Origin of the sequence: Paenibacillus sp. NPDC057934 (assembly GCF_042887565.1) — a bacterium.
Classification (GTDB): Bacteria; Bacillota; Bacilli; order Paenibacillales; family Paenibacillaceae; genus Paenibacillus_AQ.
The window spans coordinates 288,357-346,027 of sequence record NZ_JBHVPB010000009.1 but is presented as its reverse complement, the minus strand read 5'-3'; the positions used below and the strand labels follow the sequence as shown (position 1 = coordinate 346,027).

Sequence of the window (57,671 nt, the reverse complement as noted above, 5' to 3'; positions counted from 1 at the left end):
ATTATGTCAAGGAGCTTCGCAAGACAACACCGATTACTTTAAGCGATCTATCCGCTTATGACGTTTTCATCACAGCCGAGGCCAACGTACCTTACAAAGCCAGTGAACAGCAGGCGATGGCGCAATACGTGCAGAATGGCGGTAGCATTTTCTTCATCGCTGATCATTACAATGCAGACCGCAACAAAAACCGCTGGGATGGTTCCGAGGCGTTCAATGGATACCGCCGCGGAGCGTGGGACAACCCGGCCAAAGGCATGAGCGCCGCAGAGGCCGCTTCCGATGCAATGCAGGGTGTGGTCAGTTCTGACTGGCTGGCAAATGAGTTCGGCGTTCGGTTCCGCTATAACGCCCTCGGCGATATCAATGCGACCAACATCGTCCCTCCTAATCAGGCCTTCGGCATCACAACAGGGGTATCGTCCGTAGCGATGCATGCGGGCTCCACACTGGCAATCCTGGACCCGAACCGGGCGAAGGGTATTGTGTACCTGCCACAAACTAATGCAGCATGGCCTAACTCTGTGGACCAAGGCGTCTACAATGGCGGTGGTGTATTGGAAGGTCCTTATGTGGCAGTTGCGAAAAAAGGTGCAGGTAAGGCAGCCTTCATCGGTGACTCTTCCCCGGTAGAGGATGCGACGCCAAAATACCTGCGCGAGGATACCGGCGCCAAGAAGACAACTTACGACGGCTTTAAGGAAGTCGACGATGGTAAGCTGCTGGTGAACACTGTTAACTGGCTCGCCAAGAAAGAGAGCTATACAGATTTCACCCAGGTCAGCGGCCTGACACTGGATCAGCCGACGGTGCTGCACTCATTCGAGCAGCCGGCGCTGTCCACCGAGCCAAAGCCTGAGCCATGGGCCGAGCCAAACGCCGGATACAAATGGTATGACCGCAGTACTTTCAAGGCAGGCTCCTATGGCGGACCTGCGGCTACTGCGAGCGCAGTGTACAACTTCACACATCAGGCCGTGCTACCGAATGCGCAAACTTTTCAAATCCGCGTGAGCGCAGATAATCTGCCCGCTGGCACAAGTGTATCCGGCTTCCAAGTCGGGATCTATCAGGTCAGTGGTGGCGCCCAAATCGCTAAGATTCAAAATAACGATGGCACCTGGCCGAGCAACTATGGATACAGCGCCTCCTTCAGCCTGACTGCTGATCTGAACGGTCATGCTTATAAGGACCTGACCGTGCAGATCAAACCGGGCACGACCGCTGCCTCCAACCTACGATTGCGACTGGATAGCAACAACCTGAAGACCGCATCGGTGACGGTTGGCAATGTTCCGGCTGAGCCGCTCCCAGCTGAGAAAGATCCGATTCCTGCCACGATCTCCATCGGTGAAGCCCGGGCCAAAGCAACCGGAAACCTGGTGACAGTGGAGGGGATTGTGACGACTGAGCCGGGTATTTTCGGCGGTCAGAGTTTTTACTTGCAGGATGAGACTGGTGGGCTGTATGTCTTTCAGAGCCTGAGCGGCTTTCATGCTGGTGATAAGGTTAAAGTGACGGCGCCTACTACTCTGTACAATACAGAGCTGGAGTTGTCTGACGTCGTACAGATTGCGAAGACCGGAACGGCGGCACTTCCGCTGCCGGTTTCGGCAACAGCGGTGAACAATGCTAATCAAGGCCAATTGCTCAAGCTGGCCGATGCGACGGTGACCCATATCATCAGCGCCGCCCCCAGCGGTTCGTTTGAATTCGACGCCATCGCCGCAGATGGGACAAGCACACATGTACGGGTAGATGCCCGGACAGGCATTACGAAAGACAGCTTCCCTTATACAGAAGGGCAGAAGCTGAACATTACGGGCGTAGCCGCGATTTTTAATGGCGTTTATCAGCTCAAGCCGAGAAGCCTCGCAGACTTCGTCATTGCAGAAGTAAAGAACGCACCGGTGACGACAGCAACGCTGTCGGCTGCACCGAGCGCTGCCGGCTGGTTGAATCAGCCCGTAGAAGTTAGCCTCAAGACTGCCCCAGATACGGCGACCATCTATTATTCGCTGAACGACAGTGCGGACAAAGTGTATAGCGCGCCAGTAGCCATAAGCCAAGACGGCAGTCATAAGCTTGCTTATCATGCGTTGCAAAACAAGGGCAAGGCTGAAGAACCCAAGACGCTTAACCTCAATATCGACACGACCCCGCCGACTGCAGCGTTGACGGAGTCCGGCCATACAGTCGGAGATGTGGAGGAGGGGGCGCAGCTTCAATTTGAATTGACCGCAACTGATTCCCTGTCTGGAGTTGCTTCCAAGCAGCTTCTACTGGACGGGCGGCCGATCGCCGAAGGTCAAACCGTGAACGCTGCCGATCTGGGCGCAGGAGTCCATAAGGTTGGATACGTCGTAATCGACGTCGCTGGTAATGCGGCTGAGAAAAGCTATTCTTTTCAGGTTACCAGCGGTGCTTCGCTGGCTACAGGCAAGCCCAGACAGCCAGTGCTTTCCTCAAACAGCGGCTATGCCAGCGGACTCAGCGATGGCAATTATACTGTCACCATGAATCTTTGGTGGGGGAATAACAGCACCAGCTACAAGCTTTATGAGAACGACGTGCTGATCGACAGCAAATCGCTGAAGGATGCTTCTCCGTCGGCCCAAACCACAAGTACAGAGCTTAACGGTAAGCCGAACGGCACGTATGTGTATACCGCAGAGCTGACGAACAAATACGGCACGACCAAGAGCAATCCGCTCACAGTCACAATCCGCGACGCCTCCCCGGGCAAACCAGTATTGTCCAATGACAATTGGGATGGTGATGGTGACTATAAGGTGACGATGAACCTGTGGTGGGGAACTAACGCTACGGAGTATCGTCTGTATGAAAACGGTAAGCTTATTGACACTCAGGCCCTGAAACCTGGCGTGCAATCTGCGCAGAGTGCTGAAACGAGCATCAGCGGACATGAGCTCGGTTTGTACGAGTATCAAGCCGAGCTTGTCAACGCGACGGGCGCGACCGTTAGTGACACAATCAAGGTAACGGTGAACCGTTAAGGAAATGAACGTTAACAAAGAAGAGCAGCCGGATATGGCTGTTCTTCTTTTTACATTGGAGAATATTTATCGTGAATTCTACTGGACCCCGACTAGCGTAGCGATTTGAATGCGGCGCGAAGTTCTGTAGTGAACAGCTCCGGCTGCTCCCAAGCCGCGAAGTGCCCGCCCTTGTCGAGCTTGTTGTAATACATGAGCTTGGGGTACGCACGCTGTGCCCAACTTCGCGGGGCCTGATAAAGCTCATCAGGAAAAACGCTCACGGCAACCGGGATCTCGACGCCCTTGACGCCGAAAAAGGACAGTTTGTTCTCCCAATAAAGACGAGCTGAAGAAATCGCCGTGTTCGTCAGCCAGTAAAGGGTGATGTTGTCGAGGACATCATCTCGCGAAAGGCCACCGGGGTGTCCGGCAAAGGCCTGTGAGATCAGCTCCAGACTTTTCGCGTCATGGTCAAGCATAAAGGCCGCCAAACCAACGGGTGAATCTGCTAATCCGGTCAACGTCTGCGGACGCGTGCCCATCATTTCAGCATAGCCGATGTGATTGTATACATACTCTAGCTGCTTGTACGCGCGCTTTTCGTCTTCTGAGAGACCCGAGGGCATCGGTCCGCCACACTTGAGGGCCTTTTCAATATCGGGTGGAACCGTGCCAGGCATGTTGGAGTGAATACCGATCAATCCTGTAGGCTTCTGTACAGCCATCATATCTGTGATAATCGCCCCCCAGTCGCCTCCCTGCGCCACATATTTCGTATATCCAAGGCGCTCCATCAGCTCTGCCCAGGCACTTGCGATTATTTCGGGGCCCCAGCCAGTCGTGGTCGGCTTGCCTGAGAACCCGTATCCTGGAATCGACGGAATCACCAAATGGAAAGCGTCCGATGCCTTGCCGCCATAGGCCGTAGGATTGGTAAGCGGATCGATAATCTTTAGTAGCTCGATGATTGAACCCGGCCATCCGTGCGTGATGATGAGCGGCAAAGCGTCTTTATGCTTCGACCGAACGTGGATGAAGTGAATGTCCTCACCATCGATCTCAGTCTTGAACTGCGGCAGGGCGTTCAGCTTCGCCTCGACCTTACGCCAGTCGTAATCCGACGACCAGTAGCGTGCGAGTTCTTGAATCGTCGACAGCTGCACGCCTTGCGATTGATCTGCTACGGTTTCCTTCTCAGGCCATTTTGTGGCAAGTATACGCTTGCGTAATTCGGTAAGGTCTGATTCTGGGAACTTCACATGAAACGGAGTAATTGCATTCTTGTCTGTAGATGCCTTCAATAACTCCTTTTGATTAGCTATGTAATTTGGGGGAGTTATTTTTCCGCCACTTGCTTTGACATTCGTACCCGAGGCCATTAAGCCTAAAGACAGAACCAGAGTCATTGCCAAGCGAAACCAGTATCTGCTGCTCATAAGTAGAAACGCTCCATTCGAAATTTTATTGGTTACCCTTCCGTTAGGTTCCTCCGAATAGTAATTCTTATTCCATGGGGCATATATTGTATAGATGGGCATTTATTTGGGAGGGAATTCATTGCAGATTCAATGGGGAGTAACGCTGAAGAAAGCAATAATGAAAGGTTTATCAAGTGCAAGAAAATGGAACGAGAAAGCATCAATAGTTTCGGTAACAAGTGTTGATGAAAAATGGGGGGACAAGAGGGGTTAATGGCAGACGTTTTAATTGGATGTTTATGGTGCCCGGGACGAATGATCATTTGCTTGTGGGTTTATCAGACGGGATTATATAATGTCACCGCCAATCACAGGGCAAGATAATATAAAATCTATTGATTTACAAGGATTTCTTTCAATTTGCAGAACGGTCTCTTCACTCAAGCACTGCAATAAATTCCTGAAGGTGATGGCCTAATTCAAATAAACTCGCAGAAGCCTATATAAGCATCGTTCCGATCGTATGATTCTATGGTCTGCATGATATAAATAGATGCTCTAGCGAACTATATCCCCCAAAATTTGCCCCTACTTATAATACGATTTCCACAAATTTAATCCTAAAATTAAGTGTAAGTAAGTTTCACTCTATATCAAAAAAATCAAGTGTCATTTTAGCCATTTCTTCTTTAGATTCCGTACAACCGCGTATAATCCATTTTTTTAATATGCTCCATAACCCCGCAGCCATCATCGTTCTCATATAATCTTTTTCTAATTCGCTATGATACTCTCGCTTAGTACCTATGATATGTTCCATCGCTTCCAAGTACATAACATATTGGTCGTTAAGAAGTCCAAATAATTGATTTTGGATTAAAATATGCAGAAAAATTTTATGTTTTTCCCAAAATGTGAAATAAGCAAGGGGCATGTCATGAGGTCCTAAGTTTTGATCACTAATATATTTAAAAAAATCTTGGAACATCAAATCAATGATTTCGATGAGGACAGCTTCCTTGGATGTGAAGTTGCGGTAAAAGGTTTTTCTAACAAGTTCGGCTCTATCACAAATCTCTGTAATCGTGATATTGCTATAGGGTTTCTCCTGTAAAAGTTCAATTAAAGCATCGCATAACCATTTCTTTGATCGTTGCGCAATAGGATTAACGCGAGTAGACATGTCACAAATCACCTCTATTGTGTAACCTCTGTCACACTTATTGACTGCTTATTAGCCATCAAAGTATACTCTATTTCATCAAGTTACACAAGTGTGACACTTTTAGACTGAGGAGGTATTTAGTATGAACAAGCTAGTGACTTTAGCGCATACAAATGAAGATTACAAAAGATTAGGAATCACGAAAGAACCTGCTAAATGGGAAGATGGTATGAGGACAGATGGTCAAGCGGGAAGTTACGAATGGTGGTATTTTGACTCCGAATTTACAGATGGAACTAAAATTGTAGTCGTGTTCTTCACCAAGTATGAGTTCGACCTTAAAGGTGAGGCATGCCCAACGATACGATTTGATCTGACGTTGCCGGATGGAAGAAGCATTTCGAAAAAAATATCCGAAGAGAAGGGGAGTACGATCCGCGCGTCCAAAGAAACGTGTGATGTGAAAATTGATAGAAGCAGTATCCAATACTCCAATGGGAATTATTTGATCCATTTTGTTGATGATGACATTGAATATTGCTGTACTATGAAATCTATCGTGCCCATGTGGAGACCTAAAACAGGACATGTATTTTTTGGAGAGAAACAAAAGGACTTCTTCGCATGGTTCGTTGCCCAGCCTTCTGCCGATCTGGAGGCCGTACTTACTGTGAATGGTCAACGTCGTGAATTAGTCGGTAACGGATATCATGATCATAATTGGGGCAACGCAGAAATGAATAAGCTTATCAATCATTGGTACTGGTGCCGTGCAAATATTGGACCTTATACCATAATATCGTGCGATATCATTGCGGAGAAAAAATATGGTTATACACGTATGCCTCTCATCATGATCGCTAAAGACGGTGAGATTCTGGATGATCGTGAGGAGAATACGAAGATAGAACGTAAGGAGACGATTAAGCATCCCTTTACAAACAAATTTATGGATAACCAACTGAAGTTTATTCAGTCATCTGACAATAACACTTCTTATCAAATTGAATATCATCGGGAAACTGACATCGTTGCAGCTTCATTATTAGAAGGTATGAAGCTTTCTGTACCTATGCGGTTGGCAATAAAAGTATTGAGAATAAATCCAACGTATGTTCGATGTATAGGGAAAGTTAAGTTGACAGTCAACGAGAACGGGAAGCAAGAGGTGTATCAGCAGGAAGGTCTGTGGGAGCAGATGTTCTTTAGTAATATTAAAAACGCAATTATTAGTGAATAACAGAAGGAGACAAGTTCATATGAAAGTACTAATTATTTTTGATCATCCGTACACAGCAACGGCGTCAGAGAATATTGCTCATCAAAGAAGCTATTCAGCGGCATTATTGGCTGTGGCTACTAGAGGTCTTCATTCCGGTGGACACGAAGTAGATCTTATTGACTTGCATGCAGATGGATTTAATCCTGTGATGTCAGCGGAAGAACTTTCTGCGTGGAGACAAAAGAAAACACTCGATCCACTTGTAGCAGATTATCAAAAAAGATTGTTTGCAGCGGAACATATCATTTTTATTTTCCCGATTTGGTGGGAATCGATGCCTGCATCAACGAAAGGCTTCTTAGATAAAGTGTTTTCCAAAGGAATCATTTATGAGGAACCTAAAAAAGGTAGCCTCTTTGTTAGTCAGTTAAAAAAGCTTAAGGGAGTATCGCTATTGACGGTAATGGCTACCCCAGGGTTCGTCTATAAATGGATATTTGGTAATCCCATTACTAAGATACTATTTCGTGGTACATTTCGGAAAATGGGGTTTCACAAGTTAAAATGGTATAACTATGCTGGTATGGATGGTCGTACACTGGAAGTTAGAACGAAAGCTTTAGAGGAAACTGAGAAACGCTTTGCATCACTTTAAATATCAAAACAACCAGGCATTCTTTACTGATGCCTGCACTTGAAGAGGCTTGTAGGGTGTGAGTGGTATCGCGAGGAGTTCAAATCTCGTCCCCAAGACTAATAGTCTCAGGGACGAGATTTTTTGTTTTGTAATAAATATATTTGATTGGGTTGCTATGTCAAACCAAATGATAAAGTGCTGTACTGTACGAACTGAGAAAGCTTGAAGATTATATATTCGAAAGGAGATATGATTTGCCTTATCACATTCTGGAGAAATCGGCATGTGGTTCTGGAAAAACAACTTATGCAAGCAAAAAGAGGAAGAGGGACTTACACGTCTGTCTATAGATTAAGAAATGTGGCAAACTTACGGAAAATGCGGAAGCTGGCGGCAAGACAGAATTAGTGTATATGAAAGCTAACAATATATTAACGGTACCTGTTAAAAAAGGCTTTGACAAGTTTAACAGGTACCGTTATAATACAAACCAACAGGTACCGTTACATTGATTAACAGGTACCGTAAATAAATAATCAAACCAAATCTAAGGAGGATTCACTATGGACATGAATACTGAACTATACGAAAAGCTGGCGAAACTGCAATGGCTGCTGCAAAGGAAACAATTCAAAACCCACGCCGCTGTCGGCCCTATGGCTGACACATCACGTGGGCAAGGGAGGATCCTGGCGTTTCTCCGGATGAAAGACGGGATCAGCACAAAGGATTTATCTTATATGCTGGACATCCGTGTATCATCCCTCAATGAGTTACTTGCAAAATTGGAGAAGGCCGAGTATATCACGCGTAGACCTTCAGAAACAGACAAACGCATTATTTTGATTTACTTGACGGAAAAAGGACAGAAGGAAGAAGAACAAGAGATAGAGGGTGGCAATATATTTTCTGGTCTTTCACCAGAAGAGCAGGTTACTTTTGGGGAATATCTAACCCGCGTCATTGCCGCCTTAGAGGAGGAGCTTGGAACAGAAGAAGAACGTGACATCATGGCGATCTGGATGAAAGCCGCCAGGGAGCGTCTGGGAACAGAGGAATTCGATCGATTAATGGCCATGCGCGAACAAATGGGCAGAGAGTGGAGAAATTCTGGAGACGAACGCTTTGGCGGAAGATTCCCTGGGTTTGGACGGGAAGGGCATGGTAACGGCATGCGCGGGTTCGGCTGGCCCTCCAGAGACGAAAGAAATTCCTCGACTGGCAGCTCACAGGACTCGGAAGATAAGTAAGCTGATCATTTTCACTAAGCCCAACTCTTAAAATAAATGAAGATAGTGGTGACCCATATGGATTCAGAAAATCTCCATTACTTTGAAAAAGCCCCGGTCGCAAAAGCCGTCGCTCACTTCGCTATACCGATGATGCTAGGTACGTCAATGAGTGTTATATACTCTATCTTGAATGCCTACTTCCTTGGTACACTCGGCAATACTGCCATGTTAACCGCACTGGCGCTAACCTTACCGTTATTCGCGATCATTATGGCGCTAGGCAACTTGATTGGCGTCGGTAGCGGTACATTCATCTCCCGTTTGCTGGGAGAGAAGCGATATGAGGATGTAAAGCATGTGTCTTCATTCGCTTTTTACAGCAGTTTGATTCTCGGTATGATCTTGATGGCCGCCGGCCTCCCGTTAATCGAACCAATCGTTCATAGCCTGGGAGCAACACCTGACTCTTTTGGATTTACAAAGGATTATGTCACGATCATGCTAATAGGTTCACCATTCATCGTATTATTCTTCACGCTGGAGAATATCGTGCGCTCAGAGGGAGCAGCCATCACATCAATGGTCGGTATGATTCTCAGTGTCATCGTGAATATTATCCTCGATGCATTAGTGATCTTCGTGTTCCATTGGGATGTGATCGGCGTTGCGTCTGCTACAGTCATTTCCAACTTGGTTGCGAGTGCATTCTACGCTTTCCATATCAGATATAAGAGCCAATTCTTTACGATCTCCGTAAAATGGTTCAAGGCTACCAAGGAGATTCTCAGCAATGTACTCAAAATCGGAATTCCTATTTTTATCATGAGTGTCTTTATGGGAGCAATGTCACTCATCTTTAATCATTATCTTATTGAATATGGGGATCAGGCCGTAGCAGCCTTTGGTATTTCATCACGTTTATTGCAATTTCCTGAGTTTATTCTGATGGGATTATGTGAGGGTGTCGTGCCGCTCATTGCCTTCACTTTTGCAGCTAACAAATTGCGTATGAAGCATACCATCGGATTTACAATCAAAACGATGGTGGCGTTGGCTATCGTGTTCGGCATCATCGTCTATCTGATTTCCGACCACTTAATCGGTTTGTTTACCAATGATCCGTTATTAATTGAAATGGGCAGCTACATCCTGCATGTGACGTTCTTATCCTTGTTCATTACAGGAATGACGTCGTTGTTCACAGGGATCTTCCAAGCCACTGCGCAAGGAACCGCCGCGTTTATTATGTCTATTATTCAAGGACTTACCCTGATTCCAGTGCTCTATATCGCCAATCAAATGAACGGATTTCACGGGGTGATCTGGTCGCTTGTTATTTCGGATGCTGTAGCATTCCTTGTTGGTGCCTTCATGTTGTATGTTCTGCGAAACAAATTGCAGCCGGATATGGAAGCTTTAGCACAATAGTAAAAGAAAGCAAAGAACATGCAAAAAGACAGGATAAAGGTATCCCCAGATCCTGCCTTTTTTGTTATATAAACGGAAGATCCTAAATCTTCATAAGAAGCTCATTCCGGTTCCGCAACTTCTTCAAGTGAATAGATAAGAGGCAGATGCTCAATCGGTGACGACATGATGATCTGAATGGTATAAGTTCCATACTTATCGCACTGTTTACCGAACTCCTCAATGGAAGAGGTTGAGTCAGTCACAACTTTTAATAAATAATTGTAATCACCACTGATCCGATGACACTCTTTTATATAAGGGGATGTACGGGCAAAATCAAGAAATGCAGTGCAATCTCTAGTTCGCAGAAGCATATATGCCGCAGCGTGTTTACCTATTTTCTCAGGAGAAAGGACTGTCCGATAACCCTCAATAACCCCTTTTTCCTCCATGCGTCTAACTCGCTCCGATACAGCAGGTTGGGACAAACCCACATATTTTCCGAGCTCTGTCATCGAAATTCTTCCTTGTTCCTGAAGATAAAACAGAATTTGCTTGTCTATTTGATCCATTACAACTAGCTCCTTTTAAACCAAAAGTGAAGTACATATATTTCAAAGCATTCCTTAGCAATATGGCTATAATTCATCGATTACGCTGTGCAAATTATTCAAATTCATTATTATAATAAACTTGTATCAATCAAGTATCAATATACTAAAAATTCAGATAGGGGTAATGTTATATGAAAGAGTCATTATTAAGAGCACATCGTCTATTTAAAGATAATCTGCCGAGTTATTCAGCGTCCGTAGATGAGGTTCGTAAAATTACAGAAGAACAGATGTGGGGCTCACTACCGGTAGCAAGTGATTTGATAACAGAAGAGGTAGACATTGATGGAATGCAAGGTGAATGGCAATTTTTCCCCGAGTCCAGCGAAGAACGTGTGCTACTATATTTGCATGGCGGCGGGTTTATGATGGGAAGCATAAATTCACATCGGAGTGAATCCAGCGAAATCGGGAGAGCGGCTAAGGCTCGTACATTGGCTATAAATTATCGGCTGGCCCCGGAACATCCTTTCCCTGCTCCGATTGAAGATGCGATGAAAGCTTACCGTTGGTTACTGGACCAAGGATATCATCCCCACAACATTATTATTGCCGGTGAATCTGCAGGGGGGAACCTTACGGCAGCGCTTTTAATGTACATCCGTGATACCCGGACACCATTACCGGCAGGCGGGATCATGATCTCCCCATGGATTGACTTAGGACTAACAGGGGAGACTTATACCACCAGAGAAGGAGTAGACCCGATTAATACCAAGACAGCGATTCAACAATTAGCTGATAATTATTTAAATGGTGTCTCCCCGACAGTTCCGTATGCCTCGCCGATTCACGGAGATTTGAGGGGATTACCCCCCATCTACGTCATGGTCGGAGAAGCTGAAATTATGTTGAGCGAGTCCTTAACATTTGTGACACGAGCAGCATTGGCGGGCGTCGATATCCGGTTCAGATCTTGGCCGGCTATGATCCATAACTGGATCTTCTGTCACTCTTTCCTGGAGGAGGCAAGAGAAGGAGTAGATAGTGCAGGGGCTTTCATGGAAGAACTATATTCTAAACAATAATAATTTCGGAACAAAAAAATAAGAAGTTAGCATTCTCCCCTCACGTTATTCAGCACAAATGAACTCAGGATCATAATCATTGGTTAATAATGACATTGACAACTGCATGTTTTTCCAGAATAATAGAGTCTAATTGAATACTGGTACCTTTAATTCAGTCCAGAGAGGCTGGCAAGGGCAGCGGATTTTTATAATCACGCGTGAATCAGGGCATATCCCGTCAAGGGATGCTTTGCGTCTTCGCGCGGGTTATGATGTAAAAAAGAGGCTACTTGTCAGTTTGAGACTTGACGAGTAGCCTCTTTTTTCTGCTTTTTTTGGTATCAGAACACTTATATTTGGAGGTATTCTGATGAGCAAACAAGATCAAGAGTTTTCATGGCAAGCAGTGCCGAAAACGCAAAGAAACCATTTTTGGAAGACGTTATCCGTTATGCTCGGGTTCACTTTCTTCTCGGCGAGCATGCTTGCAGGGGGGACGCTCGGAGTTAGCTTGACGTTCATGGAGTTCATCGGCATCGTGCTTGCGGGTAATTTGGTGCTCGGTATCTATACGGGAGCGCTGGCGCATATCGCCGCCAAAACGGGTCTATCCACACATTTGCTGGCAAAATATGCGTTCGGTCAGAAAGGATCTTATCTGCCTTCGTTCCTGCTCGGCTTCACACAGGTCGGATGGTTTGGTGTCGGCGTGGCCATGTTCGCAATTCCGGTCGCCAAAGCGATGGATTGGAACGTGTACCTGTTGATCTTCCTGTTTGGTATCGCAATGACAGCATCTGCCATCTTCGGCATGAAGTCGCTCGTCATTCTGGGTTACATTGCGGTTCCGGCCATTGCGATTCTCGGCGGTTACTCCATGTTCCAAGGTGCAGACACGCTCGGTGGTCTGCAAGGACTGTTCGATTACACACCGACACAAAGTCTCACTGCAGCAGCGGCATTAACCATTTGTATCGGGTCATTCATTAGCGGCGGCACACTGACGCCAGATTTTGCCCGGTTTTCCCGGACGTCCAAGCAGGCGGTTATCGCAACGGTTATTGCCTTCTTCCTGGGGAATTCACTCATGTTCCTGTTCGGTGCAGTCGGCGCAATGGCGTATAATCTGGCAGAAATCTCGGAGGTGATGTTCCTGCAAGGTTTACTCATTCCTGCGATCATCGTTCTGGGGCTGAATATCTGGACGACCAACGATAATGCGCTTTACGCTTCCGGATTGGGCTTTGCCAACATCACTAAAATTTCGAAAAAGTTCTTCGTTATCGTTAACGGTATCGTGGGTACTGTATTCGCTATGTGGATGTACAACAATTTCGTAGGTTTCCTTAATGTGCTGGGCGCGGCGGTACCGTCGATCGGGGCCATCATCATTGCGGATTACTTCTTCGTGAAGCGTAGAAACTATAAACCGTTTGCCGAAATGACTTTTAAGAATGTAAACTGGATAGCGATGGCCGCTTGGGCTATCGGCGTTGCGTTTGCCCAGCTGGCTCCGGGAGTAACGCCATTGAACGCACTGATCGGTACATCGGTGGCCTACATCGTGCTGATGCTGATCATTCCTGCTAAAGAATCTACAGAAAACAAAGAAATGGGGAAAATAAATGATTATACAGAACGCGAAATTGCGGGGTAAAGAAGGTCTATGGAATATCGTCGTGAAGGACGGCAAGTTCGAGCAAATTACGCAGACGCTTGAAGCAACTGCAAATGAGGAAGTAATTGATGTAAACGGCTCTCTTGTGTTGCCTCCGTTCATTGAACCACATATTCATCTGGATACTACGCTAACGGCGGGCGAGCCGGAATGGAATTTGAGCGGAACCCTGTTCGAAGGCATCCAACGTTGGTCGCAGCGCAAAGCATTCTTGACGCATGAAGATGTTAAAACGCGTTCTAAAACGGCGCTGAAATGGCAAATAGCGCAGGGCATTCAGCATGTGCGGACACATGTGGATGTTACGGACCCAAGTCTGACTGCAGTCAAAGCCCTGCTAGAAGTGAAAGAAGAAATGGCACCATACGTCGATATTCAGCTTGTCGCTTTCCCGCAAGAAGGTATTCACTCTTATCCGAACGGCGTAGAACTAATGGAAGAGGCGCTGAAAATGGGCGTTGACGTGGTCGGCGGTATTCCACACTTCGAATTTACGCGGGAATACGGCGTCGATTCCATGAAGGTTGCGTTTGATCTCGCTGAAAAATACGACCGTCTGATCGACATCCATTGCGATGAAATCGATGACGAGCAATCCCGGTTCTTGGAAGTTGTCGCCAAGGAAGCCTACGAACGCGGGTTGGGCTCCCGTACAACAGCAAGCCACACGACGGCGATGGGCTCCTACAATGACGCATATACGTACAAATTGTTCAGATTGCTGAAGATGGCTGACCTGAATTTCGTCTCCAATCCACTGGTCAACATCCATCTGCAAGGACGTTTTGATACATATCCGAAGAGACGGGGACTTACCCGTGTCAAAGAATTGCAGGAAGCCGGTTTGAACGTGTGCTTCGGTCATGATGACATCTTCGATCCATGGTATCCACTAGGTACGGGCAACATGCTTCAGGTGCTACATATGGGCATCCATGCTTCACAATTGCTCGGTTACGATCAGATTGTGAACTCAATCGATCTCATTACGAAAAATAGCGCAAGAACGTTGCAGATCGAAGATGTGTACGGCATTGAAGCAGGTAAGCCGGCCAACTTCATCGTTCTTGAAGCAGAGAACGAATATGAAGCCATTCGCAAACAAGCCGGAGTACTTTATTCCTTCAAAGGCGGCCGCAAAATCGCAGAAACGAAACCGCGGGAAACATCGATCATTCTTGAAGGCAGTTCGGAGAAGGTCACTTTTAATAAATAATTAACCCCAAAAATCCCCTCATAGTGAACAGGGCAACAAGAGATCGCGTGATCGTGAACTCTTCCTGTAAACATGAGGGGATTTTTATATTCCGGCGGGGTGCTGTAAGTCCTTTTTACGTTTCTATTGAAATAAGGTATGACATTTCGCCGCCTTGTTGTGGAGGTGGAACTGAGTATTAACATTTGTTATACTAACCGAAAGCTTGTGTATGGAACTGCCATAAGATCGAAATGGGGATTTCAAATAATGATTACTTTACGGAATGTTCAACCTAAGGATTTGGAGCAGTTGCTTTTCATTGAAAATGAAGGTTTTTCTAAAGAAGAAGCGGCCAGCAAAGAAGCTTTTGTGGAGAGAATTGGATTAATCGCTGACACATTTATTGTTGCGGAAAAAGAAGGACGGATCATTGGTTATATTAATGGGCCTATTATTAATCAGCCGTATATAACAGACGATCTTTTTACGAAAATAAAAGAAAATCCAAAGAAAGGAGGCTATCAAAGTGTTTTAGGATTAGCAATATCTAAGCAGGCAAGAAATCAAGGGATAGCGAAATATCTAATTGATAAAATGGAATATATTTCTATAGAAAATGGACGATCAGGAATTACTTTAACGTGTAAAGAAGAACTTGTTCCTTTTTACGAGAAGTTGGGATTTGTGAACCACGGGCTTTCTGATTCCAAGCACGGTGGTATAAGCTGGTACAACTTGCTTAAAATCTTACAGTAGAAAGAATTTGGAGACACAAGATTATTTATATGGCTTATCGGATCAGAGAACATCCAAATTGAACTTTCAGTATAAGTTAAGCCTCGGATAACATTTCCGAGGTTTTTTATATTCCTTCCTTGACAAAATGGTGGAGATCGAACATTATATATTTACTTTATAAAGTCTATTTATTAAATATTCAATAATTTCATTGGATACAAAGATAAATCAAACCTAAACCAGGGGGTTATAACGATGACAGAAGAAGAGCGGATTTTTCAAGGCCTATTATTTAGTCCAGGTCACCCTGAACTAAAAAAGATCAAACGGCGTTCTCACAGCCTTAGCCAACAATATAGCAGTACGTTTGAGGAGCAAACAGAAGAACGCGAAGACATCCTTCAGCAATTGCTTGCCCGTAAGGGAGAGAACTGCTTTATGCAAGGTCCGATTTTTTTTCATTATGGAGTCCATACCGAGATCGGCGATCATTTCTTCGCCAATTATAACCTTACCGTGCAGGATGATGCCAAGGTTACCATCGGGAATCATACAATGTTTGGTCCCAATGTAACCATAGTTACCCCGAGTCACCCTTTCATTGCTGCAGAGCGTCAACAGATGATTGACCAACATGGAGATATTAAATCCTTATGCTACGCAAAGCCCGTAACTATCGGCAGCAATGTATGGATCTCTGCCAACGTAACGGTGTGTGGAGGGGTAACTATCGGTGACGGCTGTGTGATTGGTGCCGGGAGCGTTGTAACACGTGATATTCCCGACAACTCCTTTGCCGCAGGTGTTCCGTGTAAAGTGATTCGTTCAATTACCGATGCAGATAGCATGCGCTATAAGCCGGAAATATTAGGAGATTGTCATATTCTTGAATAGAAGCTTTAATCGGTGGGAATGTATGTGGTAATGAAGGAGAACGCTATGGATCATAAATTAACTGTTAATCAAATTAAGTTGTGGCGTATTGCGATATACGTTATTTTTGCATTGCCGGGTTTTGCTATATCCTCATGGATTTCACGTACACCAACAATTCGCGATGCATTAGGTGCTTCTACATCACAAATGGGTTGGATTATTTTGGGCTTGTCTGTAGGTTCCTTTATAGGTTTGTTGACTTCGAGTCATTTGGTTGCTCATAAAGGTGGCCGCTTTATTATTGCATCAGGTTTGTCACTCAGTTGTATTGGAATATTGGTAGTAGGTATAGGTGGATCATGGTTGACCAGTAGTATCACAGTGTTTCTGGGGTTAGCGATATATGGATTTGGGCATGGAATATGCGGTGTCGCAATGAACGTAGAGGGAACAGCCATTGAAAGAGCGGTACAAAAATCCATTCTGACCAGCTTTCATGCAGCATATAGCTTTGGGATGCTATTGGGTGCATTAGCCGGATACGGTGCAATTAAGTTGGGGATTTCAGTTCCAATTCATATGGGCTTTGCTATTGCAATCATCCTTGTTTTTGCTTTCTATTTCTGTCGGTACATCCCTGAAGGTACTGGGAAAGAAATAGGGACTGATGTTACAGAACCATCAATGAGTGCGAAGGAACGAATGGCAGTTTGGAAAGAGCGGCGAACCATTCTGATTGGAATTATCGTCCTTGGAATGGCTTTTGCTGAAGGTTCGGCAAACGATTGGATCCCACTTATAATGGTAGACGGGTATAATGTTACACCAGCCCTAGGCTCTATTGCTTACAGTCTATTTGTAGCAGCTATGATGATATTCCGTATAACAGGCGGTATCTTGCTTAATCGCTTCGGTAGAGTTGTCATCCTACGACTTTCTTCAATTTCAGCAATTATTGGTCTACTTATTGTAATCTTTGGCCAAAGTTATCACTTTGCAATGGTTGGAGTCGTGTTCTGGGGAATAGGCGCAGCATGTGGATTTCCGGTAGGCATGTCGGCAGCTGGAGACGATCCACGTGGTGTAGCTGCAAGAGTGGGTGTAGTATCGACGCTGGGTTATCTCGCCTCACTCGCCGGGCCACCTTTAATAGGATTGATAGGAGAATCTGTTGGTTTGCTTCGTGCTCTAATGATTATACTTATCGCCGTAACCATTGCTGGTTTACTGTCACAGGCAGCACGGCCCATTGATGTGACAGGAAAAACTCTGGATTTGAAATGATTTCGTCCCCAATCCGCGAACCATAAGGTGAGATACAAGGAAGCGATAAATCAGTTATACTAAAGCCTTGAAAAAAAGAACTCTTTCATTTCTAAATTAAAAGAATCAAAGGATGAAGAACTCGTATGTATACAATTTTAGTTATTGAAGACTCCGAAACCATTCGACTGGAATTGAGATAACTTACAAAAAATGAGATAAAAGTATTGTCTTATTTGGTTAAAAATAAAGGAAGAATTGTGATACGGGAAGAACTGATATTTGAAAGAAAAATTAGTGTTTCTCATTATTAATATTGCAGCAGCCTTTGCTCTGTCGTCATTTCTTTATTTTATGGGCGTACAGAGCTATTTTATTCTAAACACATTATGTGTATGGTTTTTTCCTATACTATTCTTACTGATTCATGACTATATAAGAAGAAATCATTATTATAAGAATTTGCTCCGTAGTTTATATCATTTAGACAAGAAATATTTATTAAGTGAAATCATGCATGAGCATATAAAAGAATACAGCAAGAAGGAAAGGGAATATAGAGAATATATCGAAGCTTGGGTACATGAAATTAAGACCCCTATTGCGTCAGGTAAGCTCATTATAGAAAATAATAAAACCGAGATGACGAAAAAGATTGAAGAGGAATTTAATAAAGTTGAAGAATATGTGGAACAGGTTTTATATTATGCACGAAGCACGAATCCTGCGGAAGATTATATTATAAAGAAATTTTGTTTAATGGATTCAGTTAAAAATGTAGTAAAGAAAAACTCAAAAGCAGAATAGGATTAATAGCGGGCGCTTTGTTACTTATTCCTGTAGGGTTGGTTTTAACAGAGGGAGGAATAGTTGAGATCCCCTTTATATTAATAACCTACTTTTTTAGAAGAAGTATGATCAAGAAAATGATAGGGTATCTTTTACTATCCATTGGATTATTTATGATATCCTATACAGCTTACGAAACAGGATCTGAGGCCATACAGATGCTAATGATTAACTCAAATTTCTTATTCATAACCTTCGTTCCATTCATCCTTTTATATAATGGAGAAAATGGACTTTGAGAATTTTTCTTATAAGGGCCCTCCAAAACGACGGCTCTTTTTGTTTCACTCCCTCATATAGAAGCAAGCTTCTTCACCGATTGATCAGCTTGAAGATAAAAACTCATTTCAAAATTTCTCCAAAGGATTTGGTTGTATGTAGATTTGGAAAATATCACCTGTTAATCAATTATATAAAATAGTAATATATTACTAGGTAAAAAGTCTTGGTTAACCACATGTATGAACGTGCAGACGCTAGAAAGAACGTTGTTGTCGATGGACAAGCGGTTCTATTTGATCAGAGTCCTATCGTCGTTAACGGTACTACTTTAGTTCAATTCACACCTGTATTTAAGATGCTAGGAATAACATCTTCTTGGGATCAACAGAAGAAGCAAGTTGTTGCTACTAAAGGTGAAACTAAAATTATTCTTAATGTTGGTAATAAAACCGCATATGTAAACGGTGCACCTGTGACACTCCAAGTCGCACCTACTGTTGTAGGAGGAAAAGTATTCGTTCCATTAAGATTCATCAGTGAAGCAACTGGTGCAACTTTAAATATCACGAACAATGGCAATATCATTGAGGTTTTTAGTGGTAATGGTATCACTCCGTCCACCATACCAGCGGCCCAGCCTCCTAAACCTAGCACGTCAACGTCAACACCAACACCTCAACAACTCCAAAACTATCTAGATCAAAAACATTCGAAATTAGCCGCAGATGGTAGTCAATACAACGTATCGTACATAACAGTTGTCAAAGATAAATTACTTATTGGCGTAGACTTTGACTTTGAAAATTACGGTACTCTAATCGACAATGCACTAGATAACACGCACATCTTCAGACTAATGACGCCTGTCGCACAAGACCTGCAATCCAAATACGGCGCATATGATATAGATTTTGTTTTCTATTTAGACTTTGATACTCCAATCTATACGGATTCATTTGGCTCCCAGAATATTAAAGCCTTAGATAATGGGTATTATCACATTCGTAGATCGATTTTCTATTTAACTTATTATGTAAAAACGAAAGAGTTTGATGGTTATTTGATCAACAAAGACAAGAAGTTTATCCCTATGTACAATACTACCTACTAAATGATGGGGAATGAATAACACTTATATTCTAGACGCAAGCCCCAGAAACAGGGGGCTTGCGTCTTTTTATTATAGAGATAGGAGAGAGGCACAGATAGAATTAATGACCAATATCAGACCTTCCTCTGTACTCACTTGGAGTGAGACCTACGAACTTTTTGAATTGTCGCATAAAGTGTACCTCGTTCTCATAACCGCAAATGCCGGAAATATGGCTGATCGTATATGATGTGTTCTTCAGTAAATAGGAGGCATACCCTAATCGGTTAAGGATGATATCATTCATTACTGGTGTGCCGAAGATTTGTTTGTACATATGCTGAAAATAAGACCGGCTCATATTCATCTTATCCGCCAAAAATTCGACAGTATACCAAGTAGAAGGAGAGCTGAACACTTCATTTCTTAGGTTCAGGAATGAATCATAGTATTTACTGATATGATTGTTGGAATCTACATGATTTCGAATATCGCTAAGCTTCATGAACAGGCAACGAATCGTATAATCGATGATTTCATTGCGGAAGGTTCCGTTCTGCAGATTTTCCCAATGAATATCATTCACTTTTCTCGAAATGTAGAAAGGATCGTATGCTTTGATTAAGGTATCTAGAGGGAGCTTCAGCCGCTCAAAAAAAGCATCTGCTGCCTCCATCTCAAAATGGAACCAGTCATGGACCAGCGGTTGTTCGGCATCACGGTAGAAATACGGGCTGTTTTTGTTAAAAATAATAAAGGAATTAGGTTCAGCAAACGTAGTCTGTGACTGAATTCTAAGCTCCATTCTACTCCGGAAGAAGACAAAGACGTAATCCCCAGAGCCGTCCGGGCGGTCGATGGTAAAACCCTCCGGGTGAATGACATTATATCCGCACCGTTTTAAATATATCAATGAATTTCGCTCCTTAAAAAGATAATAGATCAGTTACTAGATAGGATAAATCATTTTCTTTCTCTGAACAAGATAGTAATCTGTGAAAAGAATACAGATAATACTTCAGTGATCAGAGAGAGGATAGATGCAAAAGTGACCGCAGCAACTACAAAATTTTATATGAAAAACTATCCGAGACCCCAATTTGTTCGGAGCCCGTGGCTGGATCTGAACGGGGAGTGGGATTTCAGCTTCGATGATGACAAAGCCGGCGTTGCAGAACGTTGGATGGACCATTTTCCAGCCGCACAAAAAATAAACGTTCCGTTTACCTATGAGACTAAGGCGAGCGGGATCGGCGACGAGAAATTCCATCCGCAGATCTGGTACCGCAGAAAAATAACACTTTCTCCAGAGGCGGAAGGAAAACGGACGATATTGCATTTTGAAGGTGTGGATTATAAAGCTATCTGTTGGGTGAACGGTAGTTTTGCTGGGGAGCATGAAGGGGCGTACGCCCGGTTTTCTTTTGATATTACCGACTTGCTTAAGCAAAACGCCGAAAATGAAATTGTGCTGATGGTGGAAGACAGCGACAACTGTCTGCAGCCTCGGGGCAAACAGCGCTGGGCCGGCCGGAATCATGACTCGTTCTATATACAGACGACAGGTATTTGGAAAAGCGTCTGGCTCGAACATGTCCATGAGACCCACCTGAATATGGTGAAAATGACGCCGGACATCGACCGTCAAATGATCCGGTTTGATTTTCGCATGCACGGTACAAAAGACAATAAGGACCTCCGGCTGGAAACGGAAATTACATTTAAGGGGGAAACGCTAAGAAAGCTGAGCCTTTCGGTGGACAGAGACTGGCTAACGGTGGAAACCAGCATGATGAACGGCATTAACGGGCCTTGGCTGCAAAACCTGTGGTCGCCGGGTAATCCGAATTTGTTTGACGTGGAGTTTGTACTATACGAAGGAGAACGGGAGATCGACCGGGTAGGTTCTTATTTCGGTATGCGTAAAATTTCGATCAAAGACGGACAAATCCTATTGAACAATATTCCCCTTTATCAAAGACTGATCCTGGATCAGGGTTACTGGTCCGAAAGTCATCTGACGCCCCCGTCCGAAGAGGCGCTGATTGAAGATATCGAGGCGATCGCCGAGATGGGCTACAATGGTCTACGCAAACATATGAAAATTGAAGACGCCCGTTTCCTATACTGGTGCGATGTCAAAGGTATGCTCGTTTGGTCCGAAATGGCTGCTGCTTATGAATTTAACGATGAGGCCGTGGAGCGTTTTACCAAGGAATGGCTGGAGATCGTGCAGCAGCAGTACAATCATCCTTGCATTATCACCTGGGTGCCATTTAACGAATCCTGGGGCATTCAGAATATTATCCATGACGTCCGGCAGCAAAAATTTACGGAAGGCATTTATCATTTAACGAAATCCATCGATCCTTATCGTCCGGTCATCACCAATGATGGATGGGAGCACACCGTTTCTGATATTTTGACCCTTCATGATTATGTGGAGCGGGGCGAAGATTTGTACGAAACCTACAAGGATAAAGACTCTATCACAGGTAGCAGCGGTACGTACAACGAGTGGAAGTTTGCGTTCGCCCAAGGCTACAGTTACAAAGGCCAACCGATTATCATCAGCGAGTTTGGAGGAATTGCTTTCAAGAGCGAACAGGGCTGGGGTTACGGTAATCAGGTAGATAACGAGGAAGCTTTCTTGGCGCGGTTTAGCAGCATAACCGGAGCGATTAAAGCCATTCCGTTTATTTCCGGCTACTGTTATACACAGATTACGGACGTACAGGATGAGGTAAATGGCCTGCTGACCGAAGACCGTAAACCGAAAGTGGCGTTAAATAAGATCCGGGAGATTAATATGGGGTAGAGAAGTAAGAATGCGAAGAGAAGACAGATAAAGGGAAGTCAACACATAAAGAAAAGGTAGGCTTAGTGTGATTCTGACATAAAAGCAGTCCACCCTTCAACAAGGGCAGACTGCTTTTGTTCTTATGTCTGATGATTCTCGAGTTTTCTTGCTTTGATCACAAAAGTTACAGGAAGCATCTTTGCTTTTTTAGCAAAATCGCTGTTATCGTCATGTGATTGCAAAAGATCATCATCAGATTCCTCGACCATTTCCTCTATAACAAATCCCGCTTTTGAGAGCGCGTTCACATAGGTTGATAGTTTACGATCCGATAAGGTTATCTCCCCCTCACCAAGAGATACCGAATACCAAGATTCATCGAAATAGCATTTTTTAAAAGCAAGCATATCATTTTCTGCAGCAACACATTTATGTATAGGGTGAGACCAGCTGAAAATAAACACACCATCTTTTTTAAGATAAGAAGCAATCCGGCTAAAAGTACCCTCAAGGTCTGTGGTCCAGCCTATGGCATAAACAGAATACACAAAGTCAAAATAATCCACGGGTATGCCACATTCTTCTTCCATGGGAGAACAGATAAATTTTGCTGAAAGACCGGATGAATTCAAATGTTGCGCTGCCTTTTCGATTTGTCGTTCTGATATATCTGTACCCCATAATTCAGAGGCTCCGCGTTCACCCTGATATTGCATGGAATGCCCGCTTCCACAACCGATCTCTAGCATCTTTTTCCCTGAAACATCGCCAAAAAGCTGGAGCTTTTCTTCCGAGACAAATGCTCCATACAAAGGGAGCGCGGTTGCTCCTATGACGTCATTTCCTTTTGTGTCCCAAAAGACGCTATTTGTTTTGTGAATAGAATTCTTATCCATCTCAACCGTGACGGCGCTACCAACCTCGCCAGCACCTATAATGTTTGTTCGATAAGCAAAGTTCTCTGCCATGTCGATACCCTCCCAAATATTAATAATATGAGACAAAACGTATATTCCGACTTGCGCGTGATCTCAATAATACACATTAAATACGAACACTCGTGCTATTCACACCCAAATAATGTAACACTTATTTATAAATAAATCTACCTAAAAAAATCCATTCGAGTAGCTAGACTTGAGCTGACTGTTCTTTCTTTATTCTTCTTTTATCCACTTAAACGTGGCTTTCAATTGGACATAGAAACTCGTCGATTTCTCTTGTCTATCCGCGCTGTTGCAAGCCGAAAGGTATTTAAGGTTGCTTTTCTTAAGTAGGTTAGCTATAATCCTTGATATATCAATTGATGCATCAATGAATAATGAGGTGGTAATATCGTTAGGAAATGTTCTGACCGTGAAAAGGTGTTTTATCGCTTGCATGTACTAAATAAAGAAATGAACCAAGCATTTAACGCACAAGTTAACACGAGCTGCACCAAGCTGGAAATACTAGACTACATTCATGATCGTGGCGAGCTTAGCCAGCCTGATTTGCAAGCGTTGATTGGTCTGGATGCTGCTGCCATTACAAGGCATTTACAGCAGCTCAAGCAGCAGGAATTGATAACAACTCGCAAGAGCGAAGCCGACAAGCGCATTACGCTGCTTTCACTAACCAACCTTGGCGAAGCGGAGCTGACAGAGCTGTGGCAGCGCAGTGAGGAATTTTACCAGAAGATGACTGATGATTTTTCAGACGCTGAAATTCAGGCACTGACTGACTTTATTGAGCGTATATCACGCAATGTACACAAGAAATAAGGAGGCTTTACAACCTATGACAATCCGCAGCACACGTTTATCGATTCTTGATCTGGCGCCGGTAATAGAGGGCAAGACGCCTGCCGATTCTTTTCGCAATTCCATTGATTTGGCACAGCATGCGGAGAAGTGGGGTTACCACCGCTATTGGCTGGCCGAGCATCACAATTCACTTGGTGTAGCCAGTTCGGCTACTTCATTGATTATTGGGCAGATCGCTGCCAATACAACCAAAATTCGCGTAGGTTCAGGAGGCATCATGCTGCCTAACCATGCCCCGCTGGCGATTGCTGAACAATTTGGTACGCTGGAATCAATGTTCCCGGGACGGATAGATCTTGGCCTCGGCCGTGCGACAGGTGCTGATTCTTCGGCTATACGCGCACTTAGCAGAGGCTTATCTATCAACAGTAACGATTTCCCCCTACAGCTGAATGAGCTTCGTTCCTATTTCAATCCAGCGCTTGGCGGCGCGGCACCTGGTGTCAGAGCTGTGCCCGGCGAAGGCTTGGATATTCCAATTATTTTACTCGGCTCCAGTGACTTCAGCGCACAGCTGGCAGGTCAACTGGGCTTGCCGTTTGGGTTCGCGAGTCATTTTGCGCCCGATTATTTGCTGCAGGCTCTGGAACTGTATCATCGGCAATTCCGTCCTTCCGCAGCACTGGAAAGCCCGTATGTCATTGTTGGTGTCAATGTAGTAGTCGCTGCTACCGATGAGGAAGCGGAGTGGCTGGCAACCTCGCAACAAATGCAATTTTTAAGCATACTGCGCGGCAAGAACGGACGCTTGCAGCCACCGACTGACAAGCTGGATGAAATGTGGAATGCGCAGGAAAAGGCGGTAGTCCAAGGCAGAATGCTTCGCTATTCCGCGGTTGGCAGTCCGGAAACGGTGCGACGCAAGCTTGATGCTATCGTTGAACAGACAAGAGCGGATGAGTTGATTGCAGCAGGCATGATCTATGACGATCAGGCAAGATTGCGCTCGTTTGAGCTGCTTGCAGATCTATTCTAACCAAGCATAGGAGCTCAATCGGATCGAATTCGTCGACGATAACTCGCTCAAACACTAATAGACAATTTGTAGCGTATGATATCGGCGAAAGATCGTTAGGACAATAGGCGGATTTTTGCGTTTCATCAGTTTAATTGTGAGCGCAATATAGCGATGGTTTCGCTGATATTAGATCCATGGCGTTAAACGCCATGGATCTTTTCTATTTCCGCTGATGCATCCAAGAAACCTAATACCCTAATAAATTCACTGAATGCGCATGTTTTAGCGATATCTTTATGATAAATGAACTTTGTCGAGACCTTAGCGTATTCATTTGGCAATGCGAACTGTTTGATATTCTCATCCTGATGAAGATGTTCTGCAGCGGATTTAGTTAATAGAGAAATACCCAACCCAGCTTTAACACAACCAATCAATCCATCCAAAGTATTTAATTCCATTAATTTTGATGGAGTAATTCCCTTAGATTTTAACCACTTCTCAAATATATCTCTGTAAAAACACCCAGACTCAAATACGATCATTGTTAGATTCTTAAGCTGGTCAAAGTTTAAGTCGGAAAGAATACTTTTCTTCGCAATGATAACCAGTTCTTCCTCAAAAACCTCCAGTTCCATTAACTCCGGATGATTGATTTCCCCTGCAACAAAGGCTCCATCAATCTCACGATTCAATGCAGCTTTTATAAGGTCTTCTGTGGTTCCGGTTCGAAATGATAATTCTACCTGAGGGCACTGTTCGTGATAAGTCGATAAAATAGTGGGCAGCCGTGTTGCAATAGTTGTCTCCATAGAACCTATAGATAGGGTTCCGCTTGGGAAATCGGTGCTTTTTAATGTTTTTTCGGCTTCATCCATCAATAGCAGAACTTGTTCGGCGTAAGATAAAAGGATTTTACCCGGAGAAGTAAGTGTGACACCATGTCTGTGACGATAAAAAAGTTTATTTCCATAGAATTGCTCAAGCCGCTTCATTTTTGCCGTTACATTAGATTGACCAAAGTTCAAGTTCTCCGCTGTTTTTGTAATATTCCCCTCTTTAGCAACTTCTTTAAAAACACGCAGATCTTCGAGATTCATTCAACTCTCTCCCTAACCATTCAATTATTAAAAATAATGATGTTAAACAACAAAAAGCATCATTTTACTAGATATTATATCAGATTTATAATATTCCTAGGAGGCGTTTAAACGAATTTTTTCTAAGAGCCACAAATCATATTCCATCCAAGGAGTGACCCAACATGAGTACTAAGGCAGGAAAAACAAATGCATTTGATGAACTGATGGCCATTCGGGCTGGAGATAACCTTACAGAGGGGGAAGTTACCTTTACCGGTGAAGATCCGTTGTTTGAAACACCATTTCGGATCGGGGAAACGATAGCTGATGCATTAGCTGCACGAGCAATTGCAGCGAATGATTTATGGGAGCTTCGCACCGGCAGAAGGCAGGCGATCAACATCAATGTGAGGGCTGCCGCGGCTACGTGCCTCGGGGGAGAAGATATGACTCAAAAGCGCAATGCCAATGGTCAGTATCAGCCTATTTCTGTATCAGAAGACGTGGAACACATGGTAGCACTTACTCAACCATGGAAAACAGCGGATGGCCGATGGTTCGTGCCGCACTTTAACCTCCCACATCTTGAACGACGAGTTTTGGATGTATTGAAATGTGAACCTACACCAGAATCGGTTGCCGCAGCCGTAAGCCAGTGGAATGCCGACGATCTTGAAGAAGCTATAGCTGCAGCAAATGCCTGCGGAGGAATTGTTCGTACTCCAGAAGAATGGCTTAAGCATCCTCACGGCGCATACCTAGCTACACGTCCTGTGGTCGAAATCACCAAAATCGCTGATGGGGAACCAGAACCACTTCCTCTTGGTGGCTCAGAGCCGTTATCTGGACTTAGAGTATTAGACTTAACCCGTATCTTGGCAGGCCCTACTGCGGGAATCGGGATGGCCGAGCATGGTGCAGATGTACTAATGGTCACAGCTCCCCATCTTCCTCAGGTAGCAGGCTTCGTTCGTGATACAAGCCATGGGAAGCGCAGTTGCTTCCTGGACATTAATAAAGCTGATGAAGCTGCGAAACTTAAAGAGTTAGTACGAGAAGCTGATGTATTCATTGAAGGTTATCGTCCTCATAGTCTGGAAGCCCACGGCTTTGGAGTAGAGGAGCTTGCAAAGCTTCGACCAGGCTTGATCTACGTAAGTGTGAATTGTTACGGTTCTGGAGGACCTTTTGCTTCACGCGCCGGTTGGGATCAGGTGGCCCAAGCGGTGACTGGTGTCAGCTATACGCAAGGGAATGCTATAGAGGCTGGTCAACCTAAGTTGACGCCCGTGTATTTATGCGATTTTCTCACTGGATTTCTTGGCACATTCGGTGCTATGGTGGCATTAGCGCGTCGAGCTAAGGAAGGAGGCTCCTACAGGGTACAGGTATCATTGTGTCAATCATCCATGCTCATTCAGAGACAAGGATTATTGGAACACTTTAAACCTGCCCCAGGACAGTTGTCGCAAGAAGAGTTTGAATCATATGCTGTATACGACAATAATACCTCCTACGGAGATTTAAAAAGCTTAGGAGCTGTGATTCGAATGAGCGAGACCCCTCCTCAGTGGTCTAGAACTACTCCGGCGCTTGGTAGCGATAAAGCTGAATGGTTACCGCGATAAAGTAAAATTTCTTCATATCCATTGGACGGTATAAAAAGGGAATCAAATTAAACACAATAACGGGGGGCGTTCATCGGTGTTTGAAACGGGGTTAACACGTACGCTTAACATTCAATATCCACTATTCCAAGCGCCGATGGCAGGGGGGCCCACAACTCCTGACTTAGTAGCAGCTGTTTCAAATGCTGGAGGTTTGGGCAATCTAGGAGCGGGATACTTAACGCCGGAGCAGCTCCGAAGTACGATTCAAAAGATCAGAGAACTCACAGATAAACCTTTCGGAGTAAATTTATTTGTACCTGAGCAACCGGAAGAAAGTAAAGAAGCAGTTGTTCAAATGATGGATCATCTGAGCAGATACCATGTCAGATATGGAATTGCTCAAAATCCCTTGACCCTTGAATCTTTGGAACTCTTTGAGGAGCAAGTGCAAGTATTGCTTGAAGAGAAGGTTCCCGTGTTTAGTTTTACATTTGGTATACCCCCTCAAGACGTGATTCAAGCTATGCAGCAGAATGGTACAGTCGTACTAGGAACTGCAACCACAGTTGAAGAAGCTAGGCATTTAGACTTGGCTGGTGTGAACGCAATTGTTGCTCAGGGCTATGAAGCAGGAGGCCACCGGGGCACCTTTTTAAAAAAGGTTTCTGAATCTCTGATTGGCACCATGGCTCTTGTTCCACAGGTTGTTGATCACGTGTCGGTTCCGGTCATCGCATCCGGGGGCATCATGGATGGAAGGGGACTTGTTGCCAGTCTCGCTTTAGGGGCTGGAGCTGTACAGATGGGTACTGCTTTTCTGGCGTCTTCAGAGAGTGGTGCCCATGAAGCGTACAAACAGAAGATCCTTTCGTCCAATGAGGACTCCACTGAAATTACATCTGCATACTCTGGAAAAGCAGCAAGAGGTATTCGCACAAAATTTATGAGTGACATGGATCAATATTCCGGAACAATCCCTGCCTACCCCATACAAAACGCGTTGACGCGAGAAATTCGACAGGCAGCTGCGAAAGCGAACGACCCTGAGTATATGTCGCTGTGGGCAGGACAGGGGCTTAGGTTAGTAGGCGGACAATCTGCAGAAGCGATCATCAAGCAAACCATCGAGCAAGCAATTCGCGTGCAAAAGAGATTCCAATAAAGAAGGAGATAACCTATATGCCGTTACTTCGTTTCGATCTTATTGAGGGACGCGATAAAGCAGATCTGAAAAAGCTTTTAGATGTTGTTCATAATGTAGTCGTAGAGGTATTCGACGTTCCCGAGCGGGATCGTTATCAAATTGTTCATGAACACCCTGTAGAGCATATGATTATTGAAGATACGGGGCTAGGACTTAACCGTACAAATAATGTAGTTGTTCTATCCATTGTCAGCAAAGCCCGACCAAATGAGAAGAAACAAAAACTCTATTCCTTACTATCCGAACGGCTAGAAATTGAATGTGGCATCGCACCAAGCGATTTAATGGTCAATATCGTAGAAAATACGGATTCTGATTGGAGTTTTGGTCTAGGCGAGGCCCAATTTTTAACCGGTAAGTTATGAGGGGAGAAAGATAAAGGAGACGATTAAGAAACCGCGCCTAGCGTGGTTTTTTTATTTTAGGGGGAGGAAGTATAATTTTAATAAAGTGGATCACCAAAACAACTTTCTGTGCGTTATATTTGGCTAATCAAAATATAATGAAAGCACTTGAATTTTTCTGAGTAGTATATATAATGATAATTACTTTATAAAGTATCTTTATTATGTTGGAACGAGTTCGTTGCCAATGCATCCAAATGAATAAATTATGGAATAATCACACGAAGAGTGTGTCTGTGTTACCCAAATGAACTTATCTCAATTGAGGGGTTATGAATTCTTACGTTAGTCCAATTCAGTAATGAGGAGCGAATGAAATGAGAATAGAACATGTCGCCATGTATGTGAATGATTTGGAGTTTCACAAACAATTTTTCATCAAATTCTTTAACGCCAAATCCAATGAGCTATACTATAACTCCAAAACAGGACTAAAAACGTATTTTCTTACATTCGATCAGGGAACGAGACTAGAGATAATGAGTAGACCGAACCTGACTGATGAGGATAAGGAGTTGCTGCGTACTGGATTTACCCATTTGGCGTTTAGTGTAGGGGGCAAAGAAAAAGTGGATCTATTGACAAAGCAGCTAAAAGAAGCTGGTTATTCTATCTTAAGTGGACCGCGTACAACGGGTGATGGTTATTATGAAAGTTGTATTTTAGGACCGGAAAATAATCAAATTGAAATTACTGAATAACTAAATCCCTGAGGGCTCTTTTGCTGCTGGTGTGCCCTGTAGAGTAATTAGTCCAATCACAGAATCGGATAGTATGCTTTTTAAACAGGAAGTCCTGGCTGATTGCAACATAATTAAATAGATAACACATCGCTAGATCACAGATCACGACAAAGTAATTGTATTAGGAGAGGGTTTATCTATGGCAACCTGGTTTTTAATTGTGATCTACCTTGCTTTTATTAGTCTCGGTCTTCCGGATTCTCTGCTGGGCTCAGCATGGCCCGTTATATGGCCAGAAATCGGTTCTTCTCTGGGCTCGGCAGGACTGATATCTATGATTATTGCTGGAGGAACAATCGTTTCCAGTCTGGCAAGCGGAAGAATGATTCAACGTCTAGGCACTGGAAAGATCACTTTATTCAGTTGCCTACTTACCGCAATCTCATTGCTTGGTTTTTCTATGGCCCCCTCAATGTTTTGGTTTATCGTATTAGCCATTCCACTTGGTCTTGGGGCAGGCTCGGTAGATGCAGCATTGAATCATTACGTTGCTGAGAACTACAAGGCTCACCACATGAACTGGCTACACTGCTTCTGGGGTGTAGGAGCAACCATGGGGCCGATCATCATGGCCACTTATATGGCGGGTCAGCATTCATGGAGAGGCGGTTATGCGGCAGTAGCCACTATCCAGGCCATTCTTGTCCTAATTCTTTTTGTAACTTTACCTTTATGGAAGCGTGTGGCTGCAATCCGGGATTTAGAGAATTCAGAGCATACCGTTCAAGACATACATCGTGAAGAAAAGACAGAAACCACTCTCCCAATAAAGGTGCTTCAATTGAGGGGAGTTAAACCTTCACTGCTTGCATTTCTCATGTATTGTGGAGTAGAAACGACTGTTGGGCTATGGGGAGCAAGTTACCTGGTGGGGACAAAAAATGTTACAGCAGAAGTGGCTGCTGGGTGGATTTCTTTGTACTACGGAGGCATTACCATTGGAAGGTTGATCACCGGTTTTATCACGTTGAAAGTACACAATCGACTGTTAATCCGTTACGGACAACTCGTAACCGTTGCAGGAGGAATCATTCTATTGATCCCGTTCTCTGCATCATTTTCCATGTTGGGATTCATTCTAATCGGACTCGGACTCGCCCCGATCTATCCAGGACTTTTGCATGAAACACCTGCTCGGTTTGGAAAAGAGCATTCAGCAAAATTGATGGGCTACCAGATGGCCGTCGCTTATAGTGGTACTACGCTTTTACCACCTTTATTCGGACTCCTTGCAGCAAAAACTAGTACTGACTTGTTCCCACCCGTGGTACTTATTCTATTAGTTCTCATGCTATTCAGTGTAGAGACTGTCAATCGTTTACTAAGCAAACCGGACAAAGTTAGTGGGTAAGAACCATACAAAAATCCGATTGCCCATTAAACGTGTTGTCTGTTACAAATAGAAGGGGCTTCATTACAACATTACCTGCTTTCTATAGATATATTTGATTATTTCAATGCTTTTATATACCACGCATTCATAGCAGAATGTTCAGAACCTGACAGTGGTTCATTTAGAAGTGTAAATCCAAACTTTTCATATAATTTACATGCTGCTTCTAATTCATGCTGGGTTTCCAAATAGCACTTTGTATAATGTTCTGAGGCAAATAACAAAGCTGTTTCCATGAGTTTTCTTGCTAATCCTAAACCTTGTGCCTTAGGGATTAAGTAAAGCTTTTGCAATTCGCACACTTGTTCATGTTCGTTGAACGGAGCTATACCAATACCACCAACAACTTCGTTTTCCATTTCTACTACCCAGTAGTTTGCATGTTTACTATTATTATAATAGTGATGAAGGTCGTTAAGTTGAGGGTCAAAGTAAGCTGTTCCAGGAATGTCTAGGCCAAGCGATTTTAATGAATCTTGTATTACTTTTTTGATTTTTGCATTGTCTTCATTGTTCATTTCCCGAATCTTCATATATTATCTCCTTCAATTAGATGTTAATACAATATGCGTAATTAGATTTTAAAAGTTGACTTAGTCCACGTTTAGGAGATACAGTTATGTTAATGCTAAATGTGGACTAAGTCAACAAAAGTCAGTAGAAAAATCTTTCTTGTTAACAAAAAAAGTAGGGGGAATACTGAGTAAAATGATGAAGATAAATTAGACAGTAGCATGGCTTGTTCGATAAATATCAATGATCAGTAACTTCGCATACGGCGTTTTCGGTATCATAAGTGGCTCTTTAATCCATACATTGTTAGTTGCTTTCGGTTTATCAATTATACTGACAAAACAAATTCAACCTTTAGTCCAGCTGAAGCAAATAAGCAAAATATCAAGAAAATATATGTACAATGGATGTTAACAAGCCTTACGAATCCCAAAGCACATGTCAGCAGCCAACGGATTATGAGCGGCTTCTTTTTTTGTTTGAATTTGAGGGTAATCTGAGATCATCAGTTGATGTAATATATGCGCTTTGATACACTATGAGGACAGAATTATAGAGATTGGTAGGTGTTTGAATTGATGATATCGCGTAAACCTGCGCGGGAGCGTATCCTAGAAGTGGCTTGCGATTTGTTTTATCGCAAAGGGATACGTTCGGTAGGTGTTGATACGATTGTTGAGCAGTCTGGAGTTGGCAAGGCGACGCTTTATCGCCATTTTCCAACCAAAGATGATTTGATAGCTGCTTATCTCGTGGAATTGGATAGACATGATTGGAAACAATTTGACGAGATTATTGCGAAGCATGAGGGATCTCCAAAAGAGCAATTGTTGGCTTTTATCGACGCTATTACGGATACAATGATGAGTCCCGATTATCGTGGATGTGCTTTTTCAAACGCTCTTGCGGAATTCCCTGAAGAGAGCCATTTTGTCAAGAAATTGACTGTTGAATATAACGATTCAATGCTTTTACGCTTGAACCGACTGACGCAGCAGGCCGGTGCGCAAGATGAAAATTTGACGGATCAACTTATGATTGTGATCACTGGAGCACTGTCGTTAGCTCATGCACTGGGCTCTGCCGGTCCGGCATCCCAACTTAAAGCACTCGCAACACATTTGATCAACTTCCATGTGGCTTGAAACCTGGATGGAGAGAGCAAACTAATACACCCCTTAGAATAAACATTGAATCTAATGTTCATTCTAAGAGGTGTATTTTTTATGATAAGATCTCGAGTCTCTTGACATAGAACAAGACGTATTGTATTCTAAAAACGAAACAGAACAGTTCTGTTTCGTTCGATAGTGTATGAACACCAATGTTCAAAAAACAATCAAAGGTAAAGGGGATACAATTATGTCAAAAAATATTTCTGCGGCGCAAGCGGGCACTATTTCAATAGGTGATTTCACTGTCAATCGAATCGGCTTGGGCACAAACCGCATCACTAACACACCGGATGCACACAATTTACTGAAACGAGCCCTTGAACTTGGCACTAATTTTATTGACACAGCACATCTCTATGGTGATGGAGAGAGCGAGAAAGGTATTGCCAGCGCACTTGCACCTTACGGTAACGGCCTATTGGTGGCTACAAAAGGTGGGGCGAATGGGAATGACCCCCAACAATTACGAGGCGAGTTGGAAGATAGTCTGAAGAGGCTCAAAGTAGACCGAATTGACCTTTATCAACTCCACCGTGTAGACGCTAATATTCCACTGGAAGCGACGATGCAGTTACTTAAAAGCTTCCAAGATGAGGGGCTTATTAAGCACATCGGCTTGTCTGAGGTAACAGTTGAGCAGCTTCAACTGGCAATGCAAATAGCACCGATAGTGAGCGTTCAGAACGAATACAATGTGTTCAATCGCAAATATGAAGCACTTGTAGACTTTTGTACTGAACACCAGATTGTCTTCATTCCTTGGTTTCCTTTGGGTGGCTTGTTTGGCGACACTGCCAAGGTAGAAGAACGAGTAGCAAGTATCGCCCGCAAATTGGATGTTACAACGCAGCAGGTGGCATTAAAATGGCTACTTCAGCGCTCACCAATAATTCTACCAATTCCGGGAACACTTTCTCCTATTCACTTGGAAGACAATCTGCGTGCAGCCACTCTCGAACTAAGCGAGGAAGATTACGCAGCTCTCACAAACTAATATTTAGTACGAATACATCTATGTAAACATTGCATAGGTTGTGTATGGATGACTTGCTTTAATCAATAAATCAAATAAGATGATATTAGGAGTTGTTCAAAGGTCCAATAAGGACTTAAGGGCAACTCCTTTTATTAAATTGCGAGTAGTCAACTTGACTTTTTTGAAAGATGATCATTTGACTTTAAGCGAACGATCATTTATTATTCATTTGTGAGAATATAATAATTTAAACTTAACTTAATATAAACGAATATTCATTTATATATGTAATTGCTTGTTTACACATCTAATTCATAACCGATACAAGACTAATATAGTTTTTAAAGAAAGGGTGTCAATATGAAAGTAATCTTATATGGTGCAACAGGTATGATAGGACAGCTAGCACTAAGAGAAAGTCTATTAGATCCAGAGGTAGAGCAAGTCGTTGCAATAGTTCGTAAGTCAACGGGAAAACAGCACCCCAAATATCAAGAAATAGTGTTACCTGATATATCAGACCTTGCTTCTATAAAGGAAAAAGTGACGGGTTTTGATGCGTGTTTATATCTAATCGGTGTTTCCTCAACAGGTATGTCCGAGGCTGAATATACACGTATCACCAATGAAATGACAATAAAGGCTGCTAAGCAATTATTGCAGCTAAATCCAAGTATGAAAATAATCTACGTTTCTGGAATGGGTGCAGATAGTACAGAACAAGGAAAAGAGATGTGGGCACGAGTAGAGGGCAAAACGGAAAATACATTACTGGGTATGCCTTTTGAAGCTGCCTACATGTTACGTCCGGGTGCAATTTTACCCATGCATGGTGTTCGTTCAAAAACAACACAGTATCGTATACTATACAATATAATCAAACCATTAAATCCGTTGTTAAAACGAATGAAGTCGGTAGTAACTTCTGAACAATTAGGTCAGCTCATTTTGCATTTAGCTAAAAAAGGGACAACAAAAGAAGTTCTAGAAAGAGAACAGCTAAAAAAACTAGCATTATCAATTCAGAGGAAATAAAATGTAACTCCCAAGGAGATTTTCACCCCAGAAAACAAGGGTTGCGAACATTCGCAACCCTTTGAGATCTTTATTTAAAATAAATACGCTAAAATACCAATTCCCCCGACTAACAATGCAATAATAAAGAGTACACTCCCCGCAACCACCACTAATTTTCGTTTTTCCGGGTCATTCGCCGAATTCGCATTTCACAGAATTTTGATACTCTATATAGTTCACTTCCCATAGTCTTCCTTCTTATCCGCTATGTATGTATAGAATGAATATTGACTACACTTATTCAAGAACGATCGGTCAATATTTATCTTGACCGATCGTTCTCAATGTGATAAATTTGCTTTGAAAGGAGAGAGAAGGATGCCTAGGACAAAGGAATTTGATGAAGATGCCGTTTTGCTTAAAGCCATGGGGTTATTCTGGGAACAAGGATATGAGAAAACATCCATGCAGGAACTAGTATCACACATGGGAGTTCATAAAGGGAGCATGTATGATACTTTTGGCGATAAGAAAACCTTGTATATCAAAGCATTAAAACGCTACAGCGAAAAGTTAGAGCAATCGTCTAAACTTCGAATAGATGGACTTTCTGCTCAGGAAGCCATTCGATTGTTGTTTGAAAGGGCAATTCACCCAGGGGAAGAATTTCCTTCAGGCTGCTTTATAGTGAATACCGCGGTTGAGTTGGCAAAACATGATTCAGAGGCAAGAAATTGTGTTCATCAGTTCTGGGACTATACGGAACAGTTAATACGTGACCTTATAATAGAAGGTCAACAATCGGGGGAACTTTCCAAGACACTCAACGCGGAATGGTTATCTCAATATTTTAACAATTCACTGATCGGACTTCGCGTTATGGTTAAAACTATAACGGACACAGAAAAATTAAGACAAATAATTGAAATGAATATGTCGGTATTAAAATGATGATACTTTAATGATTTTATAGCGATGTTCATTTAAATGAATGATGCTGAGTGATAACAATAAAAAGGAGTGCATACCCATGACAAACGTGTACGACAAAACAACAACAGGTCTTCTTTTGGTTGATCCTTATAACGATTTTTTGTCAGAGGAAGGCAAACTTTATCCTCGGACGAAAGAAGTATCGGAATCCGTAAACATGATTGATCATTTAAAGCAGACCGTTGAAGGTGCTCGTAAAGCCGGCATTCGTGTTTTTTATGTGCCTCATCACAGATCTGAGCCAAATGATTTTGATACCTGGCTGCATCCAACGCCTTATCAACTTAAAGCAAAACAAGGTCAGGTGTTTGCTAAAGATTCATGGGGAGGGGAGTTCCATCCAGATTTCCAGCCTCAACAAGGCGATGTAATTATTAAAGAGCATTGGGGCAGCAGTGGATTCGCGAACACAGATCTGGATCATCAGCTAAAAATGCATGGCGTGCAAAAAATTATCGTTGTCGGTATGTTAGCCAATACTTGCATCGAAGCGACTGCGAGATTCGGCATGGAGCTCGGCTACAATGTTACGCTTGTCAGAGATGCGACATCAGCTTTCACAAAAGAAGCGTTGCATGCGGCGCATGAAATCAACGGCCCAACATTTGCCCATGCCATACTCACAACAGAAGAACTACTTGCAAAACTATAAGGACTGATTTAGAATATGTGATTCTGACCGGCATCATTGCAGCGATAATTCTTTCAACGGGTAGTTGGAAGGATTATCGCTATTCGTTTTGTGAAAAACTTGGCTTGCGGAAGTTTATCATTTGATAAACTAATCCCCTGAATATGAGGGGATACTCTTTTCTAATTCTTGAATAAACCCGTCTATGCATTCTCATAATAACGAAGAATAAAAATTAAAGAAGGAGGCTGTTTGAATGCCAGTGATACGCCAAGATCTTACGCTTACCCAATCCGTCTGTAGCCATGTTATCGACGTTCCTGTTGAGAAAGTCGATATTGGGAAGTGGTTGTTCTCACTTTCCGATGCTGAATATCAACGATGCTGCCCCCCTGATCATATTGCAGTAGGTGTTACTCAAACGGAAGATGGACGTCCAATGTCTATCAATGTGGAGACAATCGGCACCAGTCTCGCGGTACAGCATTATGTTGGAGAGATTGTTAATAAAGATTTTTGCCGGCTAGTCTCTACATCCGACATCTTCCTTACGAACGGAAGAACGCAAATGCAAGTCGTATGGGAGCTTAGCGCAAAACCCATTAATGGCAATCAGACAGAATATACGAATTCTGTGAGATCACACCCTACCGAGGATTTTTTGAAAACCATCGAAAGTCAGGGATTATCCTTCGAAGAGGTCGCAAAGGCTAGGCAAAAAATCGTAGAGGATCATAACGAACGCGAAACGCCCCTTTTTGCAGAAAGCATCGAACGTTCTGCACGCAAGTGATTTTATGCATTAGTTCGTATCATGCCTTCAATAATGTACTCACTATGAAGGGTTCCATGACTAAGAAAAGGGCGAAAACATTACTTTAAAATTGGGGGCTTGCTTATGTCCAAGATTCGCGAAGACCTAACACTCGCAAAATCGAGCTTTAGTCACATCATCGACGTTCCGGTGGAAAAAGTTGATATCGGAAAATGGATGTTCTCGCTTTCTGAGCCCGAATATCAACGTTGCTGTCCTCCAGATCATATTGCGGTAGGAACAACCACGACGGAAGATGGACGTCCAATGTCGATAAACGTAGAGAAAATCGGTACCAGTCTCTCGATCCAGCATTATGTTGGAGAGGTCGTCGAAAAACACAAATGCCGGATGGTCTCCACGACTGATATTTTTATAACGAATGAGCAACGAACGCAAATGCAAGTCATATGGGAGCTTAGCGTAAAACCCGTCAACGCCAATCAAACCGAATTTACGAATTTTGTGGTCACTCATCCGTCGGAACATTTATTGAGTATTTTCGAGAGTCAAGGACTCACGTTTGAGCAGGCGTCTGCATCCCGTCAAAAAATATCGGAAGATCACAACAGACGAGAGGCGCCGCTGTTCGCAGAAAGTATTGCACGCGCTGCACGTGAGGAAGTGCATTAGAAATTAGGAGCATGAGAGCCGAAGGGATTCAACTCCCATGATTCCTCTAACTTTCAGCGTGCATTTCATTAACAAGAGCCTTCTCTCGATTGGTAACTCTCCCCCCAAAAAAGCCATCGTCAGTGGAATTTGACGATGGTTTTTTTGGGGTTTATTAAAATATGAACAGTTTGAAATGCTAATAGTTTTGTAGATATTCCTTGGCAGAACTAAGAAGCCTATCATATACTAGCGATTACAAGAAATCACAACTCTATGAAGGGAAGAACAACATCTATGCTTCAAGATGAGAAATTTATAAAAAGGGGCCCCCCTCCATGGAAACTCTTTTTCGGGCTTAAGCTCATACTGGGACTGCTCGTCTCTGGTATTTTTTATTTTGAGACGTCAATTGAAGTCTTTTGGCGCTTCAGCTTCTTTGTATTTTCAGTTGCTGTGTTCCTGCTCGTTAATCTCTTCTATTCTAGGGCAGAGAAGCGGAAAAAATGGATGTTTCACCTGCTGATTCTGGATTTTCTGGTATCCGCTGCTTATGGATATATTTTTATCGGTGGACATTTTCCGAATCAGCTATTTGTCGGGGTTACAGCATTGGCGATCCTCATGTTCTTCAACAATTTTCGCATGCTTATCATAACTTGCATTTTTTTGCTGATTCTCTACCTGGTGACAATGGGTAGTGTGGACTGGTATTTATATAAGCAGTTTGACAGCATGAGCTATTTCATTACCTGTTCATTCATTATATTTGCAGGTATTGTCAGTACACTGATCCATTTCTATCAGAAGGCGCGGAAGGATACGTTGAAATTATACGAGCAATTGATGGAGTCTCATGAGCATCTTCAGGAGTATGCAATCAAGGCGGAAGAATGGGCAGTCTCCAGGGAGCGTGTACGGATTGCCCGCGAAATTCATGATACAGTCGGCCATACGCTGACGAGTCTGATTGTGCAAATGCAGGCCGCCCGCAAGCTGAGTCAGGTAGATGCCAAGCGCAGCGAGAGTGTCTATCTGGAATGCGAGGACTTGGTACGTTCTGCTCTTCAGGAGGTCCGGTTTGCAGTCCGGACGATCAGGGACGAGCCGGTCCAGCCGATGTTTTTGCATGAAAGCCTGGACAAGCTGTCGGTGGAATTCACGAAATATGCGGAGGTTGGGACCCGCTTTGAGGTCGAAGGCAGCGCTGTGATGCTGCCGGGCGAGCTTCAACTTACTGCATACCGCATTGTACAGGAATCGCTCACAAATGCCAAAAAGCACGCCGATGCCGCACATGCCCTCATCCGGATTGGCTACTCAGAGAGTGGCTTCTCGATCTGCATCAGCAATGACGGTGACGTGCCAGATGAAGTCAAGCCGGGCTTCGGATTATTGAATCTACAAGAGAGAGTAAAGGAATGGAATGGCCGGGTAACCTTTGGAAAGGATGACCATATGCAGTTTGTGGTCCAAGCGAATATTCCTTACCCAAATACACATACGGGGGGACAGGTTCTTGAGAGTACTGGTAGTTGACGATCAGCGGCTCATGCGGGAGGGTCTGGCGACCATCCTTAATTTAGAGCCAGGTATAGAAGTAGTTGGAACAGCCATCGAAGGACGGGATGCATATGCCAAGGTAACAGAATTGCGGCCCGATGTCGTATTAATGGACATTCGTATGCCAGGCATGGATGGCGTGGAAGCCTCCGAGCTGATTCTCAGGCACTTCCCCGAGACGAAAATATTGATTTTGACCACATTCGATGATGCAGAACTGATACTGCAGGTCCTGGAGAAGGGTGTGCATGGTTATTTGCTGAAGGACATGCCCTCTGAGGCTATCGTCAGCGCTATTCAAGCGATATACAATGGTGGAACGGTCCTTCAGCCTGATATTACGGCCATGCTGCTGAAGGAATTGAATAAAACTCCAGCTGTCACACCCATGCAACCCCCACTGCTGAATGCAAATGGCAATGAACTGCTTGGAAGTCTGACTGATCGGGAGAAGGAAATCCTGGCTTTATTGGGTCTGGGCCTGAATAATAAGGAAATTTCCGACCAGCTGTTTATTTCGGAAGGGACTGTCAAGAATCACGTATCCAGCTTGATGGCTAAGCTCGGGATGCGTGACCGAACGCAGGCAGCGGTATTTTCAGTACGTCACTTTAAGTGACCGGATAACATGACTTTTGGCAGGGGGGTGAAAATCCTCCTGTCAAATCGCTCAAAAAACAGTTTAGAATACATCAAATTCATGACAACCCGCACATTTGCTGCGGGTTTTTTCTTGATAAAATTCAAATTAAGAAAAAGGAGGTGGCTGGAATTGAAGTTCAAAAAAACTCGATATTTCATATTGCCCGTTGCTTTTACTGTCGTCATGGCTTTTTCCTTCTATAATGCACCTATTAAATCCACAAATATGATGGAGGGACATCAGCCTGTGAATATCGCTCATGCCAGTTCCACAACGAAATATGAAACCGCAGTTTTTGCAGGAGGCTGCTTCTGGCAGCTCGAGCCGTACTTTGAGGACCTCGAAGGCGTTCTGAGTGTGTCGGCTGGATATACCGGAGGTCATACTCAGGACCCGACCTATAACGAAGTATCTTCAGGAGGAACCGGACATCTCGAATCTGTGGAAATCCGCTATAATCCGAGTCAGATTTCGTATAACAAGATACTTCAGGTATTCTGGCATAGCATTGACCCTACGAATGCAAACGGCCAGTTTGACAACCTCGGTCCACAGTATCACACGGCTGTGTTCTATAACAGCGAGGAGCAAAAAGCCGCTGCTGAAGCTTCCAGAGATGCACTTGCTGCCTCCAGAAAATTTGACAAGCCAATTGTAACCGAGATTACGGCGGGAACTAAATTCTACATGGCGGAGGAAGAGCATCAAGACTATTATAAGAAAAATCCGATCAGCTATAGGATTACTCAGTTTGTTTCGGGCCGGGACGCCTATTTGGACCGTACCTGGGGAGCAGAACATACAGTAGCGGTCGCTGATCAGGTCGGCAACGAGAAGGACTTCAACAAAGCGGAGAGGCTAAAGGCATTGACAAAGCTTCAATACGATGTGACCCAGAACGACGCAGATGAGCGACCGTTCGAGAATGAATATTGGGATAACAAACAAGAAGGTATATACGTAGATATTGTTTCCGGTGAGCCGTTATTCAGCTCTAAAGATAAATTTGACGCTGGAACAGGCTGGCCCAGCTTTACACAGCCGCTAGACAAGGAGCATGTTCTGCTGAAAGAAAAACGGGGCTTATTCTCCGCGGGTACTCAGGTCAGAAGCCGAAACGCCGATTCCTTTCTCGGCGATCTGTTTGAGGATGGACCTGAGCCTACAGGACTTAGATATTGCATTAACTCGGCAGCACTCAAGTTTATTCCGAAGAATGAACTTGAGGCCAACGGCTACGGCGCTTATGCCAATCAATTCGAAGAGTAGTAATTATGGAACGATGTAGATGACTACATCGCAAGTTCACCATTAAGAGGAGGAATAAACATGAGAGCAGATTTTATTTTCGACATTTTGAAGAATCGTCATCATCAATTCGTAGAGCTGGTTGCCCAGTGTCCGGAGGACAAGCGTAATCTTATACCAGATGGCTTCAAGAACAGCATTCATTGGCATCTTGGTCATGTGCTTACTGTGACAGAGTTTCACGTGTTCGGTCTTTCAGAATTCGCACTGAATAAGAAGCTTCCTGCAAGCTACCAAGACTTTTTTGCTTATGGAACGAAGCCCGCAGACTGGCAGGGGGAACCACCAGCATGGGGTATGCTGATTGACCAATTAAGAAAGCAGCCGGACGAGATCCGGGAATTACTGGTGGATAAGCTGGACGTACCGGTAAAAGAAAACTTTTTGAAGGCCGAGACGTTTGGCGAGCTGATTATTTCCACGGTAATGCATGCGACTGATCATATCGGCTTTGTCAACGCCATGCTGAAGGCATTGAAATAATCATCCGATTCTGAACCATGACAGCAGTTCAAAGGGGACTTTGGACTGCTGTTTTTGATCATCCGAGTTCATTAGGATATATAAAATACTACATTTGGGACTGGAGCTCAAGGAGTTTTACGGGGGGATAATCATGAAAACAAAAATAAATCCAAGACAATGGCGGTTTACCATTAGGAATAAATTATTGGTCATCGCATTCGCAATCCTGATCATTCCGGCATTGCTCATAGGCAGCATGAGCATCTGGATTTCAGCACGTGAAAGCGATTTGGAGACGGAGACTAATCTCCGAAACACAGTTCATATGGCTGCGGAGCTTATCGATTCGTTCGAGGATGCCACGGGGAAAGACACATTAAGCAAGGAAGAGGCGCAAGAGAAGATGAAGCAACTGCTTCTTGGGCCAAAGCAGCCGGATGGTACACGGACAATCAATACAAATATAGATATTGGCGAACACGGGTATTTTTTTGTTTTAAACGACCAGGGTGATCTAGTTGCCCACCCGACACAGGAAGGGGAGAGCTTTTGGGACAAGCAGACCATTGACGGCTTTTATCATATCCGGGATATGCTACATAAGGGGCAGCAGTCTGGAGGTGGAGTTACCTTATACAGGTGGCCGCTACCCGACTCGGGAGCTAACGCTAAGAAAATTGCCTATTCGTTAAGGGAACCAGACTGGGGATGGACGATTGTAGCTGGCTCCTATACTAAGGATTATAACGCAGGACAGCAACATATAGTCCAAGCCACTGTGTATTCGCTGCTGGGTTGTATTATAGTTGGCGGGATTATCGTTATCTTGCTTGCGAGGAATCTTACCAGGCCACTTGTCCAGTTGACGCTACAGGCTAAACTGGTAGCCGCGGGCGACTTGACACAAAGAGCGATTGTCATACATAGCCGAGATGAAATTGGCGACTTGTACACTTCATTCCAAACCATGCATAACCGATTAAGAGAGATGACGCAGGGACTGCTGTCCCATGCTGATGCCCTTTCATCGGCCTCCCACGACTTGTCCGTCACTTTCGGGGAAACGACATCTGCGACAGACCGAATTTCCGTATCTGCACAAGAAGTAGCCTTGAGCAATGAAACGCAAAAAAGAAGTCTGCAGGTGAGCACCTATACGATGGAGGAGTTGTCAGCCAGCGCACAGCGTATCACATCCACCTCATCGACCGCCTTTGAAGCTTCACAAGTTACTTTAAGTCACGCTGAACATGGAAATGGGCTGATAACACAGTCAGCGGAGCAAATGCTTGCCGTATCCATAACGGTAGGCGACCTCTCACTGATCATTAATCAGTTGAACGAGCGGTCACATCAGATTGGCGAAATTATTGATGCGATGACGAACATTTCGTCGCAAACCAATCTGCTCGCTCTGAATGCAGCGATCGAGGCTGCACGGGCCGGCGAGCAGGGTAAAGGATTTGCAGTTGTTGCGGATGAGATCAGAAAGCTAGCGGAGCGCTCCAGGACATCTGCAATTGAGGTCACTGAACTGATTCAGGCAATTCTTATCGACATTAATAAAGCCGCAACTGCTATGGATCAAGGCGAGCAAAAGGTACAGGCTGGCGTTGATTCCATCCAACACTCGGGGGAGGCTTTCCAAAGAATTCTGTTAGCCACACGCAGTGCTGTGTATCACGTGCAGGAAACCTCTGCTGCAGCCGAACAAATATCCGCAAGTGCCCAGGAGTTCAATGCTTCCCTGCAAGAGATCGATCACATGGCGGTTCGGTCCAACGATCTGGCACAGACGATTTCCACCTCCACGGCGGGACAGCTCACAGCTATGGAAGAAATCTCAGCTTCGGCAGACTCGATGAGCCAGATATCTGAAGAAATGCTTCTGCTCGTCAAGCAGTTCAAGTTATAGGCCCGCAATTGGGAAACCAAATGATGATCTCTGGAATTTAAGAACGATCAGTAAAATTTATTCTTGACCGTTCGTTCTTAATATGTTAAATTTGCTTTAAAAGGAGGAGACAAATATGAGAGGACATCCATGCAGAGCCTAGTTCATAAATATTAAAGCATTCAGATAAGCTCCATAATGCTCGTATAGGAATTTACGTTATAGTAGAAACTACATCGGCAGAGAAATGACATTCAACTTATTGAAACAGTTCTGTCTGCATTCAATTAAATCTGATAAATCAGAAGGGGATTTTAGTCATGACAAAAGTATACGATCGCACAACAACAGGGCTCCTTTTGGTTGACCCTTACAATGATTTCTTATCACCCGAAGGCAAGAGTTTCCCTCGTGCTAAAGAAGTAGCAGACTCTGTCAACTTGCTCGAGCATTTAAAAGAAATTGTTAATGCTGTTCGGGAAGCCGGCATCCAAGTTTTCTTTGTTCCTCACCACAGATCTGAACCCAACGATTTTGAAAATTGGTTGCACCCAACACCGTATCAGCTTGGTGTTAAAGAAAGACAGACATTTGCTAAAGGCTCATGGGGCGGGGAATTCCATCCGGATTTTCAACCTCAGAAGAACGACGTAATTATTAAAGAGCACTGGGGTAGCAGCGGGTTCGCAAACACTGACCTGGATCATCAACTTAAAATGCATGGTGTACAAAAGATAATCGTTGTAGGTTTATTGGCCAATACATGCATCGAAGCGACAGCACGCTTTGGCATGGAGCTTGGTTATCATGTCACACTTGTAAAAGATGCAACAGCTGCTTTCAGCAAAGAAGCTATGCGTGTGGCGCATGAAATTAATGGCCCTACCTTTGCACATGCCATTCTAACAACAAAAGAACTTCTTGATGAGCTGTAATAGCTTATAGACCTTACTGTAAAAAGGGGAGAGACGTACCATGAAAACTGTTCAGCTAAAAAACACTAATATCCCGGCTGTAGCCCTAGGAACCTGGTCTTGGGGAACCGGCGCCAACGGAGGGGATGCAATCTTTGGGAATAACCTGATGGACGAGGATCTAAAACCCATATTTAATGAGGCAATGAATGCCGGATTGAATCTTTGGGACACGGCTGCAGTTTATGGCATGGGCGCTTCAGAAACGATTCTAGGAAAATTCATTCTTGGGAGAGATGATGTCCTGCTCTCAACGAAATTCACACCGATGGGAGACCAGTCAGACGATGCTGTTGAAGAGTCCTTCGCAGGAAGTTTAAAGCGCCTTGGCAAGGATCATGTCGATATTTATTGGATTCATAATCCGAAAAACGTTCGGCGTTGGACTTCCAAACTGATCCCGTTAATGAAAAGCGGAAAAGTCAGATATGTAGGTGTTTCTAATCACAGCTTAGAGGAGATTAAGACCGCGGCGGACATATTGGCACAAGAGGGACTTCAGCTCTCCGCCGTCCAAAATCATTACAGTCTACTCTATCGCTCCTCAGAAGAAGCAGGCATCATTGAGTATTGCAAAGCCAATGACTTGCTATTTTTCTCCTATATGGTATTGGAACAAGGGGCTTTGACCGGTAAATATAGTGCGCAGAATCCTTTTAAGGCTGGAACCCGAAGAGGAGACGCCTTCAATGAAGAAGTATTTTCCAAACTGGAAAATCTGATTGAAGTGATGCGAGAAATCGGCTTCCGGTATCAAGTCAATCCGGCTGAAATCGCCATTGCCTGGGCAATCGCTAAAGGAACGGTGCCAATTATCGGCGTGACAAAACCATCGCATATTGCCAGCGCTATTTCTGCTGTTGAGGTCAAATTGACGAATAAGGAAATAGAAGACCTGGAACAAGCTGCGAAATTGACCAATGTGGAAATTAGAGGTTCATGGGAAAATAGTATGATCTAAAGGAGGATATTGAAAATGGATAAAATAGAAAAGAAATTGTATACAGCTACTGTGATGGTGGAAGGCGGAAGAGAAGGCAAAGCGGTGTCTAGCGATGGCATCCTTAATATTGATTTAAAAGTTCCCAAGGAAATGGGAGGTCCCGGCGGAGACGGAACCAACCCTGAGCAACTGTTCGCAGCTGGATTTGCCGCATGTTTTGAAGGTGCGCTAGGTGTTGTTCTGAGAAAACATAGAATCAAATCGGAAGGCATAAAAATAACGTCACATGTTACGATCGGCAAGGATACAAATGACGGCTTTGTCTTATCAGTAAATATGGACATTGTTATTAAGGGTGTAGAAACGAGCAGTGCGAAACAAATCGTCGAGGAAGCTCACGATGTTTGCCCTTATGCCCGAGCAACCCGCGGGAATATCGAAGTCATCACGAACGTGGTGGGTTGATCTTAGAGCACGGATTGTAGAGTTTGCAATGGTTGCAAAATATAGTGCGTTGAATGGTTTGAAATTTAAGAACGATTATTTGAATTTATTTTTGAATGATCGTTCTTAAAAAGGTTTTGTTTAGCAAAAACAACATGATAGGACGGTATTCACATGAAAGACAGAATCGTCATACTGGTATGGACAATAGGCACGTTCATCGTCATCATGAACACGACGATGTTTAATGTCTCCATCCCAAGCATCATTCGGGATATCGGCGTTTCAGCAGACCTCGGCTCCTGGATTGTATCCAGCTACTCGATAGGCTACGCCTTGTCAACGGTCATTTATAGCAGGCTTTCCGACACGCTGCCCATTCGAAGATTGTTGTCAGTCGGGCTCACGATACTCGGGCTTTCTTCCGTCTTTGGTATATTCGCGAGCAGTTTTCACACGTTGCTAATCGCGCGGATCGCGCAGTCCGCAGGCGCCGGTTCGATGGCGGGACTCGGTCTCATCATCGCTAGCCGGTATGTTCCTTATGAAAGACGCGGCAGCGCGATTTCTATGATCTCTGCGGGATCTGCTATGGCATTCGGGCTTGGGCCAATTATAGGCGGGCTGATCAGCGAGTACCTCGGTTGGAACGGATTGTTCGCTATCACTTGTCTCGTGCTTGTACTTCTTCCGATTTTGCTGCGTTTGCTTCCTAAAGAGCAGCCTAAACCGTTTAAGTTTGATATCGCAGGTGCTCTATTGACCGTCGTGAATGCCGTGACCATTTTAACTGCCGTTTCGCAGCGCTCGATCTTTTGGCTGGGAGTTGGACTGTTATCTATTGCAGCCCATGCAGTCTATCTCAAACGTGCCAAGGCATCATTCATCAATCCAGCAGTATTGGCTATACCCGCGTATCGGAAATTACTTGTAGTTGGATTCTGCATTTTGTTCATGAATCTCGGCAATCTGTTTTTAATGCCACTTGCGCTGGCCAACCTGTTCGGCAGATCGCCGCTAGAAATCGGCTTTACGATCGCGCCGGGGGCCGTTTTATCCGCTGTTCTCACTAGTTTCGTAGGACGCTGGATCGACCGCTACGGAAATTTGCGGTTTCTGTTGATTGGGCAATTCATTTTAGCTTTGGTATTGATCGCTTTTTGGACAAACCTGGGTGTCTCTTCGGCTGTCATTCTCTTCGGGTATCTATTTTTCTCTCCGGCAGTCTCGACCTCATTATCGTCTTTAAATAACGAAACATCCCGTATTTTGCCTGCTGAGCTAATCGGCTCAGGTATGGGCTTCATGCAGCTGATTCAATTTTTCGGCGGTTCAGTTTCCGTTGCGGTTTGCGGAATGCTGCTTACTTTTCAAGATAAGGTTTCGCTCGTTTATGCCTATAAATATGTCTACGTAGTCTTGACTGTGATCAGTATTTGCTCATTAATCATGCTTTTGCGGTACTATGTATCCGGCCGTAAACAAGTCCAATCCAATTAATAAAAGGAGTATCTGATATGAATACAAACACCCAACTAACTGTCAATCGTAAAACACCTGCTTACTGGCGCATAACGTTTCATAATCCACCGATTAATTTGGTAGATCCGGATACGGTGTATGAGCTGTTGGATCTCATGGATCAAATCGAGAACGACCCCGAGTTGAAGGTCATCGTATTCGATAGTGCCGATCCTGATTTTTTCATCTCACACTATGACATGACACGCGCCGGTGAGAAGCAAAAAACGCCGAAAGACATCGAACTACCGCCGCTTATTGACTTCACGACACGCCTTTCCAAATCTTCGGTCGTCAGTATCGTTGAAATTCGGGGCCGGATTCGAGGAGTCGGTAGCGAGTTTGCCCTTGCATGCGACATGCGCTTTGCCAGTCTAGAGAAAGCCGTCTTCGGACAGCCGGAACTCGCTGTCGGTATCGTGCCGGGCACTGGTGCAATTGAGAGGTTGTCCCGTCTATCGGGGCGTGCGCGAGCGTTGGAAATAATCCTAAGCGCGGGCGATTATGATGCCTTGACGGCGGAGCGTTACGGATGGATAAACAGGGCGATCACCGACGTGGAATTGGAGGAATTCGTCGAAAACTTAGCACTAAGAATTTCGGCCATAGATCGCCAGGTCTTAAGTGATGCTAAACACCTAATCAATCGTATCGGATTACCTGAAACCTCGGAGTTGCAAGAATCCAGATCGGCATTTATCTCGAGAGCTATGTCCCCGGGCACACAGGAAAAAGTTTCAAAAGCGATGGCGCTTGGATTTGGACGACAAGGGGATTTTGAGCTTAACTTAGGCCAGCGATTGATGGATGTAAACTAAGATAAGTGTTCGGTAACGGAAAGTGATTAGCTGCAGGTCGAGGGAATTTTCCTGATGTGTGGATAATAGGAGGAAGAGAAAGAGGAGATCAGTTAGATGGCATTTGTTATGAAACTCCATCAACAAAAGATAAAATTATCTTAACTGGAAACATTTTTTTAGAGCATCGTTAAACAAATTTACTCTTTAGGAGGTTTTATCAGATGAAAGATTCACTGATGGGCAATTTAGGTTTTGGTACTGCTCCAATAGGTAACATGTTCCGGGATATTCCAGATGAAGAAGCTATGGAAACTGTGGATGCTGCTTGGGAAAAAGGTATCCGTTATTTCGACACAGCGCCTTTATATGGAGCAGGCTTAGCTGAGTTTCGCCTTGGTGAGGCACTTGCAAAACACAATCGGGATGACTATGTCTTAAGTACAAAAGTAGGTCGATTAATAACGGATGAACTGGAGGACATGGATAAGGAAGGAGCTTTCAAGTTTGGCCGTAGGAATAAGATAATTACAGATTACAGTGCGGATGCAACTCTTCGTTCGATCGAGCAGAGCTTAAAGCGATTAAAAACGGATCGTATAGATATTGTTTTTATTCACGATGTCGCACAAGATCTACACGGTGATCAATGGATCTCACAGTTTGAAATTGCCCGGACTGGGGCATTCCGTGCACTTACACAATTGCGCGAGGAAGGAGTAATTAAGGCTTGGGGACTGGGAGTGAATCGTGTAGAACCAATTGAGCTTGCGCTGGAATTGAAGGAAACTAAACCCAATATATCGTTGCTGGCTGGTCGCTACACATTATTAGATCATGAGAGAGCGTTGGAACGATTGATGCCTACTGCTGAAAAAAATAATGTTGAGATCATTGTCGGTGGTCCATATAGCTCTGGGATTCTTGCTGGAGGTACTCACTTCGATTATCAGAAAGCTTCACCTGAAATTTTATCGAAAGTTGAAAAAATCAAAAGTATTGCTCATCGTTATCAGATCAGTACTAAGGCTGCTGCATTACAGTTCGCATTGGCTAATCCGGCAGTAGCTGCTGTCATTCCTGGCGCAAGTCGCCCTGAAAGAATTGAAGAAGACAAGTCGGCATTGAATGAAATTATCCCTAAGGAGTTTTGGGATGAAATGCGCGAACAAAGACTTGTAGCACCGAATGCCCCGCTGCCAATTAATTAAACAAAGCCGAATTTACAGGTAACTGGCGTACACGTGCTAGGACCACGGTAGTTTATTGGTGTGCGTGATTCTTCAAAAAGCACACTAGTCGTTCAATATTTAAAGATGATTTATAGATTTTTTTCTAAATTAGAATAAATGCATCTGTCCCTGTTTTTTTAATGCTACATTTCTTTTTTCACTATCGTCGTAGTAATCCGAGAAGCTTCATGATTACAAACTTGACAGGGTTAATTCGCAGTTATAAAATCATGAGAATCAGTGAGTTTAGAAAAAAGGAGGGGCCTTCTTATGACAGCAGGTCGTCCACGAGCAGTTGATAAAACTGCTGCGTTGGAAAGTGCACTCATGGTTTTCTGGGAGAAAGGCTTCGAAGGCGCTTCACTTAACGATTTGACTAGGTCGATGAACATAAATCGGTCCAGCCTATATACCATCTTTGGGAGTAAGCAAGATTTATTTTATTTGGCATTAGATCATTATGTCTCAGGTAGACCATTCTTGTCTTCAGAAATCTTAAACAAGGATACAGCCCGTGAAGCTGTGGAAGAAATACTGAATTTATCCGCTGATTCGGCGACTGATCCAAATACCCCTCCCGGTTGTTTAATTATCCAGGGAGGAATTTCTGGTGGTGAAGAGAGTCAGTTTATAAGGAAAGAGCTTATTTCACGCCGGAACGATGCAGAGCATAATCTAAAACAACGTTTAGAAAAAGCAAAAGAGACCGGAGAACTTCCGGAAAATTCAAACCCCGCAGTGTTAGCTCGTTTCATCACAACTGTACTTGAAGGTATATCTATTCAAGCCGCTGACGGGGCTACACGTGAAGAAATCCAGGAAGTAATAGATTTAGCCCTACAATTATGGCCTAACTAAATTTGTGTTAGTGGAAATGATCGAACCCGTAAATTACGGGTTTTTTATTATATAAGATGTTCCATTTGACAGTAAGGGAGAAGAGAGCTAAGATAATTATGAACCGATCGGTTGTTTCATAATATAAATCAGCATATATTCAACATAAAACGGAGGTTAAATAAATGAAGAACAGTGAACATTACAGAAGTATTATTCACAAGAGCGAAGAAAGTGTATCACAACAAAAAATCCTAATAAAAGGTGGCACTATCATTAGCATGGATGATGTGGTAGGCGATTTTATAAAGGGAGATGTGCTGATTGAAGGTTCCAAAATCCTTGATATTGGAGCTGAACTGCATGCTAAAGATGCAAAAATTATTGATGCTACCGGTATGATTATCATTCCAGGGCTTATTGATGCCCACCGTCATTCTTGGCAAGGAATTCTTCGACAGCTTATGCCGAATGCCTCTAGCCTTGGAGAGTATATCGATGTAACGCACAATGCTTTGGCTACTTACTATCGACCAGAAGATATGTATATTGGAAATTTATTAACGGCGCTTGGAGCTATCGATGGTGGTATTACTACAATTATTGATGCTTCCCATAACGCAAGAAGCCCTCAGCATAGTGATGCCTCCATCGATGCATTTGAAGATGCAGGATTACGTGCAGTCTATGCCCTGGGTAAGCCTATTGCTGGAGAATGGGCAGAGCATTGGCCACAAGATTTAGAGCGATTACAGAAAGAACGTTTTTCCTCAAAAGAACAGTTGATCACTCTAGGCTTATTATCTCAGCCTGATAAAGAAAATTGGGATTTTGCCCGCAAGCTTGGACTTCGAATCGTAAGCGAGTTTCTTGGAAAAGAAATGTCTGCAGTCCTTCCAGCCTTAAAGGAAGCTGGTCTGTTGGGAGCAGATAATATTTTCAACCATGTTACAGGTCTAACTGAAGAAGCTTGGGAGATTATTCGAGATACAGGGGTTAACGTTGTGGTAGATCCACGTTCTGATGCCCAATATGCATTGGAAGAAGGTATTTTTGCTTACCAGCATGCTATTGATCATGGTTTGAAGCCTGCTTTGGGTATCGATATTGAAACCTCTTATAGCGGTGATATGTTTACGGAGATGAAGATAGCTTATACATTGCAAAGAGCCTCTGCTCAAAATCGTAGCTACCGAGGAGAAGAAAACGTACCAGGGCCTGCTACAGTTCGGGAAATTCTTGAGGCAGCTACGATTAGTGGTGCCCGGGTAGCAGGGCTAGATAACGTGACAGGGAGCTTAACGCCTGGAAAAGAAGCGGACATTGTTCTTATTCGGACGAATGATTTTAACATTTTCCCATCGAATCATGCACTTGGAACGGTAGTTCAAGGGGCTGATCGTGGTAACGTAGATACAGTGATTATTGGTGGGAGTATTCGAAAATTGAATGGGAAACTTCTTGGGGTTGATTCAATTAAACTTAACGAATTAGTTCAGGAGTCTCGAACATATCTGTTTGAATCGGTTAACCATCAATTAGATCCACTCGCAGACCAATCACCGCAGTTTGCAGAGAAGCCTTCTGAGACTTGGACAGGTCTTTGATCAGATCGAAATTCGGTAGCCGGGCTTGGTAACTGGAGTTGAATGAGGAAAAGCTTGCTGTGATTGATCATTTTGGGAGGCTAGGTGGTAACCAAGCTTGATTAGGACCGGAAATTTCCGGTCCTTTTTGCACTACGGCATGCTCAGCTAAATGCACGAGAACGCGCCCCAACTTCCCTGCTTCCGAGCGGGAAGTTTTTTGATGATATGTGAAGACGTCCGTTAATGGCTGGGTCATGGCCGATCCCAAAAGTAGGCCGGCCCCTATAGTGGACGGAACGATAAGGACGGTAAACCTCCAGTCCCGGATTAAAAAGCCTTACATGGAAATGCTGTGTGTGAGTACCAACAAAAAGCGCCCAATACTGGAACAAGACAGTCGTGGGCGCCTTTTCTGTTATTCAACTCTCACGGTACCCGTTAGAGCTTAAAAATGGGGAAATATTTGATTATTTCCACTCCGCGACTCTGTCGATTGGCAGACGCATAGAAGGGAAGCCATTATCAGCTGCTTTACCGATGGATACGAGCATTACTGGAGCATAGCGGTCTTTTTCCATACCGAATACTTCAGCAATTAGATCTTTTTCATAACCACCCATCGGGTTTGTCTCATAGCCATGAGCACGAGCAACGAGCATCAACTGCATGGCTACCAGACCACAGTCTGTCATGACGATGTCTCTGCGGGCCTGATCAGAAAGATTTTCATAATATCCAAGTGAAGTAGGAAGTACTTGCTCTTTAACTTCAGCAGGCATGTATCCAAGCTGTACATTTCTAGTGAAAATTTCTTCAGCATACTGCACATTTTTTAGGTCACCGAAAATAGCAATAACCGCTGCAGAAGTCTCTATTTTTTGTCTATTGAATGGTGCCAACTGCGACAGTTTAGCTTTGGCTTCGTCACTCTCTATCACAAGAAAACGCCAAGGTTGGAAGTTGATCGAAGATGGAGCGTGTGTCGCTTCGTTCAAAATTTCCGTCATTTCTTCATGACTGATTTTTACGGAAGGTTCGTAACTTTTGATGGAACGGCGTTCAAGAACGATTTTTTTGAAATCATTGGTTTGAGTAACAGCATTGGTAGTTGACATAGTATGAACTCTCCTAAATGTGTAAAATTATAATTCACTTGATTACAGCTGATCTATACTCTGGTTGATCCGTTGGAGCATTGTGGATAGTTGTGTCAATTCCTGTTTACTGAATCCATGTAACATCAGGTTTAGAAATTGTTCCCTTTCCTGCTTGAGTGTTAAGATTTCCTGACGTCCATACTCGGTAAGTTTAACAAGTGTAAAACGGTTATCTTGCGGACTGGTACGACGGATCACCATGTTTTCGGCTTCCAGTTGTTTTAGATGGCGGGTAATGGCCGCATGATCTATGCCAACCAGCTTTTGCAGCGACGTCTGGCTGATTTCTTCAGACTGGTACAGATGGCACAACAATTGCATACGGGACGCGCTAATCCCTGTGCACCGCTCAAATGTACATGTCATTTGACGATTAAGATTGTGAATCTGGTTAAAAATTTCTTCCAGTGATAAATCCGGCAAAGGAGCCCTCCTTTCTTATCAGGATTTTAAGTTTGACGCATCAACGTTTGATGTATCAACTATTGATGCGTCAATTAATATAACACATACAAATTATATATGCAATTGATTCAATTTCATAAATCGCTTACTCAGTAATCAGGTTAATCGAATATTAATGTATTTATTTTTTGAAACTTGGAATTAAGCAGCTAATTCCTTGGTCTTGCTGCTTTGCTTTAATCGGTCAACAGTCATTTGCAGGCCGTCTCATATCGAAAACTGGCATCGGTAATTTACCGGTGCCAGTTTATTTTTTTATGCTGAGACTGTTTCTGGTACTGATACCTGAACAAAGGCAGTTCATATATAGTTCATAAAACGGCATTACGATAGGCCCATCATAAATTCAGGAGGGCTTTCAGATGTCTAATCACAGCGTAAACTTTATCAAAAACACCAACAATCTTATTGAACTTAAACATGTTAGTAAAAAATACAAAACGGGTAAGATCACCTTCGATGCGCTGATCGATGCCAGCTTTACTGTTGAGCAAGGTGAGTTTGTGATTGTACTAGGCACATCAGGTTCAGGTAAATCAACAATCCTGAATATTCTTGGTGGCATGGATCGAGCAAGTGGTGGTGAAATTTTAGTGGATGGAGAGAATATCGCAGCATATAACGATCAGAAGATTACCGCTTATCGCCGTGACAAAGTGGGTTTTGTGTTTCAATCCTACAACCTGATCTCTGGATTGACCGCACTGGAAAATGTCGAGCTTGGTGCAGAGGTTTGCAAGGATCACTTGAATTCCATGGAGGTTTTAGAGCGTGTAGGGTTGGCAAGCAAAAAGAAATCCTTCCCTGCGCTGCTGTCCGGGGGCGAACAGCAAAGAATTGCTATCGCGAGAGCAGTTGCTAAAAATCCGCTAATCTTGTTGTGTGATGAACCCACTGGTGCGCTCGATGATGAAACAGGTAGAAATGTACTATCGCTTCTAGAGGAAATCAACAGTGTTTATCAAAAAACGATATTGTTAATTACGCATAACTCTTTAATTGCTCCTATGGCTGACAAGGTCATCCGAGTCAGAAGCGGCAGAGTAGAGAGTGTAGTCAAAAACGAGAATAAAACCATGGTAAAGGATCTGAAATGGTGATGAATAAATTAATTGTTCGTATGCTACGTGGACTAAAAAACACGTCAGGTCAATTTATTTCCATTGTACTGATTCTCGCTATTGGTTCCATGTTATTTGCAGGTATGTTTGGGGCACAAACCGCTATGACAAGATCGGTAGATTATTATTACGATCGTCAAAATTTAGCGGATGTATGGCTGTACTTCAAGGGGATCTCGCAAGACGAGATTGATACGTTGGCCTTAAACGGCAAGGTTCATTCCGCTGAGGGAAGGTACGCTTATCTTGCCAAGCTAAAAATGAATACTATAGATAGTGAATTGATGATCCACAGCATCACAACTATTAATAGCTCCTTGCTTAGTGAGGGTGTATTACCGACACAAACCGACGAGATTATGGTCGATAATAAATATGCAAGGGCAAATAAGCTCAAACTTAAAGATAAGCTCCCTATAAGTACAGACAGTGGTATTCATACAGTAACGATTACAGGCTTTTTCTACAATCCTGAAGCCGTTGTTGTCCAAAAGGATGCGTCGTCGTCGTCCGTTTCACATAGTGAATTTGGAGTCGCCTATGCGACAAACAATACGCTAATTGGATTGAACCGTACCACCACGGTATATGTTAATCAACTCAATGAGATGGATCAGAAGCTGGATGACGCCCAGCACGGGCTGGATGACGCAGCGAAGCAAATCGCAGATGCACAAGATCAATATAGCCAATCTAAAAGCAACGCCCAAACGGAGCTAAACCGTGCACAAAACCAATTAAACGTAGCTAAAAAGCAGCTTGAGGATGGACGGGCTACGCTGGATCAACAACGGAAAAATGCGACCGATCAATTCAATAAATCGCAAATGCAACTTGACCAGGCTAGTGTCCAGCTTGCCCAGAAGAAGCAACAGGCTCAAATCGACCTTACCAACGGGCAGAAAAAACTGGATGAGACAAAAAAGCAAATGGATAACGGGCAGAGTGAGCTGAACAAGCAAAGACAAGAGGCGCAAGCTCAATTTACTAAATTACAGGCGCCGCTTACCGATGCGAAATTACAGCTTGACCAAAAGGAAGAGATATTAAACACTTCTTTCTCGGAATACCAGGCTATTCGTTCTCAGCTCCCACCGGAACAGCAGGAAGCACAGGACACTGATTTTACCGCGCGAAATGACTTACTTGCGAAGCAGAAAGAAGCGCTTGCTGTTCAGCAACAACAACTGAAAGACAAACAGGAGCAGGTGCAGTCCCAACTTACACAAAAGGAAGCGCAGCTGGCCCGCGCCAAAGCCAATTATGAAAATGGCCTAAAGGAGTTCTCGACAAGAAAAGTAAGCATGGAGACGCAATTATCCAGTGCTCAAGCTGAAATCGATACTAAACAGCAACAACTGAACGAACAATGGAAAAAAGGGCAGGCTACATTAGCGGACAAGGAGGCACAGCTTGCTAACGCACAAAAAACTTATGATGAAGGACTGCAACAATATGTTGCCAAAAAGACGGATGGGGGAGCTCAACTGTCAAAAGCTGAAAAAGAGATCTCTGACAAGCGGCTGACACTAGAAGAAAAAAGAGGTGATTTTGTTGATGAAAAGGCAGATGCGCAAGCTCAGCTTGACACAGCGGTGAAAAATTACCAAGAGGTGGTTGTCCGAACAAATAACCCTGCCGCCATCATGAAACTGGTTAAAGCGAACGATAGTTATGTTACCGCTTTTGAACGAAAAGATCAGATTAGTTATAAAACGGTGGACCAATCGCTAGATCCGTTACGCTCGCTATCCCTAATATTTCCCTTGATCTTCTTTCTTGTAGCAGCAGTAATCGCATTTATTTCGATCTCAAAAATGGTAGAAACACAACGTACACAGATCGCGGTTATGCAAGCCATTGGCATTTCAAGAAACAAAATACGGACGAGCTTTCTTATCTATGCGTTTTTGGCAGCAGTTTTGGGTTCCATAGGCTTTGCCTTAATTGGTAATCTACTTATTCCTAAATATTTGATACAGGTTTTCACAACCCGGTTAGATATGCCAGACCTTGTTGTTTCTATATACCCAATCTATATAATATTGCCCTTGGTGTTTGCATTTCTATCTACCGGAGCGGCGGCACTTTTGGCCTTACAAAAAACGTTACGCGAGGATCCTGCACATGGGATGCGTCCACGGCCGCCAAAAACTGCTAAGGAAACCCTTATCGAACGCTCGTCATGGGTCTGGAACAGACTCGCTTCGTCCAGTAGGCTGGTTTGCAGAAATATGTTGCGGAATAAAGGGAGGATGTTACTCAGTTCAGTAGGCGTTATTGCCAGCGTCACATTATTGGTAACTGGCTTTTCGCTTAAAAACTCCGCTACAGATGTTGTTCATTCAGTGGTGGATGGAGCGGGCT

At 43.7% G+C, this 57,671-nt stretch carries 53 protein-coding genes and 1 pseudogene (2 of these 54 cut by a window edge); 45 read left to right on the top strand and 9 right to left on the bottom strand.

Annotated features, from left to right (window positions below):
* Window positions 1-3,017 carry the 3' portion of a chitinase N-terminal domain-containing protein gene (locus tag ACFVRY_RS22020; RefSeq protein ID WP_387502467.1) on the top strand. The gene continues 277 nt to the left of window position 1, outside the view, so only the last 3,017 of its 3,294 coding nucleotides appear in the window; its start codon lies off the left edge, out of view; the stop codon is at window positions 3,015-3,017.
* A gap of 92 nt (window positions 3,018-3,109) precedes the next feature.
* Here ACFVRY_RS22020 and ACFVRY_RS22015 read toward each other — a convergent pair whose 3' ends face one another.
* Window positions 3,110-4,537, bottom strand: a complete 1,428-nt coding sequence (locus ACFVRY_RS22015; protein ID WP_387502447.1) for an epoxide hydrolase family protein — start codon at window positions 4,535-4,537, stop codon at window positions 3,110-3,112.
* Between the two features lie 19 nt (window positions 4,538-4,556).
* Between ACFVRY_RS22015 and ACFVRY_RS22010 the strand changes: the two genes are divergently transcribed.
* Window positions 4,557-4,691, top strand: a complete 135-nt coding sequence (locus ACFVRY_RS22010) for a hypothetical protein (protein WP_387502446.1) — start codon at window positions 4,557-4,559, stop codon at window positions 4,689-4,691.
* Window positions 4,692-5,060: 369 nt separating this feature from the next.
* Here ACFVRY_RS22010 and ACFVRY_RS22005 read toward each other — a convergent pair whose 3' ends face one another.
* Window positions 5,061-5,600, bottom strand: a complete 540-nt coding sequence (locus tag ACFVRY_RS22005; RefSeq protein WP_387502445.1) for a TetR/AcrR family transcriptional regulator — start codon at window positions 5,598-5,600, stop codon at window positions 5,061-5,063.
* Window positions 5,601-5,724: 124 nt separating this feature from the next.
* Between ACFVRY_RS22005 and ACFVRY_RS22000 the strand changes: the two genes are divergently transcribed.
* The 4 genes from ACFVRY_RS22000 (at window position 5,725) to ACFVRY_RS21985 (ending at window position 10,101) form a co-directional block, all read left to right on the top strand.
* Window positions 5,725-6,822, top strand: coding sequence for a hypothetical protein (locus ACFVRY_RS22000; RefSeq protein ID WP_387502444.1), 1,098 nt, complete (start codon window positions 5,725-5,727; stop codon window positions 6,820-6,822).
* Between the two features lie 19 nt (window positions 6,823-6,841).
* On the top strand, window positions 6,842-7,459 hold the full coding sequence (locus ACFVRY_RS21995) for an NAD(P)H-dependent oxidoreductase (RefSeq protein WP_387502443.1): 618 nt from the start codon (window positions 6,842-6,844) through the stop codon (window positions 7,457-7,459).
* A 545-nt stretch (window positions 7,460-8,004) separates the two neighbouring features.
* Complete coding sequence (locus ACFVRY_RS21990; protein ID WP_387502442.1) at window positions 8,005-8,691, top strand: MarR family winged helix-turn-helix transcriptional regulator; 687 nt, start codon at window positions 8,005-8,007, stop codon at window positions 8,689-8,691.
* 57 nt (window positions 8,692-8,748) lie between these two features.
* On the top strand, window positions 8,749-10,101 hold the full coding sequence (locus tag ACFVRY_RS21985) for an MATE family efflux transporter (RefSeq protein WP_387502466.1): 1,353 nt from the start codon (window positions 8,749-8,751) through the stop codon (window positions 10,099-10,101).
* Between the two features lie 101 nt (window positions 10,102-10,202).
* Here ACFVRY_RS21985 and ACFVRY_RS21980 read toward each other — a convergent pair whose 3' ends face one another.
* Complete coding sequence (locus tag ACFVRY_RS21980) at window positions 10,203-10,655, bottom strand: Lrp/AsnC family transcriptional regulator (RefSeq protein ID WP_387502441.1); 453 nt, start codon at window positions 10,653-10,655, stop codon at window positions 10,203-10,205.
* A gap of 173 nt (window positions 10,656-10,828) precedes the next feature.
* Here ACFVRY_RS21980 and ACFVRY_RS21975 point away from each other — a divergent pair, with 173 nt between their 5' ends.
* From ACFVRY_RS21975 to ACFVRY_RS21940, 8 genes are all read left to right on the top strand, one after another.
* Window positions 10,829-11,725 carry an alpha/beta hydrolase gene (locus ACFVRY_RS21975; protein WP_387502440.1) on the top strand — a complete coding sequence of 299 codons (897 nt, stop codon included), beginning with the start codon at window positions 10,829-10,831 and terminating at the stop codon, window positions 11,723-11,725.
* Window positions 11,726-12,077: 352 nt separating this feature from the next.
* On the top strand, window positions 12,078-13,364 hold the full coding sequence (codB, locus tag ACFVRY_RS21970) for a cytosine permease (RefSeq protein ID WP_387502438.1): 1,287 nt from the start codon (window positions 12,078-12,080) through the stop codon (window positions 13,362-13,364).
* Window positions 13,333-14,601, top strand: coding sequence for a cytosine deaminase (locus ACFVRY_RS21965; RefSeq protein WP_387502437.1), 1,269 nt, complete (start codon window positions 13,333-13,335; stop codon window positions 14,599-14,601). The genes codB and ACFVRY_RS21965 overlap by 32 nt, the downstream gene beginning before the upstream one ends.
* 249 nt (window positions 14,602-14,850) lie before the next feature.
* Window positions 14,851-15,339: a GNAT family N-acetyltransferase gene (locus ACFVRY_RS21960; RefSeq protein WP_387502436.1), complete on the top strand. Its 489-nt coding sequence runs from the start codon at window positions 14,851-14,853 to the stop codon at window positions 15,337-15,339.
* A 237-nt stretch (window positions 15,340-15,576) separates the two neighbouring features.
* Window positions 15,577-16,215 (top strand): sugar O-acetyltransferase, encoded by a 639-nt coding sequence (locus ACFVRY_RS21955; RefSeq protein WP_387502434.1) that lies wholly within the window; start codon window positions 15,577-15,579, stop codon window positions 16,213-16,215.
* Between the two features lie 45 nt (window positions 16,216-16,260).
* Window positions 16,261-17,481 (top strand): MFS transporter, encoded by a 1,221-nt coding sequence (locus ACFVRY_RS21950; protein ID WP_387502432.1) that lies wholly within the window; start codon window positions 16,261-16,263, stop codon window positions 17,479-17,481.
* Window positions 17,482-17,742: 261 nt separating this feature from the next.
* Complete coding sequence (locus ACFVRY_RS21945) at window positions 17,743-18,267, top strand: ATP-binding protein (protein WP_387502431.1); 525 nt, start codon at window positions 17,743-17,745, stop codon at window positions 18,265-18,267.
* A 499-nt stretch (window positions 18,268-18,766) separates the two neighbouring features.
* Window positions 18,767-19,642, top strand: coding sequence for a copper amine oxidase N-terminal domain-containing protein (locus ACFVRY_RS21940; protein ID WP_387502430.1), 876 nt, complete (start codon window positions 18,767-18,769; stop codon window positions 19,640-19,642).
* 100 nt (window positions 19,643-19,742) lie between these two features.
* On the opposite strand, the gene ACFVRY_RS21935 is transcribed toward ACFVRY_RS21940, so the two are convergent.
* Entirely contained in the window at window positions 19,743-20,534 is a 792-nt protein-coding gene (locus ACFVRY_RS21935; RefSeq protein ID WP_387502429.1) for a helix-turn-helix domain-containing protein, read from the bottom strand.
* Between the two features lie 162 nt (window positions 20,535-20,696).
* Between ACFVRY_RS21935 and ACFVRY_RS21930 the strand changes: the two genes are divergently transcribed.
* A complete protein-coding gene (locus ACFVRY_RS21930) occupies window positions 20,697-22,439 on the top strand; it encodes a glycoside hydrolase family 2 protein (RefSeq protein WP_387502427.1) in 1,743 nt (580 codons plus the stop codon).
* A gap of 122 nt (window positions 22,440-22,561) precedes the next feature.
* On the opposite strand, the gene ACFVRY_RS21925 is transcribed toward ACFVRY_RS21930, so the two are convergent.
* Window positions 22,562-23,389: a class I SAM-dependent methyltransferase gene (locus ACFVRY_RS21925; RefSeq protein WP_387502426.1), complete on the bottom strand. Its 828-nt coding sequence runs from the start codon at window positions 23,387-23,389 to the stop codon at window positions 22,562-22,564.
* 429 nt (window positions 23,390-23,818) lie between these two features.
* Between ACFVRY_RS21925 and ACFVRY_RS21920 the strand changes: the two genes are divergently transcribed.
* Both ACFVRY_RS21920 and ACFVRY_RS21915 read left to right on the top strand, forming a co-directional pair.
* Window positions 23,819-24,184, top strand: coding sequence for a MarR family winged helix-turn-helix transcriptional regulator (locus ACFVRY_RS21920; RefSeq protein ID WP_387502425.1), 366 nt, complete (start codon window positions 23,819-23,821; stop codon window positions 24,182-24,184).
* Between the two features lie 16 nt (window positions 24,185-24,200).
* Window positions 24,201-25,202: an LLM class flavin-dependent oxidoreductase gene (locus tag ACFVRY_RS21915; RefSeq protein WP_387502424.1), complete on the top strand. Its 1,002-nt coding sequence runs from the start codon at window positions 24,201-24,203 to the stop codon at window positions 25,200-25,202.
* A 182-nt stretch (window positions 25,203-25,384) separates the two neighbouring features.
* Here the strand turns inward: ACFVRY_RS21915 and ACFVRY_RS21910 are convergent, their stop codons facing one another.
* Window positions 25,385-26,284 carry a LysR family transcriptional regulator gene (locus ACFVRY_RS21910; RefSeq protein WP_387502422.1) on the bottom strand — a complete coding sequence of 300 codons (900 nt, stop codon included), beginning with the start codon at window positions 26,282-26,284 and terminating at the stop codon, window positions 25,385-25,387.
* 164 nt (window positions 26,285-26,448) lie between these two features.
* On the opposite strand from ACFVRY_RS21910, the gene ACFVRY_RS21905 reads away from it, so the two are divergent.
* From ACFVRY_RS21905 to ACFVRY_RS21885, 5 genes are all read left to right on the top strand, one after another.
* Window positions 26,449-27,894: a CoA transferase gene (locus ACFVRY_RS21905; RefSeq protein WP_387502421.1), complete on the top strand. Its 1,446-nt coding sequence runs from the start codon at window positions 26,449-26,451 to the stop codon at window positions 27,892-27,894.
* A gap of 76 nt (window positions 27,895-27,970) precedes the next feature.
* The gene (locus ACFVRY_RS21900) at window positions 27,971-29,038 is read left to right on the top strand and encodes an NAD(P)H-dependent flavin oxidoreductase (RefSeq protein ID WP_387502420.1); all 1,068 of its coding nucleotides are present in this window, start codon (window positions 27,971-27,973) and stop codon (window positions 29,036-29,038) included.
* Between the two features lie 17 nt (window positions 29,039-29,055).
* A complete protein-coding gene (locus ACFVRY_RS21895) occupies window positions 29,056-29,445 on the top strand; it encodes a tautomerase family protein (protein WP_387502418.1) in 390 nt (129 codons plus the stop codon).
* Window positions 29,446-29,801: 356 nt separating this feature from the next.
* Window positions 29,802-30,185, top strand: coding sequence for a VOC family protein (locus ACFVRY_RS21890; protein ID WP_387502417.1), 384 nt, complete (start codon window positions 29,802-29,804; stop codon window positions 30,183-30,185).
* A gap of 181 nt (window positions 30,186-30,366) precedes the next feature.
* The gene (locus ACFVRY_RS21885; RefSeq protein ID WP_387502415.1) at window positions 30,367-31,578 is read left to right on the top strand and encodes an MFS transporter; all 1,212 of its coding nucleotides are present in this window, start codon (window positions 30,367-30,369) and stop codon (window positions 31,576-31,578) included.
* A gap of 98 nt (window positions 31,579-31,676) precedes the next feature.
* Here ACFVRY_RS21885 and ACFVRY_RS21880 read toward each other — a convergent pair whose 3' ends face one another.
* Window positions 31,677-32,153: a GNAT family N-acetyltransferase gene (locus ACFVRY_RS21880; protein ID WP_387502414.1), complete on the bottom strand. Its 477-nt coding sequence runs from the start codon at window positions 32,151-32,153 to the stop codon at window positions 31,677-31,679.
* Between the two features lie 241 nt (window positions 32,154-32,394).
* Here ACFVRY_RS21880 and ACFVRY_RS21875 point away from each other — a divergent pair.
* The 21 genes and pseudogenes from ACFVRY_RS21875 to ACFVRY_RS21775 all read left to right on the top strand — a co-directional run.
* Window positions 32,395-32,484 (top strand): annotated as a pseudogene (locus tag ACFVRY_RS21875) (LysE family translocator); the annotation flags it as partial.
* A gap of 215 nt (window positions 32,485-32,699) precedes the next feature.
* Window positions 32,700-33,278 carry a TetR/AcrR family transcriptional regulator gene (locus ACFVRY_RS21870; protein ID WP_387502413.1) on the top strand — a complete coding sequence of 193 codons (579 nt, stop codon included), beginning with the start codon at window positions 32,700-32,702 and terminating at the stop codon, window positions 33,276-33,278.
* A gap of 169 nt (window positions 33,279-33,447) precedes the next feature.
* Window positions 33,448-34,302 carry an aldo/keto reductase gene (locus tag ACFVRY_RS21865; RefSeq protein ID WP_387502412.1) on the top strand — a complete coding sequence of 285 codons (855 nt, stop codon included), beginning with the start codon at window positions 33,448-33,450 and terminating at the stop codon, window positions 34,300-34,302.
* A 342-nt stretch (window positions 34,303-34,644) separates the two neighbouring features.
* On the top strand, window positions 34,645-35,319 hold the full coding sequence (locus tag ACFVRY_RS21860) for an SDR family oxidoreductase (protein WP_387502411.1): 675 nt from the start codon (window positions 34,645-34,647) through the stop codon (window positions 35,317-35,319).
* A gap of 360 nt (window positions 35,320-35,679) precedes the next feature.
* Window positions 35,680-36,252, top strand: a complete 573-nt coding sequence (locus tag ACFVRY_RS21855; protein ID WP_387502410.1) for a TetR/AcrR family transcriptional regulator — start codon at window positions 35,680-35,682, stop codon at window positions 36,250-36,252.
* 79 nt (window positions 36,253-36,331) lie between these two features.
* Window positions 36,332-36,946: a cysteine hydrolase family protein gene (locus tag ACFVRY_RS21850; protein ID WP_387502409.1), complete on the top strand. Its 615-nt coding sequence runs from the start codon at window positions 36,332-36,334 to the stop codon at window positions 36,944-36,946.
* 235 nt (window positions 36,947-37,181) lie between these two features.
* On the top strand, window positions 37,182-37,718 hold the full coding sequence (locus ACFVRY_RS21845) for a hypothetical protein (protein WP_387502408.1): 537 nt from the start codon (window positions 37,182-37,184) through the stop codon (window positions 37,716-37,718).
* Between the two features lie 105 nt (window positions 37,719-37,823).
* Window positions 37,824-38,372 carry a hypothetical protein gene (locus ACFVRY_RS21840; protein ID WP_387502406.1) on the top strand — a complete coding sequence of 183 codons (549 nt, stop codon included), beginning with the start codon at window positions 37,824-37,826 and terminating at the stop codon, window positions 38,370-38,372.
* 489 nt (window positions 38,373-38,861) lie between these two features.
* Entirely contained in the window at window positions 38,862-39,890 is a 1,029-nt protein-coding gene (locus tag ACFVRY_RS21835) for a sensor histidine kinase (protein ID WP_387502405.1), read from the top strand.
* Between the two features lie 13 nt (window positions 39,891-39,903).
* Window positions 39,904-40,533: a response regulator gene (locus ACFVRY_RS21830; RefSeq protein ID WP_387502465.1), complete on the top strand. Its 630-nt coding sequence runs from the start codon at window positions 39,904-39,906 to the stop codon at window positions 40,531-40,533.
* A gap of 252 nt (window positions 40,534-40,785) precedes the next feature.
* The gene (gene msrA, locus ACFVRY_RS21825; RefSeq protein ID WP_387502464.1) at window positions 40,786-41,826 is read left to right on the top strand and encodes a peptide-methionine (S)-S-oxide reductase MsrA; all 1,041 of its coding nucleotides are present in this window, start codon (window positions 40,786-40,788) and stop codon (window positions 41,824-41,826) included.
* A 60-nt stretch (window positions 41,827-41,886) separates the two neighbouring features.
* Window positions 41,887-42,348, top strand: a complete 462-nt coding sequence (locus ACFVRY_RS21820) for a DinB family protein (RefSeq protein WP_387502404.1) — start codon at window positions 41,887-41,889, stop codon at window positions 42,346-42,348.
* Window positions 42,349-42,481: 133 nt separating this feature from the next.
* Window positions 42,482-44,245 (top strand): methyl-accepting chemotaxis protein, encoded by a 1,764-nt coding sequence (locus ACFVRY_RS21815; RefSeq protein WP_387502403.1) that lies wholly within the window; start codon window positions 42,482-42,484, stop codon window positions 44,243-44,245.
* Between the two features lie 299 nt (window positions 44,246-44,544).
* Window positions 44,545-45,159 (top strand): cysteine hydrolase family protein, encoded by a 615-nt coding sequence (locus ACFVRY_RS21810; RefSeq protein ID WP_387502402.1) that lies wholly within the window; start codon window positions 44,545-44,547, stop codon window positions 45,157-45,159.
* Between the two features lie 40 nt (window positions 45,160-45,199).
* Window positions 45,200-46,159 carry an aldo/keto reductase gene (locus ACFVRY_RS21805; RefSeq protein WP_387502401.1) on the top strand — a complete coding sequence of 320 codons (960 nt, stop codon included), beginning with the start codon at window positions 45,200-45,202 and terminating at the stop codon, window positions 46,157-46,159.
* Between the two features lie 15 nt (window positions 46,160-46,174).
* Window positions 46,175-46,606: an organic hydroperoxide resistance protein gene (locus ACFVRY_RS21800; RefSeq protein ID WP_387502400.1), complete on the top strand. Its 432-nt coding sequence runs from the start codon at window positions 46,175-46,177 to the stop codon at window positions 46,604-46,606.
* Window positions 46,607-46,759: 153 nt separating this feature from the next.
* Window positions 46,760-48,085, top strand: coding sequence for an MFS transporter (locus ACFVRY_RS21795; protein ID WP_387502399.1), 1,326 nt, complete (start codon window positions 46,760-46,762; stop codon window positions 48,083-48,085).
* 17 nt (window positions 48,086-48,102) lie between these two features.
* Entirely contained in the window at window positions 48,103-48,924 is an 822-nt protein-coding gene (locus tag ACFVRY_RS21790) for an enoyl-CoA hydratase/isomerase family protein (protein WP_387502398.1), read from the top strand.
* A 203-nt stretch (window positions 48,925-49,127) separates the two neighbouring features.
* The gene (locus ACFVRY_RS21785; RefSeq protein ID WP_387502397.1) at window positions 49,128-50,114 is read left to right on the top strand and encodes an aldo/keto reductase; all 987 of its coding nucleotides are present in this window, start codon (window positions 49,128-49,130) and stop codon (window positions 50,112-50,114) included.
* A gap of 291 nt (window positions 50,115-50,405) precedes the next feature.
* On the top strand, window positions 50,406-50,993 hold the full coding sequence (locus ACFVRY_RS21780; RefSeq protein ID WP_387502396.1) for a TetR/AcrR family transcriptional regulator: 588 nt from the start codon (window positions 50,406-50,408) through the stop codon (window positions 50,991-50,993).
* A 164-nt stretch (window positions 50,994-51,157) separates the two neighbouring features.
* Window positions 51,158-52,579 (top strand): amidohydrolase family protein, encoded by a 1,422-nt coding sequence (locus ACFVRY_RS21775; protein ID WP_387502395.1) that lies wholly within the window; start codon window positions 51,158-51,160, stop codon window positions 52,577-52,579.
* A gap of 449 nt (window positions 52,580-53,028) precedes the next feature.
* Here ACFVRY_RS21775 and ACFVRY_RS21770 read toward each other — a convergent pair whose 3' ends face one another.
* Both ACFVRY_RS21770 and ACFVRY_RS21765 read right to left on the bottom strand, forming a co-directional pair.
* Window positions 53,029-53,676, bottom strand: coding sequence for a nitroreductase family protein (locus ACFVRY_RS21770; RefSeq protein ID WP_387502394.1), 648 nt, complete (start codon window positions 53,674-53,676; stop codon window positions 53,029-53,031).
* Window positions 53,677-53,718: 42 nt separating this feature from the next.
* A complete protein-coding gene (locus ACFVRY_RS21765) occupies window positions 53,719-54,084 on the bottom strand; it encodes a MarR family winged helix-turn-helix transcriptional regulator (RefSeq protein ID WP_387502463.1) in 366 nt (121 codons plus the stop codon).
* A gap of 461 nt (window positions 54,085-54,545) precedes the next feature.
* Between ACFVRY_RS21765 and ACFVRY_RS21760 the strand changes: the two genes are divergently transcribed.
* On the top strand, window positions 54,546-55,283 hold the full coding sequence (locus ACFVRY_RS21760; RefSeq protein ID WP_387502393.1) for an ABC transporter ATP-binding protein: 738 nt from the start codon (window positions 54,546-54,548) through the stop codon (window positions 55,281-55,283).
* Window positions 55,283-57,671: the 5' portion of an FtsX-like permease family protein gene (locus ACFVRY_RS21755; protein ID WP_387502392.1), read on the top strand. Its footprint extends 932 nt past the window's final position; 2,389 of the gene's 3,321 nt are visible here — the first part of the coding sequence; it begins with the start codon at window positions 55,283-55,285; the stop codon falls past the right edge of the window. The genes ACFVRY_RS21760 and ACFVRY_RS21755 overlap by 1 nt, the downstream gene beginning before the upstream one ends.

What these genes read in the sequence shown, in the direction of transcription:
- ACFVRY_RS21820 (WP_387502404.1), top strand. Translation starts at nt 41,887, where the DNA reads ATGAGAGCAGATTTTATTTTCGACATTTTGAAGAATCGTCATCATCAA.
- ACFVRY_RS21910 (WP_387502422.1), bottom strand. Translation starts at nt 26,284, where the DNA reads ATGAATCTCGAAGATCTGCGTGTTTTTAAAGAAGTTGCTAAAGAGGGG.
- ACFVRY_RS21850 (WP_387502409.1), top strand. Translation starts at nt 36,332, where the DNA reads ATGACAAACGTGTACGACAAAACAACAACAGGTCTTCTTTTGGTTGAT.
- msrA (WP_387502464.1), top strand. Translation starts at nt 40,786, where the DNA reads ATGGAGGGACATCAGCCTGTGAATATCGCTCATGCCAGTTCCACAACG.
- ACFVRY_RS21940 (WP_387502430.1), top strand. Translation starts at nt 18,767, where the DNA reads ATGTATGAACGTGCAGACGCTAGAAAGAACGTTGTTGTCGATGGACAA.
- ACFVRY_RS21915 (WP_387502424.1), top strand. Translation starts at nt 24,201, where the DNA reads ATGACAATCCGCAGCACACGTTTATCGATTCTTGATCTGGCGCCGGTA.
- ACFVRY_RS21885 (WP_387502415.1), top strand. Translation starts at nt 30,367, where the DNA reads ATGGCAACCTGGTTTTTAATTGTGATCTACCTTGCTTTTATTAGTCTC.
- ACFVRY_RS21955 (WP_387502434.1), top strand. Translation starts at nt 15,577, where the DNA reads ATGACAGAAGAAGAGCGGATTTTTCAAGGCCTATTATTTAGTCCAGGT.
- ACFVRY_RS21995 (WP_387502443.1), top strand. Translation starts at nt 6,842, where the DNA reads ATGAAAGTACTAATTATTTTTGATCATCCGTACACAGCAACGGCGTCA.
- ACFVRY_RS21895 (WP_387502418.1), top strand. Translation starts at nt 29,056, where the DNA reads ATGCCGTTACTTCGTTTCGATCTTATTGAGGGACGCGATAAAGCAGAT.
- ACFVRY_RS21990 (WP_387502442.1), top strand. Translation starts at nt 8,005, where the DNA reads ATGGACATGAATACTGAACTATACGAAAAGCTGGCGAAACTGCAATGG.
- ACFVRY_RS21890 (WP_387502417.1), top strand. Translation starts at nt 29,802, where the DNA reads ATGAGAATAGAACATGTCGCCATGTATGTGAATGATTTGGAGTTTCAC.
- ACFVRY_RS21780 (WP_387502396.1), top strand. Translation starts at nt 50,406, where the DNA reads ATGACAGCAGGTCGTCCACGAGCAGTTGATAAAACTGCTGCGTTGGAA.
- ACFVRY_RS22015 (WP_387502447.1), bottom strand. Translation starts at nt 4,537, where the DNA reads ATGCCCATCTATACAATATATGCCCCATGGAATAAGAATTACTATTCG.
- ACFVRY_RS21770 (WP_387502394.1), bottom strand. Translation starts at nt 53,676, where the DNA reads ATGTCAACTACCAATGCTGTTACTCAAACCAATGATTTCAAAAAAATC.
- ACFVRY_RS22000 (WP_387502444.1), top strand. Translation starts at nt 5,725, where the DNA reads ATGAACAAGCTAGTGACTTTAGCGCATACAAATGAAGATTACAAAAGA.
- codB (WP_387502438.1), top strand. Translation starts at nt 12,078, where the DNA reads ATGAGCAAACAAGATCAAGAGTTTTCATGGCAAGCAGTGCCGAAAACG.
- ACFVRY_RS21800 (WP_387502400.1), top strand. Translation starts at nt 46,175, where the DNA reads ATGGATAAAATAGAAAAGAAATTGTATACAGCTACTGTGATGGTGGAA.
- ACFVRY_RS21765 (WP_387502463.1), bottom strand. Translation starts at nt 54,084, where the DNA reads ATGACATGTACATTTGAGCGGTGCACAGGGATTAGCGCGTCCCGTATG.
- ACFVRY_RS21810 (WP_387502402.1), top strand. Translation starts at nt 44,545, where the DNA reads ATGACAAAAGTATACGATCGCACAACAACAGGGCTCCTTTTGGTTGAC.
- ACFVRY_RS21840 (WP_387502406.1), top strand. Translation starts at nt 37,824, where the DNA reads ATGTCCAAGATTCGCGAAGACCTAACACTCGCAAAATCGAGCTTTAGT.
- ACFVRY_RS21950 (WP_387502432.1), top strand. Translation starts at nt 16,261, where the DNA reads ATGGATCATAAATTAACTGTTAATCAAATTAAGTTGTGGCGTATTGCG.
- ACFVRY_RS21865 (WP_387502412.1), top strand. Translation starts at nt 33,448, where the DNA reads ATGAACACCAATGTTCAAAAAACAATCAAAGGTAAAGGGGATACAATT.
- ACFVRY_RS21830 (WP_387502465.1), top strand. Translation starts at nt 39,904, where the DNA reads ATGCGGGAGGGTCTGGCGACCATCCTTAATTTAGAGCCAGGTATAGAA.
- ACFVRY_RS21790 (WP_387502398.1), top strand. Translation starts at nt 48,103, where the DNA reads ATGAATACAAACACCCAACTAACTGTCAATCGTAAAACACCTGCTTAC.
- ACFVRY_RS21760 (WP_387502393.1), top strand. Translation starts at nt 54,546, where the DNA reads ATGTCTAATCACAGCGTAAACTTTATCAAAAACACCAACAATCTTATT.
- ACFVRY_RS21805 (WP_387502401.1), top strand. Translation starts at nt 45,200, where the DNA reads ATGAAAACTGTTCAGCTAAAAAACACTAATATCCCGGCTGTAGCCCTA.
- ACFVRY_RS21845 (WP_387502408.1), top strand. Translation starts at nt 37,182, where the DNA reads ATGCCAGTGATACGCCAAGATCTTACGCTTACCCAATCCGTCTGTAGC.
- ACFVRY_RS21980 (WP_387502441.1), bottom strand. Translation starts at nt 10,655, where the DNA reads ATGGATCAAATAGACAAGCAAATTCTGTTTTATCTTCAGGAACAAGGA.
- ACFVRY_RS21855 (WP_387502410.1), top strand. Translation starts at nt 35,680, where the DNA reads ATGCCTAGGACAAAGGAATTTGATGAAGATGCCGTTTTGCTTAAAGCC.
- ACFVRY_RS21860 (WP_387502411.1), top strand. Translation starts at nt 34,645, where the DNA reads ATGAAAGTAATCTTATATGGTGCAACAGGTATGATAGGACAGCTAGCA.
- ACFVRY_RS21880 (WP_387502414.1), bottom strand. Translation starts at nt 32,153, where the DNA reads ATGAAGATTCGGGAAATGAACAATGAAGACAATGCAAAAATCAAAAAA.
- ACFVRY_RS22005 (WP_387502445.1), bottom strand. Translation starts at nt 5,600, where the DNA reads ATGTCTACTCGCGTTAATCCTATTGCGCAACGATCAAAGAAATGGTTA.
- ACFVRY_RS21930 (WP_387502427.1), top strand. Translation starts at nt 20,697, where the DNA reads ATGAAAAACTATCCGAGACCCCAATTTGTTCGGAGCCCGTGGCTGGAT.
- ACFVRY_RS21960 (WP_387502436.1), top strand. Translation starts at nt 14,851, where the DNA reads ATGATTACTTTACGGAATGTTCAACCTAAGGATTTGGAGCAGTTGCTT.
- ACFVRY_RS21785 (WP_387502397.1), top strand. Translation starts at nt 49,128, where the DNA reads ATGAAAGATTCACTGATGGGCAATTTAGGTTTTGGTACTGCTCCAATA.
- ACFVRY_RS21795 (WP_387502399.1), top strand. Translation starts at nt 46,760, where the DNA reads ATGAAAGACAGAATCGTCATACTGGTATGGACAATAGGCACGTTCATC.
- ACFVRY_RS21905 (WP_387502421.1), top strand. Translation starts at nt 26,449, where the DNA reads ATGAGTACTAAGGCAGGAAAAACAAATGCATTTGATGAACTGATGGCC.
- ACFVRY_RS21920 (WP_387502425.1), top strand. Translation starts at nt 23,819, where the DNA reads ATGAACCAAGCATTTAACGCACAAGTTAACACGAGCTGCACCAAGCTG.
- ACFVRY_RS21975 (WP_387502440.1), top strand. Translation starts at nt 10,829, where the DNA reads ATGAAAGAGTCATTATTAAGAGCACATCGTCTATTTAAAGATAATCTG.
- ACFVRY_RS21775 (WP_387502395.1), top strand. Translation starts at nt 51,158, where the DNA reads ATGAAGAACAGTGAACATTACAGAAGTATTATTCACAAGAGCGAAGAA.
- ACFVRY_RS21985 (WP_387502466.1), top strand. Translation starts at nt 8,749, where the DNA reads ATGGATTCAGAAAATCTCCATTACTTTGAAAAAGCCCCGGTCGCAAAA.
- ACFVRY_RS21835 (WP_387502405.1), top strand. Translation starts at nt 38,862, where the DNA reads ATGTTTCACCTGCTGATTCTGGATTTTCTGGTATCCGCTGCTTATGGA.
- ACFVRY_RS21925 (WP_387502426.1), bottom strand. Translation starts at nt 23,389, where the DNA reads ATGGCAGAGAACTTTGCTTATCGAACAAACATTATAGGTGCTGGCGAG.
- ACFVRY_RS21965 (WP_387502437.1), top strand. Translation starts at nt 13,333, where the DNA reads ATGATTATACAGAACGCGAAATTGCGGGGTAAAGAAGGTCTATGGAAT.
- ACFVRY_RS21815 (WP_387502403.1), top strand. Translation starts at nt 42,482, where the DNA reads ATGAAAACAAAAATAAATCCAAGACAATGGCGGTTTACCATTAGGAAT.